We start from the raw sequence: 57,671 nt of genomic DNA, 5'->3' as shown, positions 1-57,671 counted from the left end.
GCGGTGGCTGCAAACCGGTGGTGGAGCAAATTTTACAATACGTATTGGGAGACAACTTCACTAGTGGTGCCAAACAGGGCATCTGTGGATGTACCTCGCTCAGCCGGGATGAAATTGTAGCTGAAATCAAGCAAAAAGGTTTGCAAACGACCAAGGAAGTGATGAATGTCCTGGGCTGGAGCCAGCCTGAAGGCTGTTCCAAATGCCGCCCGGCAATCAACTATTACCTGGGCATGATTGCGCCGGATACACATGAAGACGAGAAGGAATCCCGCTTCGTTAATGAACGTATGAACGCCAATATTCAGAAAGATGGCACGTATACGGTAGTACCGCGCATGTACGGCGGTGTAACCACTCCGGAAGAACTGAAACGCATTGCGGACATTTCGGTCAAATACGATGTAAAAGCAGTCAAGGTTACCGGGGGACAACGTCTCGATCTGATCGGGGTCAAAAAAGAGGATCTGCCGCAGGTATGGGCGGAGCTGGATATGCCTTCCGGTTATGCCTACGCCAAATCGCTGCGCACGGTCAAAACATGTGTCGGTTCCCAGTTCTGCCGCTTCGGTACTCAGGATTCCATGGCCATGGGTGCCCTGCTTGAACGCAAATTCGAACGTCTTGATCTGCCGGCCAAATTCAAAATGGCGGTCAACGGCTGCCCGCGGAACTGTGCTGAATCGTGTACCAAGGATATCGGTATCGTCGGTAATGATGGAGGCTGGGAATTGTTTATTGGCGGTAACGGCGGTATCAAAGCCAGACTGGCAGACTCCTTATGCAAAGTGAAAACAGATGCAGAACTCATCGAACTCTGCGGTGCAATTATTCAATACTACCGCGAAACTGGCAACTATCTGGAGCGTACCTCGGAATGGGTAGAACGTATAGGGCTTGAGCAGATTCGTTCGGTTGTGGTGGATAATCTGGAGGAACGCAAAGCACTGATGGAACGCATTGAATTCGCTCTGAGCCATGTGGAGGATCCATGGAAGAAAGCACTGCGTAACGAAGAAGGCCAGACGAAACTGTTCCAGGGAATTGAAGTGTCGGCTCGTCCTTAAGCTTTAAGCTTTAAAATTTCCGATACTGGATCAATATGATTAAATTTACAGATGAAACCTGAATAGAAAAGGAGCAGTCCATATGACAACCAAACAATCAGGCACCTATTTTCCGGCGGGAGAGATTGAAGAGTTCCTCCCCGGATCGGGAGAGTAGTAGAAATTGAAGGCCGACAACTGGCTGTCTTCCGCGCATCCGACGGTACCGTATTCGCTGCCGAAAACCATACCCCCCACCCCAAGGGTGGTCCACTCGCCGAAGGAATCGTATCCGGACATTATCTCTATGATCCGCTGTATGATTGGAAAATCGACTTAAGTACGGGTCAGGTGCAGGCACCGGATCAGGGACAGGTTCAGATGTTTCCGGTAAAACTCGAGAACGGTCAGGTCTGGATTGCTGTATAGCTAGCTCCATGAGCAGGAACGAGATAGATGCACAATAATGGAGGAGACCATGATGTTTACACCAAGTGTTGAAGGAATTATTGAAGCTGCCGTTAAGAAACGGGATCAGATGAATGCCAGTTTGCCGCGTTACATGGTGGCTGCCTTAATGGCAGGAGCTTACGTAGGGCTTGGAATTATTCTGATCTTTAGTATCGGTGCACCGCTGCTTGCAGCCAAGTCACCGCTGCAAATGATGCTGATGGGCATGTCCTTCGGGCTCGCCCTCACACTCGTCATTTTTGCAGGCTCGGAATTGTTCACAGGCAACAACATGTTTTTTACCATGAGCACGCTGGCGGGCCGGACCACGGTTCGAGATACTTTGAAAAACTGGGGACTCGTTTTCCTCGGCAACCTGATTGGCGCCATTCTGCTCAGTCTGCTTATTGTAGGCAGTGGCTTGTTTAAGACGGCTTCACCGGAGCACTTACTGTTTGCCGTATCGGCCAAAAAGATGGCTGCACCCGTTACCGAATTGTTTTTCCGCGGCATCCTCTGTAACTGGCTCGTCTGTCTGGCCATCTGGATGGCAGCCCGTTCCAAAGAGGATATTGCCAAACTCGTTCTGATCTGGTGGTGTCTGTACGCCTTTATCGCCAGCGGATATGAGCACAGTGTCGCCAATATGACGCTCTTATCACTATCCTGGCTGCTGCCCAACCACCCCGATACAATCACGCTGGCAGGTTGGCTGCACAATATGATTCCCGTCACACTGGGCAATATCATTGGTGGTGCGCTATTTGTCGGCATGGCGTATTGGTTTATTTCACCAGTTCGTAAGAAGGCCTGATTGTACATCGCCCAATTCCATTTATCGTGAACCATCAAAGATCTAAAAAGCCACCATGGATTATGCTGAATAAAAGTTCAGTAGATATGGTGGTTTTTTGGGTTGTTCTCTTTCAAAGTTTATTTTTACCTTTCTCGCATACATCGTTAATCCGTGGTTAACATAATTAAAGTATAGTCGGTTCATACTCAACCAACAAAGAATGATAGCTTAGATGGGAATTCATACGTACTTTAGGTCACTGAACGATCTTGAACGCATCATTCGGACGCCGGGCAAGTTCAAGTTCGAAGAACACTGTGTGTCCGCCCATTCCTGGAAAGTGGTCCAGTATGCCAAGACACTGGCAGATATTGAAGAACAGCACGGAGTAAGCATCGATTGGAAAAAGCTATACGAAATCACCAGCAGCCATGATTATGGCGAAATCTTCATCGGTGACATCAAGACACCCGTCAAACATTACTCATTGGAACTGCGTTCCATGCTGCTGCATGTGGAAGAAGCCATGGTAGAGCATTTTATCAACGAAAATATCCCTGAGGAATTCAAGGACATTTTCCGCAGGCAGCTGCGAGAAGGCAAAGACGATTCCGTAGAAGGACTGATTCTCGAGGTTGCGGATAAAATGGATCAGGTGTACGAAGCCTTTGCGGAACTGCAGCGTGGCAATACGGAGAAAGAGTTCATTGTCATGTACCGCTATGCACTGATTAAGATCAAAAATATCGACCTTCACTGTGTCCGTTATTTCCTGGGCAACATTCTGCCTGACATGATTGATGAAGGCATTCGCTCCCCATTTGATATCCGCAAAATAACCGAAGAAGCTCTGTCCCAATAATCAGCGCTGGCCATCTTGGTTCACCTGACCCAGGGACATGGCTTTTTTTCGTTGTTGTTGCTGTTACCGATAAATGTTGCACTTCGTTCTTCCCACAGAAAAAGCACATTATGCGGATAAGGCTCTCCTTGTTCATCTTTCAATTAATCGTGTGTCACCCCGCCAACTTCTGAGCGAGTTGCACTATCTGAACTTTCCTCAAGTGACTTAATCAGTTTTAAACGGGACGTAACAATGGCGAGCAGAATAACAAACAGGCCGGCGATGATGAACAGCAAGGCAATTCCTCTCCCCGGTCCAGTTCCAATAATTTGACCAACTGAAGATGCCAGTACTCCGCCTTCCATCATCACCGGATTAAACACGTGGTCAGCCAGAAATCCGGCCAAACTGTACGCGATGATAAACCCCAGTTGAGACAGGATACCAATGATCCCCCATACTCTGCCCTGCTTCTCGTTGGCAATGTTTTTACGAACAAGCACATCCGCGCTCATGTTGACAAACGGTAATGATGAAAGAAATAGAACGCCCGCGATGGTAATATAATATATGTTGGCCGATACCCCGAGAAGCGAGAAGGACAGTCCGCACATGATCAACCCCATGACCAGCACACTTGCATACTTCTTCGTCATCGTGAATACCCCGATGCACAAGCTGCTGATCAGCATGCCAGTGGCGCTAACGGACTGAAACGTCCCCAGTGTTTTCGCATCCGTGAAGGACAAGAGCATTGGGCCGATGAGTGTCTCCAGAAACCCTAGATAGAAGGTCACCAAAGAAATAATTACGACCAGAAGCAACACTCCCTTGTTGGTTACGACTTCCTCCCAGCCCTCCTTAATATCGGTCAGCCAGTTTGTTTCTTCTTTATCCTCCCACTCCACTTTCATGTTCTTCCGAATGACCAGTACGGCCAGAATGGCAATCAAAAAAGTACCGATATTAATAATCAAGATCACTTCGATGGTTGTGACGCTGAGCAGGATACCGGCGATAATTGGTGAAAACAAAAACTTCGAAGATTCCGCCAGCTGCACAAGCCCGCTTCCTTTGGAGAATTGTTCCTTATCGAGCAAATCCGTGGTAGAAGCCTTGTATGCCGGACTTTGCAGGGCCGAAAAAATGGAACTGAACGATACCCCCACGTAAATATGCCATAACTGAATATCAGCTGTGAGCATGATTGCCAGAATAAGAATCAAACCAACAGCTGCACCCAAATCACCGATAATCATCATCGTCTTTCTGTCGAATCGGTCAGCCAGTACACCCCCAATGGGCCTGAGTAGAATGTTAGGCAGAAATGTAAATAGAGTAATCAGGGTAACACTTGTTGCCGTATTGGTCCTCTCGAAGGCATACACACCCAGTGAGAAAGCCGTAAGACCAATCCCGATCATGGAGACAAGCTGACCGGCCCATACAACCAGAAACTTTCTGAATGATGTTTGAACCGTGTGTTCCATTGTTGCCACCCCTCTCTCCTCTTAGGCTTGATGCGGAAAATACAGACGGGTAATGTAGGCGAAGCTTCCTTCTTTCGCCCCCAGGACACGTTCCACGATCTGAGAGAATGCTTCAACTTTTTTTTGAAGCTCTTCTTTCTTCCATTGAAAAATGCCCTGATCCAGTAAAAACTGTGAGGATACCAGTAAAAACTCAATTGATTCCTTCGGGTTAGGTGTATGAAACACACCTTCCTGAATGCCTTGCTCCACCACTTCGGCCAAAATGGGACTTAACCGAATGACCGTCTCCACCAGACTCTTTTGGTGCATTTCCACATTTTGCACATGGTGCAATTGCTCAATCAGCCCCAGCTTTTTGTCATCAGGCTCATTCTGCGCCATAATAATGTGAAAAATCTTGTCATGGGCATCCAATTTTGGATCGGACACCACACGTCTCGCTGCTTCCTCCCCCTTCAGAATAAAACGCATGACGATGGCGTTCATTACCTCTTCCTTGGACTGGAAATAATAATAAAATGTACCCTTGGCAATGTTACATGCCTGGAGGATATCCATAACCGTTGCTTTGGTATAACCTTTTGTCATGAACAGAACCTCTGCCGCATCCAATATTTCATTTCGGCGTTCTTCCGGATTTTTGATTAATCTCATATGCTGTCCTCCGATACACTCGACCGACTGTCGGTCTATTCTAGTCGTGAAGTTTCAGAATTAGAACCCCATTTCAGTTAACCACTGTGAAAGATGGCTTTCGCGGTTCTTCAGATCCTGACGTTCTCTTGCATACTTGCCGATATTTTTATCGGCCACCAATTTACCATCCATCATAAACAACACCCGTTCCGATCTAACAGCGACTTTGACATCATGGGTTACGAGCAGGATGGTGGTACCTGTGGCATTAATATCCCCCAGAATATCCATAATCTCGTGTGTGGATTTGGAATTTAGCGCTCCTGTCGGCTCATCTCCGAACAGAATATCCGGATTATTGATTAACGCGCGGCAAATGGCGATCCGCTGCAGCTGTCCTCCCGAGGCTTGAGTGATATTATGCTGGGCCAGCCCGTCAATTCCCATCTTTTTCATGAGTGACATTGCTCGTGTATTAATCACATCTCTGCTGCTGTTCTTGGCGAGATACGCCGAAAGTACAATGTTGTCGAGCAGATTCAGATTCTTGAGCAGATGAATATTCTGAAAAATGAAGCCCATCTTGTTTAATCGAAGACTCGCCAGATCGCTTTCTTGAAATGCCGATATTTTTTTACCATTGAAGTAGACACTACCAGCACTGATCTGGTCCATGCCGCTAACGTTGTATAGCAACGTAGACTTGCCTGAGCCGGACGGTCCCATAATAGATACGAACTCTCCTTTTTTGAGTTGGAGATTGATATCTTTTAGAATGCTGTGTTCTTCATTCTCACCGATGGCTACAGATTTATTCACATCTTTAGCTTCAAGTATGGTTGTCATGGTTAATCCGCCCCTATTCTGCGATCATTTTGGATATGCTAGTTTCCTTGATTGACTGGATGCTGATCCATGCCGTCAGTACAATGGTTCCTGCAAGAAATAACGGACACAGAATATACGCCTGTACCGGGTTAATTACGAACAAAATATTTGAAGCGCCAAACGTTGACATAATGGCGCTAACGAGCAATGGTCCGAACGTATTGGACAGTATCGTTCCAGCAGCAACACCTACAATCAATATGACAAGTGACATTACGACATATTTCTGCTTGATCTTGGACAAAGCAAAACCGAGACTTCTCAAGACAGCGATATCGTTACTGTCTTTGGCTACAAGCATTTGAAGGAAAAGTGAGGTAATGAGTATCGAAATGAATACCCCGATGGCTAAAGCCAGCACTGTGACCAATTTTAATTGTTGAATGGTTCCTCCGAGCGTCTGATCCAGGTATCCCTGCAGATCTGTTACTTTGGCTGGAGAGTAAGATGTCTCATATTCAGCAATTTTGGCAGCCATCTGACTACGATCTTTCAAATCCAGGCTGACTACATACCACAGAACACTATCCTTGTTGTAAGGCAACAACGCTTTCGCCGTTTTTCCGCCATTTGTTACGTCCTGATAAATGCCACTGACCGTCATTACCTGATTCCTTCCATTCACCAGCAAAGTAAGCTGTTCTCCCGTCTTCAGCCCGAGCTCGCTGCTGTTCGCATCGGATAGTGCAATTTCATTGGTGGCTGCCGGGGCACTACCATTGATATAAGACAATGGAAAAATGCTGAAATCCCCAGTTTCCACGCTCAGATTGTCATAACTGCCTTCAGCATTTCGAACCTTGAACAGACTTGTTACCAGTGGAGAATATGTTTTAATGTCCTCATCTGTTTTGATCTGGTTTATCAAGTTGTTATAGCGCTGCTCTACATCATCCGTGTGCCTTAAATCAATTCGAATATCGCTTTGACCTACACCCATGTAGGAAATAAAACTCGGTGCCTTCAAGGTATTGAGGAAATTGATTGGCACAATCATAATGAACGAGCTGACAACAAAGACGAACAGTAACAAACGGAACATCCTGACGCGTTGAACTACATCCTTCAGTCCCAGAAAGACGGGTACAGAAGACCAACGATTACGGGACAGACTGAGACGATTGCGAATAATTTGAGTGTCTCCCAGGCTTCCCGTTCGGAGTGCCTCCACCGCAGAGATGGAACGAAACCGCCGCAGCACCGTCCGGCAGAACAGAACCACCATGGCAAAAATCAACCCGGTAGCGAGAAAAGGTACCGCAAACTGCAACAAAGTTGCAGGCGCCTTTCCCAAGTACAACAAGATATTAGACACAAAAAGTCTGTTCACACCCAGTGATGTAACATATCCAAGCAGGGAAGCTAACCCGGCCATAAACACATACTTCATGAGATACAGTTTCTTAATGTCCTTCTCCGCGATTCCAATGGCTTTCATGACACTTATCTCACGATAATCTTCTTCTATGGTAGCCAGCATTGTGAACCGGATACAGAGCATCGCAATCAGAATCAGCACTAGGCTGACCAGAATGATAACGGCGGCTATAACACCATCAGTCATGGCATTCAGTAACTGGAACAGGCCATACGTCACGACTGGACCAGCGTTAGGAAGTCCTGCATTCTGATAAGCTTGAGTGAATTCTCCTATCCGTCCGGGTTCCTTCAATCGAAACTCGATCAAATATTCCATCTCCCCAACACCCTGCTTCAATTCCTCTAGGGCTGCTGGACTCACAATAAAACGTTTAGAATGAATGACGGAGGGATTCATCTGGGCATCCCGGACAAAATCAACAATGGTATAGGAACGTTTGAATGAACCGTTATCAATTCGTACCTGTTCTCCTATCCTTAATTTGTTCTGCTGCATGTAATACACAGGAACAGCAATCTCGCCATCGTTTACCTGTATCATTTCACTATTCAGATTAAGTAAATAATCAAAATCCTGATTCTGAGTAACAAAATCAATGTCCATTACGCTATTTTTCTCAGATTCTGCTCCAAGAAACAGATTCGCACCGTCAATATTAACCATCTCTACAATCTGATGCTGCTCGACATTAGGATCAGCCTCGGCCCAAGAGATCACTTTGGCTTGATCCAATTCTCCAGCATGCATCTGTACAAAGTGAGGAGTCTTGGATTCGGAGAACAAATATTGAATGGAACTTGTTAATTCCATAATCATCCTGGCCCCCGATGACACCAGTAAGGCAGCTAGCAGTACAAAAATAAACAATGAAGCCGTGATCCCTTTCTTTCTCTTGATATCATTTCTCAACATTCGTAACAGCATGACTAACGTGGCTCCTCTCATTCACGATTCATTTCTATTGATCTAGAGTCAGATGCTGGAAGTATTGAAACTGATCTAAAAACATTGAATTTAAGATGTTAGACGAAATGGATGTCATCCACTTGGAATTAACATATGTATTTCAATCTGAAGTACAGCATATCCACCTCCCTTCTAAAGGTTATCCCAAACAATGCACTGCTGTTTACAACGATTGATCTAGCCAGATTATACATTCCTATTCTTATTTGTCAATTAAAACATATTTTTCTATTTCACATTTGTCGTAATCATTGAAGAGCCTATGTAAACAATATTTATAACCTTCTGTATTTTATTTTTGAAAAGGAATAAAAATAGAATTGACAACCTCACAATTTGTAACTATTATAGTTACAGCGGTGGTGATCATCCATGAAACAAATCAGCAGCCGCTTTTCCATTGCGGTTCACACCCTGTCCTTAATCGCTGTTGCACCCCATGAGTGCACTGGGGATTTTATTGCTTCCAGCGTAAATACAAATCCCGTGATTATCCGGCGGATCATGTCCAAGTTGAAACAGGCTCGTTTGATCGAGGTCAGACCTGGTGTCGGCGGTGCTTCCTTATTAAAGGACCCGGCAGACATCATCCTTCTGGATGTATACCGGGCACTCGAAGTGGTCCAGGATGGGGAGCTATTCAACTTTCATAAACATCCGAATCCGGATTGTCCGGTGGGCAGCATGATCGAACGTACCTTGCGTGCCGAACTCATTGAGGCTCAGACAGCGATGGAACAGCGCTTGAACCGCGTAACCATACAGCAGATGATGGATCAGGTTCATGTGTCTGAATAAAAGAAGCTCATAACGAGCTTTTTTTTTCCCTTCGGTTGTAATCACATCTGTTATAACGGACTTTTTTTCAAAATACTTATACCATTGGAGGAATATCTCATGAAAATTTTGGTTACTGGCGCAACAGGTCATTTGGGTTCATTGGTCGTAGAAGCTTTGTTAAAAACGGTATCCGCTGGGGATTTGGCTGTAAGTGTACGCAACCCGGAGAAGGCGGAAGCACTGCGCGCTCAAGGCGTCGACGTTCGTCATGGTGATTTCGATCAACCGGGTTCACTTGCCAAGGCTTTCGCTGGTGTAGATCGTCTGCTGCTCATCTCCACAGATGGCGACAATGAGACACGTATCCGCCAACATCAAGCTGCCGTTAATGCTGCCAAGAGTGCAGGTGTTGGATTTATCGCGTATACCAGCGTGGTAAATGCCGAGAATAACACCCTTTCCCTGGCTGAAGTGCACCGTGCCACAGAACAGGCGATCCGCGAATCCGGCATTCCTTACTCCTTCCTGCGTAACAACTGGTATCTGGAAAATGAAGCAGGCAGCGTACAAGCTGCTGCCCAAGGTGCCCCATGGGTTCATGCAACCAACGACAGTCAAGTAGGTTGGGCTACGCGCAGCGATTATGCTCATGCAGCGGCAGCAGTACTTACAGGTGAGGGACATGAGAATTCGGTATACGAGTTGTCTGGTAAACTCCGCACTCAAGCTGAACTTGCAGCGATCGTCGGCGAAGTGCTCGGACAGGACATGAACGTGCAAAACGTGGACGATGCGGCTTACGCTGATATCATGAAAGGTGCAGGTCTGCCTGACTTTGTGGTCTCCATGCTGGTTGATATGCAGAGTGCCATCCGCGAAGGCGCACTAGCTGTAGAGAGCGACACATTGGAGAAACTGCTTGGCCGTCCAGCTCAACCACTGAGCGAAGGCGTTAAAGCGATTTTGGGCAAGTAAAACGTCCAAATGCATAACCGCTAGTCAAACGAAACATATTTAGCTGAATATCTAGAAGGGACACACCAACAAATGTTGGACGTGTCCCTTTTTTTCTGTAACATACGTTCAGCCTGGAGTGGGCAATTCATTAATATTTCAATACTCCTTGACATGTGAATCAATTATCGGTATGGTGTGAATGTATTCACACTTCACATTAAGGAGTAACCTATGCCAAAAAGTACTTTCTTTCGTTTAGATGAAGCAAGGCGCGAGGAAATATCTAATAGCGCTATGCAGCTTTTTGTTGATCATCTATACGAGGATATAACTATGAAGATGGTTTTGGATCGTTTGTCCATGCACCCCGGAACATTTTATCGGTATTTTGAAGACAAAGATGACCTTTATTGTCTCTTAATAAGTAATGTGACCCAGAAAAGAGCTGCGTATTTTAATAACAGTAATGAAGATTCCCTTCTCCGGTTTTTCCTTACTGGCTTATTCGGTAACGTTGATGGCATTGTGACCGAGCCTCTGAATGAGTTGGAAATCAAACTCACTAAAACATTTTTACACATTCCTGAGAACATTTTGCTTAAAGTATATCTGAATGTGCTAAAGGGCGAGTCATTCCCCTTGATCAAGGACATTTTACGCCGAATGCGGGTTGATGGGTATCTCCGACCTGATATTGACGACGACCTGATTTCGTTTATGTTTGAGTCAATGCAGTTTAATTTAGTCATGTTTTTTAGGGAATTCGATATTAAGGACTCTAAGCTGCAACATAAAATTAGCAAGTACTTTGCTGATTTTATGAGTCATGGGCTGCTTGAAGATCATAAATATTCTGAAATGGTTAGCGATATCAAGAAAGCCAAGGAGTAGATATGATTCACTGAAGATAGGATGTAATCGTTTCACAGTATTGAAAAGCGCTCATAGCGCAATATATGTATTTCACATTGGCCACTTATATTAATTAAGGGGGAACAAGAAAATGAAAACGTATGACGCATTTCCAGAACCCATTGGCGGCTATACTGTTGGTCGAACCCAGATGGATTTTGAGTACACGGCATCAGATCACTCAAAAAGAGAACTGACGGCGTTTGTGTACTATCCGTCTGACAGCAGCGAAGGTAAGAGTACATCAACGTACATGTTTCCTGAAGTCTACGAATTGTTAAAAGAGCAGCCACTTATCACTGCGTATCTTAAAGGGAAGGATGTTTTCTCTATAGATATCAAGACCCAGTGTTACGATGACCTTGCTCTTTCCGGGAAGGAAAAGCGCTATCCGGTGTTATTCTATGTTTGCGGCGGGGGCGGTTCTCCAGAATGGGGTACAGTGATCTGTACAGACTTGGCAAGCATGGGATATGTTGTGGTAAGCATCGGCCATCAGAATAGCACGATGTATAAGCGTAAAGATGGGCGCCTGTTTAATGTATCAAAGGATTTTTCGGATGTCATTATGGCGTTTTCTGAAGATCCGGAGATGCTGGCGTTGGCTGGTAAGATGGAGATGCGGCCTGACGATGAGACTGCCATTGAGATGTGCCATAACGTGCTTACACTGCCGATACTTGCCAAGTTAACAGAGTATAGTGAATTACAGGCAGAAGATGTAAGGTATGTAGCCGATTATCTTTACAAGCTGGACTCCGGAGAGATGAATTCCATCTTTAAGGGCAGATTGCTCTTTGACATCGGCATGGGCATAGTCGGACATTCTTATGGAGGGCCTACGACGGCGATGGTTTGCCGGGACGACGACCGGTTCGCCTGCGGGATTGGCTTGGATAGCGGTGCGTTCGGCCTTCTCGGCAGCGACCTTAAGAAACCCTTCTTGCTACTGTTTTGTGAACCAAACTATAACATGAATGCGATAATTGGCGCTAACAATAGCATGGGAACCTATTATTTCTCTGTTGATCGTGTTGCGCATTTAGATTACTGCGACATCGTATTTACCAGTGTTAATGAGGAACTCAGAGGCGAACGGGATGCTATTGAGATGCGAAATCTTGTTACAGACTATACGAGGAACTTTTTTGATCATTACTTACTGCAGAAGGCTGCAAGTGTGGAAAGTCTGGCATACGATGGCGTGGACTTGATCAAGAAGACCAGCAACAAGTGACATAACCGAGAGGTTGCTGATAAACGCATATCATTAGAGCTAGCCGTACAGACACCAAGCCGATAACCCTATTACGCGGTTATCGGCTCACTCACATTTCAGGCATTGTTTTCTATTTGAAGTATCTATTTCTGTCTTAGCTTGAGATCATCTCCCAAATCTAGTAACTCTCTTCTATCTCTCCGGTTGTACCGCAGCCAAAATCTCCTGAATATTGTGCGCCAGTCCTTCATCGTCCTCCTGGTTAAATTGACGGTGCCCATCGATCCCACGATGAATTATCGTATTCATTACTGGATGAGCTTCCCGGTCTGAGGCCACCCGAATCAGATCGTCGGCAAAGTCCACTGCTTGCTGCTCACTGTAGTTAAATGGCTTGATTAACATACGAATACTCAGTGCATGAGCCTGGGGCTCTGCTAATTGATCCCGATGAGTAATGCCGTACACTGCCCCAAAACCGAATGCAGCAATAACCTGCCGCTCCAGCTCTGTTGTCTGCTCCAAAGGCGTGCCGATCAATTCACAAATCCGGTCCACCATCTGCTCAAGCTCCGAGGCAGCCGCTGCCAGAATTACATCATTAATATCTTCTGCGTTAATAAAATCAGTCATATTGTAGTTCTCCATTTCTCAGCCGGATTTTTGAGCCATTCTCTCAGACTCTCTGACCACATTGTATCGGAGATACAGTGCTCGTTTCAAATGAACTATATTCCCTCGCTTCTCGCATTCATATATTACCCTTATATCAGCGAAGTCGTCTGTGATTCAAAACGATTTTGTGCAAGAAGAAGCGCCTTATCCTTATCACCATAATTCATATAGTATTGAAACAATATTTCTTCATAACGTTCGGCGAGATACTGGGAACCAAGCTCACGATAATAAGGGAGAATTCTCTCTTCGATCATCTCGGTTTGTTTGTTTTCGGATCCGGTTCGGATGATTTTAGGCGGTACATCCCTGTGACTCATTGGCCACTTACGTCCTTGGACCGCCGAAAAGTGAGTCTGAGTGAACTGTTTGATCGAATGGACAGTGGAGTGAAAGTTCCAGAATCAGGGCGAATCTGGCTAGAGGCTGGGAAGAAGGAAACGTTATTGGTACGTCATGACACGAACTGCACGGTTGTCCGCGGCAGAACACCAGTAAAGCGCAAGCACACGGAAGCGTTAGAGTACAATGAGAAGTTGTATATTACGTTTGAAGGCGGGGTTACGGAGATTGAAATTCGCTACAAAGCCATTAAACCGAGTACGAATATGTATGTTGGACAACGAAGAGATCCACCATAGCCACAGGCTAGTCGTTGAAACAGAAGTATTACTGCTACATTTGATGGTCAAAAGTTTAAAAAGCCAGACCTCCCTTACTCGGGAAGCCTGGCTTATTTTCGTTCATGCGTTTTAGCTCCAGCAATCAGAACCTGGATGCAGCACACAACGTGTAATCACGCCGTCTCATGCTTTTTGCCTGTTTCCAGATCATAGACCTGGGTATGTTCTTCCTCTGTCAGCGTCCATTCCAACGTGCCAGGTTTGCGTAATTTCCACATCAAGGCCTGAATCCGCAAAGATCTTCTGACCCAGGCGAGCGAGGCACAACGTTTCTCGGACCGAACCGTCAGGCCCCAGTGAATGACACGCGCAAGCCAAGGATTCACATAGGTGTTGTGGCTGCGAACGGATGGTAATTCATCCTGAAATAACCGCTTTTTCACGTCCATTGGAGGCTGTCCGCATGTCCAATAATGCAGCAGAGCTGACAGGCTATAGATGTCTGACATCGGCCCCTGACTGGATTTCTCGGAATAAAATTCAAGCGGTGAATATCCCGAAGATGTGAAAATGGCCTGTTTATCTCCAGATTGCGTGGGCCAGCGAGCAGCCGAACCGAAATCCAGCAGCATAGGCGTTCCGTCCTCCATAATCATAATGTTGGAAGGCTTCACATCCCGGTGAAGAATCCCCTGCTTATGAATGTAATCCAGCGTATCGACCAGAGGAAGCAGGGTCCCCTGAATAAATGCAGGGTCCAGTGCATGATCGTTTTCGTGCAAATACTCGTTCAACGTTATCCCGCTGCAGTATTCCGTAATCAGATACCCTGTATCATTTTCTTCAAAATGATCGATGTATGTAATGATATGAGGATGACTCAGGCTGGACAACAATTCTCCTTCTACCAGGAAAGAAGCAAGCAATTCCTGATATTGTCCGCCGAAACCGCGCGAAGAACAGTACACTCCTCGCTTATCTGATTGACGCGAAGCCAGCCTTTGCGGGAAAAATTCCTTAATCGCTATCTTCGCCCCTGTATTTTTGTCTCTTCCAGCATATACAATAGCCAGCTCGCTGCAGGCGAGTACCTGTCTTACCTGATATGTATCGTTTAGAATGACATTGCGCTGCAGTGCCATTTTGTAATTGTCTTTTCTCATAACAGACCCTCTTTTCAACCTTGTCGATCGGAAGACTTGCCGCAAGTTGCATCATTTCGTTCCAACCAGCAGGCGTTTCATCGCCAACCATATATTTAAACCAAATGATACCATTTGAAACATGGTCAATGCGAGAGATATTCATTTATTCGAAACTAAACCAAAAATGAATGGTAGTCTACTGCTAATAGATTTACACAATCTTAGATAAAACTCCACAAATGCGCCTGCTATTGTTTATCGACAGATCGGGCGGATTATTTTAATAGACTGGAAAATACCTCAATCCGCCCGTACCTGCGCTATATTAATAGTTTTTCTGTAAAAACTGGCGAATCTCCTCATTCATCTGAATGAGCACATCCTGTGAAGGAAAATGACCTGTGTCGTACTTGACAGCTTGTACATTCGGAATAATTTTCTGAGCACGTTCAATGACCTTATCCCCTGGGAAAAAGACATCCTTCTCTCCGACCAGCAGCAGCGTTGGCGATGTATAGTTCACCAGCTCTTCACGCTCCGTAAGCTTAGGATTATCCTGCTCCATGCTGACGTATTTGAAGATTTTGCCCATGATGTTTTTATCCATTTCCTTCATGCAGTTGCATGACATGGTGCCTGTAATTTTTTGCAAAGAAGATGGCGAAGAAGTCATCCGGTATTTCACGAGTGGAAGAACAATATCCTGGGCCGTTTTAAATTTCGAACCAACAGCCAGTCCAGCAGGCGATACCAATACGGAACAAGCAATACGCTCCGGGATGTACGTCGCCAGTCTAAGGATAATTCCACCGCCAAAAGAAGGCCCGATAAACGCACTCTTTTCAATCTTATAGTGGTCCAACAGGTCGGAAATCCACAAAGCCAAACTATCAAACCTTGCCGAGATTCGTGTCTCTTCACTGTAACCAGGGTGACCGATCGTATCGGGAGCAATAATTCGGTAATCGTTGAATAAGGAAGAAAACCAGGACAACGTCATCGGATTCACACAGTTTCCGCCTTGGAGAATGAACAGCGGTTTCCCGTCCTCCGGACCCGTCAGCAATACATGCGTTTGTCCAAAACGGGTCTCCACATACTCCCGCTCAACGCCCTCACCCAGATTCTCCAGATAGGCTTCATAATCCTCAAGAATACTGCTCTTGCCTTCTTCACTTCTATAAATGGAACTCATGTCTGCCTCCTGCAATGTGTACTCTACCCCATAACTTGACGAAAAAGGGATGGACCAAAAAGATAAAGAGGGCCTGCAGATGACAGGCTCCTCCATATGTGTAACTTATCATATTCAGATGATTATAGAATGGAAACTGGAAATTGTAAATATCGTTTCTAATAGACTACATATAATGGAACAAACGTACAGGATTTTTGCTTATTTGCGCCCGTAATCCGCCTTGATTTCGCCCCACTGTTTCGTCTGCCATTTTAACACTTTATTACTGTACGTATTTGTACGCAGCCATTGCTCCGCACGGTCAATCATGAGCCAGATCTCTTCCGTCGAGTTATCCCGGGCTAACGTGGTGGATACCTTCTTTTGCTTTAGCCATTTCATGGCATTCACCGAGTCGGTATACACGGTCTTGTTACTTCCTTCTTTTTTGAGATATGCCAAGGCATGTACAATGGCCAAAAATTCACCCAGGTTGTTCGTGCCTTTGGAAATAGGTCCAACCGAGAAAATAATCTCTCCGGTGCGAGTATCCACACCTTTATATTCTACGGGTCCCGGATTTCCGCGCGTTCCCACGTCAACCGAAATGCTGTCGTAGTCCACTTCATCGGATGTCTCCATCCCCGCGCTTCTTCCCCTGCTGACCGATTTGCTCTTGGAAGAACTGCTTGCACCACTTGAGCCAGTACCCCAGTTCCCCTTCCATCCCGCACGATATGCCTCTTCGGCTGCTGATTTGGATTCGTATGATTTATATTTTGCTCCGGTAAAATGATCCGTCTGCGCTTTGCATTCCGCCCACGTACTGTACACGCCTGGCTGCTTGCCCTCCCAGACGACATAGTATTTCTGTTTCGCCATCGTTACCCGCTCCTTCGTTAGCTGCAATCAATACCCTATTGTAAACGAAAGGATGGGGTGAATGAAAGCATTGGATAGGCAATAGTTTAGTTCACGGATCGCCCTTACCTCCAACTCTGCACCATGTCCAAGGCTACGACCAGAAGCTTTCTTTCATTATGTTTGATTTGATGTTCAATCACTTGCTCACATGTAAGTATTTGCTCATCGGATAGCCTGTCTTTCAATCGCTCCAACAGCATGAATGACTGTGCACACACTTCCAGACTGGTATCTCCAATAAACGGAATGATGTGCTCTATATGTAATATGTAATCCAGGTTTTCAAGTGCGATTAAGAATGTTCCCCTGCTTCCCGATGTTCCGGGGTCCATTATGGCTTGAATCAAAGGCTCGACGGCTCGATCATCTCCAAGCTCAGATAACGCGATGGCCGCTTGGTTCCGCAATTCATGGTCATCTGTAGTTTCCAGAAGTTTGATCAGTAAATGGTTTTGAGATGTATCTTTGTTTTTAGCAATACTTGTTATTCGTTGTATGGCCTCTTCGGAATCTTCTTGGGAGAGAAGTTCCTGTTTTATATTCGTATGCATCGTAAGTTGTATCACTCCTCGTTTGTTAGCAGAAAGGGACCTCCTTAATAACATCGGTTATTTTCCTCATTTGGAACGTAGTATAATGGTCCTTTTGTTTTTGGGACTATTTTCCTCACCATCAGTACTTCACCAAATAACTGTATAATCCCTCCATATCTCGAACAGGCTAAGCAAAGCAGATACACGACTTGGTACAGAAGGGAATGTAACCATGGACTGGATATGGAAATCGATCTTACTTGTGCTGGCTGGCATGGTTTTACTGCGAATTGCAGGACGCAAATCGATCTCGCAAATGAGTGTGGCCACAACGGTCATCATGATTTCAATCGGGACAACGATTGTACAGCCTATTGCAAATCACGAACTTGGTAAAGCCATTGGATCAGCTGCAATTTTTATTGCGACCTTGCTTGTGGTAGAGCTCCTTCAAATGAAATTCAATGTGTTTGAACGGATTATGAGCGGGAGTTCCAAAATCATTATAGAAAATGGACAAGTCATAGTCCCCAACCTGAAACGCATGCGTTACACCCTGGATCAGCTGGAGATGCATCTCAGACAAAATGGAATTACGAGCATCAATGATCTGGAGACAGCAACAGTTGAGCCAAATGGTCAACTCGGCTATGTGTTGAAACGACATGCCCGTCCCGTAACCATCGGAGATTTGGAAGAACTGCTGAACGGTATAGGATTAGCCGGTGCTCAGCTGATCGGAAACAATCAATCCGGCATACCAAAGACCTCTGCAAGCGACCAACAGCAAAACACAAATGGCCCTTCGTCCCTAGGCGACAACTCCACTGATATATTCGAGGAAGTCAGCAAGGGCACTCACTCCAAACCGATCGACCCCAAATTACAATAACTTTGTTCTCTCAGCTCCACAAAAAAGACCGTTCCTGCCAGCACTACAACATTGCTCGTGCAAGATACGGTCTATCTTTTCTCCACTCCCTGTGGATCTACTCTTGTTTTACCTTTTACTGTGGAACTGTTTAAAGATGCGTCGCTCTGTAATGGTCTGTGCCATCGGCTGCATTTCTGTTAAATTCATCAGATCACTTGTGATACCCAATCCATGTCCAGCCTGGCTTACCGTGTGCTCAGATAGGCTATGCCCAATCCGCCCGTGACCGGATTTTCGTAGATTTCGCAATCCACTTCAAATACTTCCCCAATCATCTCACGTGTCAAAATATCGGCAGGCTTACCATGAACCACGATCTGCCCACGCTTCACCACATACAGGTAATCACAATATTCGGCTGCCAGTTCGAGATCATGGAGTGCTGCCAGTATGCCAATGTCCAATCTACGGACAATATTGAGAATTTGGAGCTGGTATTTGATGTCCAGATGATTGGTCGGCTCGTCCAATATGAGAAACTCCGGCTGCTGTGCCAGTACACGGGCCAGGATGACACGCTGCTTCTCTCCACCGGACAGGGACACGTAATTGCGGTCCGCATGTCCGGACAGATGTACCTTTTCAAGCGCCTGCTCCACGATCGCAACATCCTGTTGGTTATCGGTTTCCAGCAGCTTTTTGTGCGGTGTCCGGCCCATCATGACCATTTCACGCACCGTAAAATCAAAGCTCAGCTCATTGAACTGCCCTACAACGCCCATATGCCGGGATACGATCTTCGGACTGGATTTCAGAATGTCCTTATCTCCGAGTAATACGCTTCCCTGCTGTGGTTTAATCACTTTATAGATGCTCTTGAGCAGCGTTGACTTGCCGCAACCGTTCGGCCCGATTATGCCAACAAATTGCTTGTCGTTCACCTGTAACGAAATATTCCGGATAATGTCCGTATTCAGCACCGATATGGATACATTTTCTACGTTCAGTTTCATGGTTATTTTCCTCCAAAACCGTAGCCTTTTTTGACCAGCATATACATAAACATCGGCGCACCAATCATGGCGGTAATGATTCCGATCGGCAGTTCAACGCTGGATATCAGAGATCTTGCGATAACATCCGTCCAAATGAGGAAAATAGCCCCGAACAATACCGAAACGGGCATGACTTTGCGATGGTCTGAACCAACCATACCTCTTACGATATGCGGAATAATGAGTCCCACAAAACCGATCATCCCGCAGCTCGATACCATAACACCCGTGACCAGTGCTGTTAACAGCATGTACAGTCTGCGATATACACTAAGATTAATGCCCAGCGTCACAGCCGCTTCATCTCCGAGCAGCATTGTATTCAGCACCCGGGATTGCAGGAGGAAGAACAGAATGGCTACCAGAACGACAATACTGATTAGCGGGAGTTTGTTCCAGCCGGAAGCCGCCAGGCTGCCCATCGTCCAGAATGTGACGGTTCTGATGCCTTCCGCATTGTTTGCAAAGTAAATGATAAAATTCGAAAACGCACTGCATAGTGCGTTAATGACCATCCCGGCAAGTACCAGCTTGACCGATGTCATTTTGCCCCGGATACCTGCAAGCGTAAGTACTAGCAAAGATGCCCCCATGGCACCGGCAAAAGCCCAAAAGGCCACACCCGTTTGACCTAACCAGCTAATGGAACCGAATCCGATCAAAATTGCAAACGTAGCTCCAAGTGAAGCTCCTGAGGATATACCTAGTATGTAAGGATCAGCGAGTGGATTCTGCACAGCAGCCTGCATGACTGCACCACAGAGCGCCAGGCCTGCCCCGATAAACATGGCCATTAATACGCGCGGAAAACGAATCTGCCAGATGATATCGGTATAGGAACCCGAATCAATTGGCGCAGCTCCAAGCTGAAAGCCTGTTATTTTGTAAAGCAGAATACGATAGGACTCGGCCAGCGGAATATGCACCTGACCAATGGAAACTGCAATCCCCACCGACACCAGCATGAATACCACCAGTGCGGCAAGGAGTAATGCGAAACCGGATTTGCTGTGAATCAAAGACTTGGGTTTGCCCACGTGCTGCGTCTGCATCTGAACTGTTTGTGCCATTTCTTCCCCCATCACTTCCACGATAATGTAAGATCAAATAAATATAGCTATTTACAACGCTTTTGATCGGATTATAATTGAGAATGATTATCTTTGTCAATTTTAAAACATGACTACACTCTTGACAATGGTTTGATATAAAACTATATTAGGTGTATGAAAACAAGAGACGCCATATCACTCATATCCAAAATTAAAGAGAGTTCCAATCGTTTTATCGTATCCGAGATGACTAAGCACGGGGTGCAGGATATTGCCACTTCGCATGGCGATATTATCTATGCTCTGTATCACCGACCTCAAATGACCATGGCGGAGATCGCCAAAAAAATTGGCAAGGACAAATCTACCGTCACAGCACTTGTCGACAAGCTGGTACGAATGGGATACGTCATCAAGGAGAGAAGTGACGAAGATACGCGCGTTGTTCATGTAGTTCTGACATCCAAAGGCGAGGAGCTCAAGCCCGTCTTTGAAGAGATCTCCCAGAACCTGCTGAATGTTTTTTACGCGGATATCACGGAGACAGAAAAAGAGGAACTGCTGCGAATTTTGATGAAAATTCACAGCAACTTCTAAATTTTTTTGGATAAATAGTTTGATATAAAACTAAATTGAAGGAGGAATTATTACATGAAGGACTACACCAAGTCCCTGCCTGACCATACCGCACAATACATTGGGGAACAGGATTTATATCTGGAGGTATTTGAGGGCGATGAAATTCAAGGGAGAAGTGATCACAGACCCCCTCTCCTATTCGTTCACGGTGCCTATACAGGCAGCTGGATGTGGAGCAAATACATCCCTCATTTCGTTCAACAGGGCTGGACTTGTTATGCCATGAATCTGAGAAGTCACTACAAGAGCAGGGTGCAGGACATGACCCGGGTGACCTTCGAAGATTACCTGGAGGATATTCAGGAGATCATCACTGCTTGCGGGGAGCCGCCTATTCTTATCGGATTCAGCATGGGTGGCATTCTTAGTCAAAAGATTGCTGAACACTCTCCACTTCGTGGATTAATCGTGATTGATTCCAGTCTAAGCCAGGAAGTTCTTCGCTCCGTGCCCTATGCTGACGTGGTTCGAATAACGCCTGGTCTCGTCGTTCCTGCACCCGTTCACGATGAGCTGACCAGCATAGATGAATCGGCAGAGGACATTGCTTTTCAACGCAAGTATTTGGCCATGGAATCATCGCAGGCCTTCAGCACATTCTCCGCGTTCTTTGGCGGTGAGGACGTGGTATCCATTAACGGTGAGTCCATTACATGTCCTAGTCTCGTAATCAAAGCCGTGTCCAGTGAGGAAGAGGAGCAGCGAGGCAGACTAACTGCAGAGCAGCTTCACGCAGAATATGCCGCACTATGGCATACGACTCATACTGGTTTGCTCGTCGGTCAGCGATATATGGAAGCTGTTAAGATTATTCTGGAGTGGTTAGACCGGAGAAAGAGCTAGTTCTCCAGTCAACATTAGCGAAATATCGTTTGCCGCATTAGTGATTATGTATACGTTTTGGATAATAAAAACAAAAGTTTCTCTTTTACATCTGCCCATTCATTGTCTATGATGCTGTAAAAAATATTGTCATGAATCGAACCGTCCGCCTTTATTCTGTGCTTACGGAATATGCCTTCTTTCTTGGCTCCGATTCGTTCAATGGCTCGTTGCGATCGGACATTTTGTCCGCTTACGGAGAACTGCACCCGCATTAAATTCAGTTCTTCAAAGCAATATTGCAGCAAAAGGTATTTGCACTCTGTATTTACTCCCGTCCGCCAGTAGTCAGGTGCAAGCCAGGTCCATCCAATCTCAGCATTTCGGTTCCCCATGTCAAGATCGCCTATTCGGGTAGTTCCGATGATGTCTCCTGTCGCTTGATCCACAATAGTGAAGGGAAGCTGTGATCCCTTCTCTTTATTGTCCAGTGCAAGCGTCAGTACTTGATCGAGTTCTTCACGTGTATGGATCGTTCGCCAGGTGAATTCCCACACTTCTGGAGAGAATAAGATACTGATTAATTCCGCCTTGTGGCTGTTATCCATAGGTACAAGTGTTACCCTTTTCCCTTTCAGAACAACATCTTTTTCTTGCATGATCACTGTCCACCTCCATCTGGTTAATATAAAACATATTACAGATTAATGAACTATCGGTACAGACTCCTTTTGGTCCAAAACGTAATCATTTTTACCGGGCAGCCGGATGCGCTTCTGCATCCGTTTCAATTGCAAAATATGGCTACTAACTTCATTCAGATGAGAAATGGTCACTTTAAATACATAAAAAAACCGCCCATCAAGGATGGACGGTTTTCTTTTTTTGCTTCTTTCGGAGTACAAGGTATCTCATCCGCATGGAAACCATTAGTGCTTTAACCTTGCGTTGGGGTTGCCCTTCTTTTTTGGAAGAGATAGATCCCTGCCATGAGGATAAACCACACCGGAGTAACAAACAGCGCCACCCGTGTATCCTCTGCCAAGGCCAGAACAACCAGCACAAACGCGAGAAAAGCCAAAATCAAGTAGTTGGAAAATGGATAAAACGGCAGCCTGAAGTGACTCCGACTAGCAAGCTCCGGCTGGGTACGGCGGTATTTCAGGTGACAGATCACCATAATGCCCCAGACAAAGATAAAGCAAACGGTCGATACACTTGTGATCAGTGTGAACACGCCCTCTGGCATGACATAATTCAGAATAATGGCAACCAGAATGACCAGCGTGGAGAAAAAGAGTGCATTGGAAGGCACCTTTCGGCTATTCAGGCGTGCAAGGGACTCCGGCGCATTCCGATCCTTGGCCATGGAGAAGACCATACGACTTGTACTAAAAATAGCACTGTTGCATGCCGAAGCTGCGGATGTCAGCACCACGAAATTCACGATCCCGGCGGCTGTCGCAATACCTACGGCTGCAAACACCTGTACAAAAGGACTTTCACTCGGCACGATCGCTTTCCACGGATAGATGCTCATAATAATCAGCAGTGCACCCACATAGAAGAGCAGCACACGGATGGGGATCTGGTTAATGGCTTTCGGAATAACCTTCTCCGGATTCTCCGTTTCCCCTGCGGTCAGTCCGACTAGCTCCATGCCGACAAAGGCGAACACCACCATCTGGAATGAAATGATGAAGCCATGCATGCCATTTGGGAACCATCCCCCATGACTCCACAGATTGGTGAAGCTTGCCGTCCCCTGATCTGTGGTGAAACCTTTAAATATCATATATAGACCAACAACAATAAGGGCCAGAATGGCAATCACTTTGATTAAAGCAAACCAAAATTCCATCTCGCCGAACAGCTTCACTGTTGCCAGATTCATGATTAACAAAATGACTAATGCAATTAAACCAGGCATCCATTGCGGTACATTCGGAAACCAGAACTGCGTATACATGCCGACAGCCGTAATGTCCGCCATAGCAATGGAAATCCAGCAGAACCAGTAGGTCCAGCCTGTAATAAACGCCGCCATATTTCCCAGGTAATCACGCACGAAATCCACAAAGGAGTGATACTGCAGGTTGCTTAACAACAGTTCCCCCAATGCACGCATGATCAAAAACAAAACCGCACCTGTGATGATATACGCCAACAGGATCGACGGTCCTGTCAGTTGAATCGTCTTGCCCGCTCCCAGAAAGAGGCCTGTCCCAATCGCCCCTCCGATCGCCATAAGCTGGACATGCCTGTTCTTTAATCCCCGTGTTAATGTTTCTTGCTGCATGGTAAACCACCACTCTCTTTCTGCACATGCTCTCTAGGTTGCTGAAACTTGTATACAACACATCATATAATAATCTGACCAGAATACCTATCCTTCATTTATGATTTTTTTCACGCCAAAGAGGACACCTCTTCTAACAAGGCGCCCTCTACTTTGGGTCATTGTTATTTTTGCTTATAGAACTCATGATACAGCTTCATTAACGCCCGTTTCTCGATCCGTGAAACATAGGAACGGGAGATGCCCAGTTCCTTGGCAATTTCGCGCTGGGTCCGTTCTTCCCCGCCTGCCTCCAGGCCGAATCGGCCAATGACGACTTCCTTCTCCCGATCATCGAGAATGTCGAGATTACGGTAGATTTTGCTTTTCTCAATCTTAAGCTGCACCTTGTCGACGACATCATCCGCTTCGGTTCCAAGGATATCGATTAACGTAATTTCATTGCCCTCTTTGTCCGTTCCGATGGGATCATGAAGGGAGACGTCTTTACGTGTTTTCTTCAGGGAACGAAGGTGCATCAGAATTTCATTCTCTATACAGCGGGCCGCAAATGTGGCGAGTTTGGTTCCTTTGCCTTGCTGAAAACTTTCGATGGCCTTGATCAAGCCGATGGTTCCGATCGAGATCAGATCTTCCAGATCTTCACCCGTATTGTCGAACTTCTTGACGATATGCGCAACAAGGCGCAGATTGTGTTCAATGAGCAAGTTGCGGGAGTGGGCGTTGCCTTCAGCCATGAGGCGCAGGTGTTTGGCTTCTTCGTCCTCAGCCAGCGGCTGGGGAAACGCATTATTTTTGACATACGAGACGAGCAGCGTTAACTCCTTGATGAACAGGGCAATTGCGGTAAACAATCCGGGCACAGATGACACCTCCTGCAGTTTTACAACGATCTGGCCTGAGCACGTGAAGGAACAGGGTCGATCTATTGTATGTAGGCGGGGGCCCAGAAGTGCACGTACACTTGAAAAAGGGAACGTTCCCTCGATGATTTAATGGAGCTTTATGACGGAGAACGCTGCTGCTATATGCTTGCCTGTGTCAGTCTATCCTTCGGCATGAGTATTACGTACTCACTTCAACAATGGAGCCAACCTTCTGAAGAAGCACGAATTCTTTCTGGACACTCTCGATAAAATACTTCTTCTCTCCCAATATAATGACATCACTCTCGGCTAATGGAACATCGCTTTTGAAATAGATAAAATTATCTGCGCCTCTGAATGCGCCTTTATAGTAGTACACGTTGTCACCTTCTCTTTGGAAAAAATGATATTAAAGTTTATGCGTTTTTAAAATCGTTTTCACTTGATCTAACCCGTAAGACATTTTTTGATTCAGTACAAATAGTAATACATCAACGTCTATACGAACCCTGCGTTCTTCTCTATTTAGGGCAAACATCTCTGTCGTTTCATTCAAAATAAGAACTTCTACATCATTCTCTCGAATGATAAAATGATCCGTTAACTCTATTTCTTCTCCTATATTAGAGCAATTCAGAAAAATTATAATGTCACTAATCATAGGCTCTTTGGCCTCGACGTCTAAGAAGGATAGAAGCATGCCTTTTGAGCACTTATGGTTTTTTTCAGTGAATGCTTTAAGACTGTATGCCACCATCTATTCACCTCTCACTTGCTGTTCAACCTCCGCTTGGTTTGCTGCCTCATCCAATTATATTTTCTCGGTCTTTATATGAGAGATGAAAGACTCGATACAGGCATTGTCCAAGCAATTCCCACGCCTGGAGTGACTTCCTAGCATGTTTCAGTTTATGGTTGAATGGCTTAGAGGTGTATTGAAATCCTTGATTCGAGTTTAGGATTACGACACTTAGATCCGTGTGCTGACAGAGTCTATCCAGCGTTTCATGAATCAAAGCGAGGTCATTTCGTTCGGAAAGATGCCAAGCTACAATCTCGTTATTACACAATTCCTGAATGACAGAAAGGTACACAAAATGTTCTCCAGCACGAATATAGGTAATGTCTTTAACAAGTTTAGTTCATGGTTTATCTGCCTGAAACTGGCGTTCGAGCCGATTCGGATTCACCACAGAAGCTTGTTTCCCAAAGAAACGACGCTTCTTTCAAATGACAGAACCGATCCCTAATTGTTTCATTAAACGATACACCTTTTTGTGGTTAACCCTAAGGAATTCTCTCCGTAAAGCCAACGTCATTCGAAGATAACCAGAGTAGGGATGAACGCGATGGATGGCAAGCAGATGCGATTCTAATTCATGTTGCTTTTGTCTACGCTCATTTGTCATCTGTATGCTTTTTCTCCATTTGTAATAGCCCGAGCGGGAAACGTCAACTAGCTTCAAGAGCCAAACCAGACGATGGCGTACTCCCAAATCCTCTATGATTTGAAATCTGGTAGCTTTACTCGTCACTCCTTGTGTAGATTTGATTTGGTACTGCTTTTTTAAATATTCAATCTCCGCTCACAAGTAAGCAACCTCTTCTTTCTTACTGAAAAACTTCGTTTTAGGGCGTCCTCGTTTAGATGTGCCAGGTTCTAAGCTCATTCCGTGTTTCGTTTTCGCAGCCCATACTTGTACCTGAGATTTATTTTGAATATCCAAACGTTTCGCGACTTCACGTATGCTCATATGTTCTACGTTGACCCGCCGGACCGCCTCCAATTTTAATTCCAAGGAGTACCGCCGGAAAGTTTGTCTTTTTTTAGCCATGAAAAAAACCCTCCATTAGGCAAGATTAAGTCCATCTTAACAGATGTCTTTTTTCTCTTGTCTACTAAAGGGGATAATACCAATTGTAGCGACTTTTTTTGGGGATTGGCCCTTAACTTTTTATAAATTCAGTAGTTTATTTCAGATACGACTGACTTACTCACTCTTTAAAAAAATCCAGTCTTACTGGGTTTGATCGCGGAAGATTTGATTGATTTTGTTCCGATCAAAATCTAATATCCAATCATTAAACTTTTCGTAAACCGGACGTAATGTATCTGTATCTGTTGCAACAACATCCATGCCTCTGCTGTCATAAATATGAAATATGCATTTTATTGTTTCGTTAATTAGAAAAATATCACCAACAATTCGGGATTCAGGAGCAATTTCTCGATATGCAATGGCGCTAAATAAATCTTTCACTTTTAAATTTTCAAGCTCTGTTTTAGTACAATATTGCACTGTAATGGTTTCTTCGTCGTCTTCATCCGGATCTTTATAACGGTACTCTAGTTCTCGCTTTTCAATGTCTTTCATTTTGACTCCTGAATAATAGAGAAAATTGTCATAAACATCATTCTCAAATGCCGAAACAGGATGCTCACTCCAGCTATCTACAAAAACGGTTAAATAAACTATATCGGTGGATTCACCGATTTCATTAAATATGGAAAATGCTCTATGCGTTACTCTATCTATCCTACTTTGCTTGGTTAGATCTCCCCCCAATTCATATCTAATTGCAATTTTAAAGTTATAAAAAAGAGGCTTTTTTAATTTCAAATTTTGGAAACTTTCGATTAATAACTTATCTAATTGTTGATTAAAGTCCAATGAACTGACCTCCAATGCGATACAGTAAGGAAAATAGTTATATCCTTACTGTATCGACAAACTATTTCAATTTTATTACCGTACCTGTTTGGCTCTTATGTTTATCTTTAATCCAATTACCGTACTTATCTGCGTCAGCTACCCAATGAAGTTCTTTCCCTGACTTCTTAAACACTTTGAATGCAGAATCAGCGTGACCGGTAGTATCCTTTGCCCACCAATAGCCATGACTATCCTGATATGCTTTTACTTTATCTCCGTGAAAGTTATAAGTTAATGTAGCTTTAGCATTCGTCTTTATATCCCACAATGTTGTGGTATTTTTGGTGGATTTTTTGGATCCGCTAACTTTACCACCAGCAAAACCTAGCGCAAGCGCTGCAACATATTCTGCCTCTTTTCCTTTAATCAACGCACTTACTAACTGTTCAGTCGCCCAACTAATATTACCTGCAGACTTAGTATAAGGACTTTTACCCAATGCCATATCATACAAGTAATTAAACCGATTCTTATCTAGAAAAGAGTTAAAGCTGTAACGATCTCGAATTGTATTTTTATACAAATTATAATTTGAAGTATTTATTTTATAACCTTTCGCTTTAGCATCCTTCAACATATGTCTGAGTTCTTGAGCATAGTAAGGCTCTGCCATATGGCCGCTTGGATCCACATACTTTAACGGGTTATTGCTCACGTACGAATACAAATTCAAACTCAGTGGATCACTCAATTCACCTTCGTACGTATCCTCGCCAATAAACCTTGCCATGCTTGGATCATACCAACGAGCTCTCAAATACTGCAGTCCTACCACTTCATCCCAGTATTCACCGGCATAACGAAGCACATTCGGCACTGTTTCCTCCGCCGTAAGCGGTCCACCCCAGATGTCATACGTATACTCGTTCAATACTTGGCCAGCATCATCCACAAGTCCGACTACATCGCCATGACCATTGAATTGGTAGTATTCCAATTTTCCAGTTTTCTTGTCCTGACGTGCCCACAGTTTCCCATACAGGTCATAGATATAGACATAGGTCAGTTCAGCTTTACCGGACATCACTTGGGCTTCAGCCATCAGTTTAGCTTCTTCATCGTAGTAATAACGAGTCGTTTGGTCACCTTCGGTGCGCTCATACAGCAAACCATCCCCGTTGTAGCTATAGGTTACTGTTTTGCCTTCCCCGGTCGCTTTAACCAAGCGATTCTGGCTGTCATACGTATATTCTGCATCTTTCAGTCCGTATATCTTACCACTCCCGGTACTGTACCGGTTGCCATTCGAATCATACGTATATGTTTCCTGTTGCGAACCCGATTCCGTTTGGATGCGATTAAGTTCATCATACGTAAACTGATCACTTGTCCCATTTTGAGTACGGGACGTGATGTTTTTATCTCCATCATATTCATAGTCGAACTGATGAATGGCGCTCGTTCCTTGGGAAACGGTGACTCCTAATAGATCATAACCATCGAACTGATAGCTTGTGCTCAGGCCATTCCCAAACGATACGTTTTCCAGCAAACTGTTCGACGCATAACTAAAGGTCATTCGATCCACAGGCGTCTGGGCCGATGCTGCGAGTGCTGAAGCGCCCCCTGTTCCGGAGGTGATATCCATGGAAGTGACCCGGTTCATCGTGTCCAGCTCACCGTGTACCCGCAAGGATTGCCCTTTGGCATCTGACAAGGTATATCCCAACCGCTGCTGGGTATTGTTTTCATATTCCAGCTGGGTTCCATCCGGGAAGGCCAGCCCACTGAGCATACCATCCGTTTCACGGTATGAATAGGTCGTTTTGCCGTGATCATCCGTCATCGACGTTCTACGACCCATCTCGTCGTACGTATACGATACGGAGGTATCCGGTCCTTTGAACCCTGTAAGCATGTTGTCGCTGTTATACGTATACTCGGTGATCTTTCCGAGCCGATCCTGCTTTTTGATCAAATTACTCTTTTTATCATAGTAGAAGGTAGTCGCAGAACCATCCAGCTTCGGTGGGGTCTGCTTGATGATCCGACCCAATTCATCATATTGTTTGGTCACCGTTTGGCCGTTGGCAGAAACAACTTGGGTCACCTGGCCCTGGTAGCTGTAAAAATATCGGCTGGTTTCTTGCTTGGGCGTGGTTGCTGTTGCAATTTGTCCGAGCGCATCGTACGTATATGTCGTCCGCTCCCCATTACCATCAATGGATGCAGTCACGTTGCCACTCAAGTCATATTCTCTTTGTTGCAACGGAGCAAATGTACCGTCCCGATATTCTTCTACTGCTGTCGTGCGTCCCAGTAAATCCATTTTCTCACGAGTCTGGTATCCGGAAGCATCCTGAACCGTTACGGTTTGTCCAACAGGATCAATTGTTGTTGTGTTTCTGGTTCCATCCGGATATTGGGTCTCTGTCATTTGCCCAAATGCATCGACCACATACCTCGTCACGTTTCCCTCAGCATCTTCCAAAGCTGTCACGTTTCCTTCGCTATCATAGGCATATTTATATGTTGCGTCCGCCGTTTGCTCTTCCACGAGCAAACCTAATGGATTGTAACGCTCGGAAGTCACCATGCCGTCTGGCGAAGTGCTTGTCATGATGTTATTGGTGTCATCATATGCAATCGTCGATTGTGTACCATCGGCATACGTTATTCGAACCAGACGCCCTGACTTGTCGTATTGATTCGTTTCCTGTTCTCCGGCAGCATTCGTCGTTGTCTCCAGTTCACTGGCAGACGTGTAGCTGTACGTCTCCACAAGAGATTCTGCCTTGCCAGCAGCATCATGCACGGTCATCGAAGTCGATTCCAACAGATACCCTGCATTCGGTTGGTAGCTGAATGTCGCTGTACGGTCTTTGGCCAATGTACCTTTGTCAGTTGTACCAATGACTCGACCTTTTTCATCCAGCTTCACTTCTGAATCAGAGAGCAATTGTCCACCATATCCGTTTTTGGTGGTGGTCCGTAACATGTCCCCTTGATTGTTATATGATAGTTCCGTGTACTGCTCCAAAGTGCTATTCACCTTAGTGGTGATCCGCACCGGTTTGATCCAATTGTAAGGCGCTTTGCCCACTTCGTAAGAATAAGTTGATTCTTGTCCGGTGCTTTGTTTCTCGGACGTCACCATGCCGTTTGTATCGTATGCGATAGTCGTAGTCAACTTTTCACTAGTTCGACCACCCTCACTTACCCATTCTGTCGTTTGGGTCGGGAGATTCCGTTTGGTTTGGCTATCGTACTGAAGCTCCGTAGAATAGGTTACATCATCTCCAGTTAGTGTATGCTGGTCTGCATAAACTAGATCAGGTTCGGTGGCGGCGCTAAATGTTTTGGAGAACGTCCACGTATCCACGGTATGTGCAGCCTTAATTTTCGTTGTCCATGTGGCTGGTTGGCCATAAGAGTCCAGATCTTCTCCAGAATACTCAAAGTTGATTTTGTCCAACGTACCTTCGCCATCGGTCGTACTGAAATGGCTCTTGCGCTCTCTCACTTTAAAGACGAAATAGGAAGAAGCATCACCCATTTGCTTGATCGCCGGAATGTATGCGTAATCCGTAATGGCAGAAGATGGACTCGTAATACGCGACAATAAAGCAGTATGCATTATACCATGCGCATTCTGATTGCTTTGCAGCTCAGGCAGGAAATTGAATTTGGATTCCGGATAGTAATACGTATACGTCGTTGTCCGATCCAGTGCATCGGTAAACTCTCGCAAAATGCGAATACCTTCATCTTCACGCTGGGTATACGTTACTTTCCGGTCCGTTCCGGCAAGCTGTACGGTAACCTTCAGGTTGTCATAAGCAAAAGTCAGTGCCTGACCTTCGCTATTTTGAATCCGGGAGATGACTTGGTTTCCATCCAATGTTGTATAGTGAAAATCCACCGTATTCCGGTAACCATCTGTAATTTGCAGTAACTCTCCAGTTCCGTTAAACAAATAATCGTAGCCATTCCGGATCGACAAACGATAACTGCTGGACTGACCATCCACGGTCACAGTCGTATCTTGCTTCACGTTTAAATCGTTCCATACGTAACCTTCCAGTTCAAGATTAGCGTTTAGGCGATAATAACCTGGAATAAGGATAAACCGTTCATCCCCGCGAGTTTCCATGTAGGGTATATCCCAGCGCCACCCTTGTCCCAATCCCGTATGGAGTTCTTCCTTACGTGGCGTGACTACATTGTAATAGGTTTGTGTCGTTTCGTCGTATTGAACGCCGAGCTGTCCACTTGGTCTAGCACTGTCATAGACACGTGTCAGATCAAACGGAATCAGGCCTGGTAGAGAGAGGTCTGTGCTACTAACCATCATCTCCCCTGTAGCAGTGGAAATCGATTCCGCTCCATAAGACGTCATGTACAGTGATGCATCGTCCCGGATATCGATATGGTTTAGCCCCGTTTCCTCCACGGTCGTTCCGGTACCTGGAATATCCTCTTCAATGGCGTTAATTGAAAATGTGTTTTCTTGCAATGCTTCGGAAGGGCTTAGCCCCTCCATTGCATCGATATTGAGTATTGGTGGAGGAGGAATTTTTGCATATTTAATAATGCTATTGATGCTCTCAGGAGACGGAGGTTTCCTAATCTTTGATGTTCCTCCAGCAAGTCAGACCCTTGTGTATCTTTCATTAACACTGCTACCGTTTGTTGTAGCGGTATACATTCTTCACAAGAGGAAGCAACGTGTACTAATAGGGACAATTATCGTATCTTTTATAGCCTCTATTATAATTCCTAACCAAAGCGCAATTCTCGACTTTTTTAAAACGCCTTCGAAACATGTTCAATCGGAGATTCGAAGTCAAGTCCAACGCATTATTGATCAACAACATCTTTCTTATGTCATAGATCAGAAAGAAAGTAAAAGTTGGACCAATGATGAAGTAATACGAACAGTTGTTTATCTGAGAAAAATAAAAGAAGGAGATATAGAAAAAAAAGAGGTAAAGCCATTTGTCAATACAACATTTGAGATGGATGTTAAACTAGTGTTTAACGACCAATTTATGGTCAATTATGTCACCGTTGTCATTGATAAGGGCAAAGAAGTGGATTGTACAAATGAGTCCTATTGTAAATAAGTTGAGTATAGAAAGAGAGTGAGTTTGTCTCGTGAGAGATGTATTTAATAGAAAGTTAACAATGGTATTTATTCTTGGAATTATATTTTATTTTGGAGTATTTAATTTTTTTGGGATTACCAATGAGGCTTACGCAGTTACAAATGTATGGCCTGAAAAAAGTAAGGTCGAGTTTGGTGAAAGTATAAAGATTCACTATAATTTCGATGACAGAGAGCATTGCGTATCTATGCAGGAGCTCCTGAAGACGAATTGGTTTTTTTCAATATGTGTTAATGTACGAGTAAGATAATTATTTGGGGAAGGTGACTGATTGAGACGTATTATCATTATCCTGTTTGGAATTTTTGTCATCAGCTTTGCTTTAATATTAGGTATTAATTTTATTGGCTCCCCTGTACCTATAATTACGGAGAAATCAATTATCCCCATAGAGACAGAATTAAAATTTCATGAGGAAGGTGGCGAACCGCAAACCCAATTATTCTGGTGGAGAGAATAGCTGTTTAAGATAAGGGAGAGTGATACATAAAAAGATTATCTATTTGTTCATTAAATTAACGGGAAATGATAAACTCCATCTATTTAAAGGAGGCTGCGATACTAGTGGATATATTTTCCAATAGAAATGCGCCATTTTAGATAGTAGCGAAAATGTTTATTTTACAACTATTTCTAATAATTCAACATATTTACACGATGTTAAATCTAATGGAGAGAAGCTCTGGGATTTCAAAATTGAGGGCGTGAGTTTGGATCCCAAGCCAGCTTTCCGAAGCTGGCTTTTAATGTTGTGTCCAATAGTCGATATTCTTGATCGGCTCGATGGGAGCAGCTTTGGATTCAACGTTTTCCCAGCCTTGTAGTATTTTAATAGACTCGACTTGTCTTTTGTCGTCCCAAGGAATAAAGAGCTGATCCTCCAGACGGATTAGACACTTCTGGATCTCGCCCTTAGACTAGCCTGTTTTAACTGTCAATTCGTGCATCGATGGCATTCTTCTTCGGGCGTGAGAGTAGTTGTACAATATTCGATGGATCTTGCGCTCAAGATCTGAAAGCATCGTAGCACCTCCGAAGCTATTTGATTACTCTATCATAAGAGAACACATGTTCCATATCAACATTTGTGATGATCTGCAAGGTAATAGTACATATGATACAATGAGGGAAAAAATGGGAGAGGGAGTAGGATGAATAAATCTAAAAATATGGGGATGGTACGCAAGTTAGATGCGCTTGGCCGTATTGTACTGCCTATTGAATTGCGGCGTACCCTGGGAATCGAGCTTGGCGATCCGGTTGAATATTAGCTGAATGTATGTTTTGTTCCTCTACGGAGGGACTTGCCTACTTTAAAGAATATTTCATTTGCAGTTCTTGTATAAATGGGGTCCCAGAGAGGAAAAGTGCGGAAAAGGAACGGGGATCCAAAAAGGGAGTTGTTCCTTCCGTCGAAGCAGCCACAACAGAGACTATTGTTGAAAAGAAGGAGACCCGCGGTAAGGATACAGCGTTGAGGCTTGTTCAGATCATGGGAGAGTGCCCCGCTGCTTCACAAAAGAAATGGGCCGAGCTGCTTGGTGTATCCCAGGGTCGAGTGAGTCAGTTAATTCAAAAAATAAATGAGTCAGTTCCAAAGTCTTCCGTTGATGCTAGCGGCTCTAAGGCGGCAAGAGCGGCCACCTAAGAGCCGCAACGCACCGCTTCAGGGTTACTCAGGCCGATAACGTGAGTGCCTAAAAACATACTTACAGTAGTGCAAAGAGGCATTTTAGATGCTGATTCTTCCAATTGGAAGAATAGTGATGGAGATATATCACTTGTCTAAACATTCTCCACGTCGTTCGATGAGATAGTTACACCAAAAATGTTTTCAATTTTATTTTGTTAAGCAATCTCTATCTGTTCATCGATCAATATGCATAGCAGAAACAGTTTATTGTGTTTCTATAACACGTTGTTGAACAATAAAGTCAATGTTGAAAGAAGACGTTTATTGATTCAATAAGCTACTATTCTCCGTTTGTTAAAACACATCTATCCCTTAAGTCGTTTAAACTTGAAGAGATTAAGTAGTGCATAGAAGAAACGAAGTGTATCTTCCTGAGAGGAAATTAGATCTTCATGTTCGTCATATAATGCATTCGCTAGAGCATGATTTTTATTTAGATTTCCACCATAAAATCCATACACCGCTCGTGAAATTGTCCAAGCAAAGGAAGAACAATCAAGACGTCTCTTTTGTGAGGTTTTACCCGCTGTTGTTTTCCATGCCCATACTTCAGCTAACGCATTTAATGCCATTTCTGGCTTTCCTGCATCAAATTCTGTATTAAAACCTTCCTCGTGTCCGATACGTTTTACTTCGTCTAGACCAATCGGCTTTCCTACGATTAAACTTAGGTCCTTACGCATTAAGTCGCGAATCGAGGGAAAGTGTATTGTTGAGGAGTGTAATAAATCCTCTTTCCAAAACCATGAATCATCGGGGTCTTTCACTCCAGTGAAATCAATTTCATTTATTTCGTTCCATTGAGGTGTTGTTAAATCTGGAAGTCTATGTTTATCATTTTTTATTGATGTGATAGGAGAGGACTCTATGTAGTAGCAAGCACCTTTCTTACATCCATATTCTATCGTACTTCCTGTGTCTCCATAGACTAATTTTTCATCGAAGTCAGCAGGTACCACTTCTGTTACATGTTTAACGAAGAATTGCACTGCCTGAAGAACAGAATCGTCATCCTCTTTGCCTTCTATGCCAAGCCCACTGGGCCCCTGATAAATCGAAAACACACAAGAATTACCGATTTTATCTATGGCTGATATGGAATACTGAAATGCATTCTCTGCGTCAGATGTTTTATAATTGGGTTCTCCAAACAGTGCCAACAGAGATCCTCTAAATCGAGCGATGGCCTCCCCATTTTCAATCTCTAGAGATAGGATATTCGAGCCATCATCAATACTAGTATTTTTTTTATTTACGATAAAGTTATACATAATACTTCAAACCCTTCTTCAAAGAAATTTCATTTCAACAACATGGAGGGATGAATTGAATACAACAATTCAGTTTTAATTATCTACTGTAGATAATACAGCGGGGGTTTGCTTGTAGACATTTTTTCTAAGAAAACCTTTGAGGCGATTCTTGTCTGACCAATAGTACAAATTAAATTGGGAAATCTTGAGGGGGATGCTCTAATGATAACTTGTTTCGATTGAGAAAGTAAATAATTTCACCAACTAGGAATGAAATAACGGCCGGGTTTTCAATAATATATATGGATGAAGGCAATTCTGTGATCTCTTCGATTTCACGCATGTTTAGCATCCTTGGAGACGTCCCCTTTATTAAACGAGGCACAAAAACATGTGAAATTGAGCTAAGATCGTCAACAAGTATAACTACACTCCTATATACCTGGCGTTCAAATAAATATCCTTTTACCATCCGCTTCTTATAATTACCATCTAGCTTTTGAGCGTGGCTTTTTATATGACGGATTGTAATATGAAGTGCGACACCTACTGGAAATAAATAAAAAAGGGCCCATGGCCGGATTCGTGTAGAATGAAAGTTCTCACACAACCATTCACACAAGGAGAATCCACCATGAGCTACACACATCTTAGCATAATCGAACGCAGCAAGCTAGAAATCCTCCATCAGCAGGGAAAAACTTCACAAGACGTGGTCTCCAGAGCAAATCATGGCACGTTTTCGTAGGGACGGCTTGCCTGTTGTTTCCTTTAAAACCATCTATCGCTGGATCTACAACGGCCGGCTGATGCGTGGTTTGCTTCAAGTACTCCGTCACAAAGGAAAGCGTCAGAAACCAGCTGAAACGCGCGGTAGATTCAGGATTGGAAAGCCCATTGCTCAGCGTCCCAAAGAGGTTCGCTCTCGTGAAACATTTGGACACTGGGAGCTAGACACGATGGTTTCGAGTCGTGGAAAAAGCAAAGGATGCATCGCCACGTTCATTGAACGCAAGACACGTCTGTATACCGCCGTTCTCATGCCGGATCGGACAGCCTTGTCCATGGAAATCGCCCTCGGTGTAGCTATCTCACAGTACCCGAAGGGGACCTTTCTTACCGCCACGGCCGACCGTGGAAAGGAGTTTGCTTGCTATGCGAATGTAGAAGCAACCCATGACCTGGACGTTTATTTTGCTGATCCATATTCATCCTGGCAACGTGGTTCCAATGAGAATGCGAACGGACTACTTCGAGAGTTTTTCCCGAAAGGCACGGATCTTGCTGGGGTGGAGAACTGCTCATGAATCCTTTTCAGAGGAACTGTCGCACTTGACTTGACAATCCGTCATAATAAAAAACAGGTCAATTACGGTGGTATCTGACCATAATCAACCTGTTTGATGTATAGAAGTAGCGTTATTTAGAATATAAAATTAAAGCAATTGATGTGCGTACAACCCAAATGGACAATTTTTTTAAACGGGCGGTTTGTTTGTGTTTGCGTTTTGTTGAATTAATATTACCATTAAACTTCTTGCGAATGAACATTGTGGTTATATTATAATTGATCTACTACAAACTTAATATCATTATAATACCTTTGTAGAGTCAAGTTGTTTTGACCCAATACAGCTCCCACCAAATTATGTGGACTTTTATTGAAATTTGGAAGACCTCCGATATTTTTGATCATTGGGCCTTGTTCTTTATCAAATTCCCAAACTGCTCCAAAATGTTTAACAATCATCTCTCCAAAACAAAAGCCCGCCAAATAAATCTCATTTGGATTCAACCCCTGTGCAATTAGTTCATCCAGTTTAAGCAGTGCACTAGAACTTTCTAATTCGAGTTGATTTGTCTGAATGAAATTATCAATAGATTGTAACCAGTCATTTTCCAGGTAATTAGGTATTGTAAAAGGTTGGTTGGCTACATTTTTTGCAAACCATTCTAACCCAAACTTCTCCGTAATTTCTCCGAATAGTTTGAGAATAGAAAATAATTCTTCTTCGTTTTTATAAACATACCATTCATGAACTGTACCTTCAGCAAGTTGAGTACTACTGATTGACTTGAGGTCAGTTTGAAAGGTACAACGAATAGCGTAAGATTGATAGTCACTCAAATCAATTTCAATAATCTCTTTTGAAAAACCATCTCTTGATCTAACGAAAATCCAGGGGTTTATTGATGAATTTTGATATTCAAATGATAGTTTATGAAGTCTCTCAGCTAATTCTTTTTTAATTATGTTGGTGATATCCAATGGAATCGTCCCTTCTATATTACTGGTATTATTATCGGAATTCCCCAAGGAGCAGGTAAGCCTCCAAAGTTATTTTTTTTCTTAATAGTCCCATCTGGATTTAAAGAACCATTTGGAGAAAATTCCGCAGAAAATACTCTATTGAGAATTTCAATTAAGTCAAATTCATTCGGGACAGGTATGTTTTCAATTAGAAGTTTATTAGGATTAACTTTATTCTTATCCCTCTCCCCATAATATATCATACCTGGATGAATCGCATAGTATGTGTAATAGACGATTTCTTTCTTTGAATTATATGGGCTTGGAATAGAAATATTATCAGGATTCCATGATGTCCCAGCAACTGCTGTTGCTAAGGTATCTCCCCTGAATCCATTTACAATTATCCCAGTGATATAAGATTTTAATTGGTCCCTACCTGTAGCAGTTAATTTTGCATTATTAGCCCAAGTTATCGGTTTGAGTTCATAAATTTCATATTGATGTTCACTTACTTGTAAAGCTAGATCTACTCTTCCTCTTTTACCATTAGTTAGAGTAACACCTTTTTCAGTAAATGCAATAGGTGTTTTAGTGAATAAATTTATTAGTTTAAATATATTCTGTAAAGCTGTATGAGCATAATTGCCGTAAGTTGTTGTTCCAAACTTGTTATGCCCACTTGGATCTACATACTTCAATGGATTATTGCTTACATATGAATACAAGTTTAAACTTGACGGGTCTTCCAGTTCACCTTCATACGTATCTTCCCCAATAAATCGAGCCATGCCTGGATCGTACCAACGGGCTCGTAAATACTGTAGCCCTACTGCTTCATCCCAATACTCGCCCGAATAACGGAGTACATTTGAGACCGTTTCTTCTGTTGTGAGTGGTCCTCCCCAGATGTCATACGTATACTCATTCAACACTTGACCAGTATCGTCCACAAGTCCGACTACATCACCATGACCATTAAATTGGTAATATTCCAATTTTCCAGTTTGCTTGTCCTGGCGCGCCCATAGTTTTCCATACAGATCATAGATATATGCGTAGGTCAGTTCAGCCTTCCCGGACGCCACTTGGGCTTCCGCCATCAGTTTAGCTTCTTCATCGTAGTAATAACGGTTAGTTTGGTCGCCTTCGGTGCGCTCATACAGTAAACCGTCCCCGTTGTAGCTATACGTTATTGTCTTTCCTTCACCAGTCGCATTGACCAACCGATTCTGACTGTCATACGTGTACTCTGCATTTTTCAGACCGTATACCTTACCGCTGCCTGTAGTATACCTGTTGCCATTCGCATCGTACGTATACGTCTCCTGCACGGTACCAGATTCTGTTTGAATTCGACTAAGCTCGTCATACGTGAACTGGTCGGTTGTACCATTTTGAGTTCTAGAGGTGGTGTTTTTATTTCCATCGTATTGATAGTCGAATTGGTGCATTGAAGTCGTTCCTTGGGAAACGGTGACTCCTGACAGATCATATCCGTCGTACTGATAGCTTGTGCTAAGGCCTTTCCCAAACGATACGTTTTCCAGCAAACTGTTCGACGCATAACTAAAGGTCATTCGATCCACAGGCGTCTGGGCCGATGCTTCGAGCGCTGAAGCGCCCCCTGTTCCTGAGGTGATATCCATGGAAGTGACCCGGTTCATCATGTCCAATTCACCGTGTACCCGCAAGGATTGTCCGTTTGCATCAGTAAGGGTATATCCTAACCGCTGCTGGGTATTGTTTTCATATTTCAGCTCGGTTCCATCCGGGAAGGCGAGCCCACTGAGCATACCATCCGTATCACGGTATGAATAGGTCGTTTTGCCGTGATCATCCGTCATCGACGTTCTACGGCCCATCTCGTCGTAAGTATACGATACAGACGTATCCGGACCTTTGAACCCTGTAAGCATGTTGTCGCTATTATACGTATACTCGGTGATCTTCCCGAGCCGATCCTGCTTTTTGATCAAATTGCTCTTTTTATCATAATAGAAGGTAGTCGCAGAACCATCCAGCTTCGGTGGGGTCTGCTTGATGATCCGGCCCAATTCATCATACTGTTTGGTCACCGTTTGTCCGTTAGCAGAAACAACTTGGGTCACTTGCCCCAGATAGTTGTAAAAATAACGACTGGTTTCTTGTTTTGGCGTGGTTGCCGTAGCGATTTGGCCAAGCGCATCATACGTATATGTTGTCCGCTCCCCATTACCATCAATGGACACAGTCACGTTTCCGCTTAGGTCATACTCACTTTGTTGTAACGGAGTAAATTTGCCGTCTCGATACTCCTCTAATGCTGTCGTACGTCCCAGCATATCCAATATCTCGCGTGTTTGATACCCTGAAGCGTCCTGGTACGTAACGGTTTGTCCAACAGGATCGATGGTTGTTTTTTCCGTGGTTCCATCTGGATATTGAGTCTCCGTTTTTTGTCCAAACGCGTTGACCACATACCTCGTCACATTACCCTCGGCATCTTCCGAAGCTATCACATTGCCTTCACCATCATAGGCATATTTATAAGTTGCACCCGCAGTTTCTTCTTCCACAAGTAGACCAAGCGGATTAAACCGCTGTGAAGTGACTAAGCCGTCGGCTGACATAGTTGTAATGATGTTATTTGTATCATCATATGAGTTCGTTGATTGCGTACCATCGGCATGTTGAATCTGAAGAAGACGCCCAATTTGATCATATTTTTTCGTTTCTTGTTCACCGGCAGCGTTCGTCGTTGTCTCCAGTTGACCGGCAGACGTATAGCTATACGACTCCACTAGAGATTCTGCTTTGCCAGCGGCATCATGCACGTTCAGCGAAGTCGATTCCAACAGATGCCCTGCACTCAGTTGATAAATGAGTGTCACAGTACGATCTTTGGCCAGCGTACCACCTTTGTTGGTTTTGCTGATGACGCGGCCTTTATCATCCAGCTTCACTTCTGAATCGGAGAGTACTTGTCCGCCATATCCGTTTTTGATAGTGCTACGTAACATGGAACCTTGATTATTGTATGTTGTTTCACTATACTGCTCCAACGTACTGTTCACTTTTGTAGTATTTCGAACAGGTTTAACCCAATGGTAGGGGGATTTTCCCGTTTCATAAGCAAAGGTGGATTCCTGTCCTGTGCTTTGCTTCGCTGACGTTAACATACCGTTAGTATCGTATGTCATAGTCATAGTCAGCTTCTCGCCAGAAAGACCACTTACACTGACCCACTCTGTCATTAGGGTCGGGAGATTCCGTTTCGTTTGGCTGTCGTATTGAAATGTCGTGGTATAGGTTGCGTCATCACCAGTTAATGTATGCTGATCTGCAAAAATCAGTTCAGGCTCAGTGGCAGCGCCATACGTTTTGGAGAACGTCCACGTATCCACGGTATGTGCAGCCTTAATTTTCGTTGTCCATGTGGCTGGTTGGCCATAAGAGTCCAGATCTTCTCCAGAATACTCAAAGTTGATTTTGTCCAACGTACCTTCGCCATCGGTCGTACTGAAATGGCTCTTGCGCTCTCTCACTTTAAAGACGAAATAGGAAGAAGCATCACCCATTTGCTTGATCGCCGGAATGTATGCGTAATCCGTAATGGCAGAAGATGGACTCGTAATACGCGACAATAAAGCAGTATGCATTATACCATGCGCATTCTGATTGCTTTGCAGCTCAGGCAGGAAATTGAATTTGGATTCCGGATAGTAATACGTATACGTCGTTGTCCGATCCAGTGCATCGGTAAACTCTCGCAAAATGCGAATACCTTCATCTTCCCGCTGTGTATACGTTACTTTCCGGTCCGTTCCGGCAAGCTGTACGGTAACCTTCAGGTTGTCATAAGCAAAAGTCAGTGCCTGACCTTCACTATTTTGAATCCGGGAGATGACTTGGTTTCCATCCAATGTTGTATATTGAAAATCCACCGTATTCCGGTAACCATCTGTAATTTGCAGTAACTCTCCGGTTCCGTTAAACAAATAATCGTAGCCATTCCGGATCGACAAACGGTAACTGCTGGACTGACCATCCACAGTCACAGTCGTATCTTGCTTCACGGTTAAATCATTCCATACGTAACCTTCAAGCTCAAGATTAGCGTTTAGGCGATAATAACCTACGCCTGGAATAAGGATAAACCGTTCATCCCCGCGAGTTTCCATGTAGGGTATATCCCAGCGCCACCCTTGTCCCAATCCCGTATTGAGTTCTTCCTTACGTGGCGTGACTACATTGGAATAGGTTTGTGTCGTTTCGTCGTATTGAACGCCGAGCTGTCCACTTGCTCTAGCACTGTCATAGATACGTGTCAGATCAAACGGAATCAGGCCTGGTAGAGAGAGGTCTGTGCTACTAACCATCATCTCCCCTGTAGCAGTGGAAATCGATTCCGCTCCATAAGACGTCATGTACAGTGATGCATCGTCCCGGATATCGACATGGTTTAGCCCCGTTTCATCCACGGTCGTTCCGGTACCTGGAGCATCTTCTACAATGGCGTTAATTGAAAATGTGTTTTCTTGTGGCGATCCGGAAGGGCTTAGCCCCTCCATTTGAATCGGTTTACTAGTCTCTTGCGTTTCTAGCCATTTCTCTGCTGCCTCGCCGCCTGTGCGGTCTGTTTGTAAAGCCTTGTACAGTTGATACAATGAGTACCCTTGATCTAGTTTCTGTACAATCCAATCTTCTCCAATACCAAATTGCTCTTTTAAACTATGGATTGTAATGTAGGTTGCAGAAGGAATAGAATCCTTCCCTTCTGCCGCAGCTGCTTGTCCCCCATATCCAAAAGAACCGAGTCCACTAAGTACCAAAATGGCGCAAAGCCAAATGATCGTTATTTTCTTAAACACTCCATCACCTCAACCTAGATTTAGACAATTATTAATTAAAGGGGTAAATCTTTTTCGTACGTTTCGTCAGGTTTCCATTGCGATCATACTCAAATACAATCTGATCTCCCGTAAATAACACAACTTTAAGCAATTGATTGCCATAGCCATATTCATAAGAGCTATCATTACGAATGTACATTTGAGCAGCCTTAATGACCCCTTGAACTGATTTTCCATCCTTTTCACTCAGCTTCAGATAATAGGTCTGTCCACCCTGAAGCTCCCACTCCAGCACGGTATACTGTTCACCATACACCTGCTCCTGTTCCACTGAAGCTGCTATTGCATTGCTCAGTTCCTTATCTGTATATAACTCAAGCCTAGGTTCGATCGAAAAGTCTCCTGACTCTTTAATTGCGATCCGATACTTACCAGTACCGTATGGGGAAAAACGATAATACACATTGCCTTGCTGAACAGTAGGCAACGCCGTCTCTACACTCTCATACAAGGTCAGAAACTCCACATTCACTTCCTTGACCACAAATTGGCGATAAGCACCTACAAGATGCAGCGTTTGAGTTGATACGTTCTGCACCTGGATGTCAGAATGCCCAGGCACAAATTGTGCTCCTGTCGCGTTCTTTCCTTCTCTAACAATGACTTGGTTCTGGTCTCGAATAACGTAATCATAGCCTCCTCCTTCTATAGGAGGTCCCGCAAGCATTGCTTCATAGGATGATGTATTCGAGAACAACACCGTGTTGTTTGGCGCCAAATCCCGTTTGATGAGTGCAGGTTCCTGACTCGAACTGACTGTCACAGGAGAGGCATATTGGATCGTTACCGGCTCCGAAGATACTACGGTGACGACAAGCGTTGCACCCGCTGGAATCTCCAATGTTGCATGACTTCTACCTTCCACAAAGTACAATGCTTTATCCGTTTTATCGTAGACCACATAATCCACAACGGAAGTTTCTCCTGCGATCCGTTGAAGTTCAGCAGGTTCCGAACCCGGATTCGTAAACACTGCGCTCTGCCCTTGGTTGATGGTGATTTCCAATTCAGGTGAAGGCACTTCATCGTCTTGTCCGCGGAAGACGCGGTAAATTCCTCCAAACGTTATAGGTTGACCAGAGACATTCGTAACGACAACTTTCTTGCCACCCAAAATTGTCGGTTCAATCGCAGTTGCTGTTCTGCTACTGGACTCGGTTCCATCTACGTTGTAAATCGTGTAATCATACACTCGTCCAGCGCTGCTGGAAGCATCGTTTCGGAGTCTTTCCGAATCTGAACTCGTATTGTTGAAGGCGTAACTCTCCCCTTGATTCAAAGTCACACGCAGATAAGCCGGTTCCTGGCTATCCACTACAGAGAAATCATCCGTGTATTCGAATAATACGGGTGTACTTCCCACTACGGTAACGATGGCTTCACCACCGGATGGAATTGTAGCGAGACTACCATTGTTATTGAATTTGTCACTGTGTGCTCTACCATCCGCTTTATACACCGCGACATCATATAGAGAACCTACCGACTTGGCATTACTCCGGATCGGGTTGCTAAGTGAACCGCCATTATGGAATTTTACAGATTGGCCTGGAGACACGGTAATCTTGCTTAGCGCTTCATTCGGTCGACCCTCTACATCAAAAATCGTGTAAATCGCACCTATGGTTACCGGTTGAGCGGATACATTCGTAACTACAGCTTTGTTCCCATAAAATACAACAGGTTCAACTGCCGTTGCTTTTTTTGTACTCCGTTCTGTGCCATCAGGGTAATATGTCACGTAGTCGAATATGCGCCCTTGGCTGGTAGACGCATCACTGTCGAGATATTCCCGGTCGGTACTGTTATTCCAGAATGTCACGCTTTCTCCCTGGTTCAGTGTTACCCGATGGTACGCAGGTTCCATGCTGTCTTCGACCGAGAAATCATCCGTGTAGCTAAACTCAATGGGGACCTGTCCGACAACGGTCACAACTGCATAACCCTGAGAACGAATGATCGGATTTGTATTTTTGTTGAAGCCATCTGAATGAACGACGTCTTCTGCTGTGTACAGAACATAATCAAAAAGGGCTCCGTTTGAGCTGCTCGCATTGTTTTTAATCGGATTGGCTAAGGAACCATTATTTCGAAAAATCACGGATTCTCCGGGATATACGTTAACTCGAGTAATGGCATCGCCACCAGCCTTTTGAACATCAAATGTCCGATACGGTACACCATACGTTACGGGTGTTGCTGTTACCAAGGTCACTACAGCGGTTCTCCCCGCAGCTACCGTGGGCTTAGTCGATGTATTCGTCCCGGTGGAACTTTCCGTCCCGTCCGGAAGATAAACGACATAATCATGTTTGTCTTTGGTGGACCCATCACTTTGGAGCGCATCAGATTTAGCGCTGATATTGGTAAATTGGTAGCTTTCGCCTTGACCCAGCGTCACTCGGGTATACGCAGGTTCATCGCTCCACTCGCCACTGTAGACTTCGTAAGGGAGTCCGACGGTAACCGGTTGTGATCCGGCACCTGTAATGATGAGCTCGTATCCTGCCCCTATGTAAGGTTTACCGGTTGATTCAAAATTTGAACTACCCAGACTTCCATCTTCATGATAAATGGCATAGTCATATCTTCGGTCTTGAGCAGTAGACGTGTCCGCGCTTATGGCTCTCGACTGTGTACCTTCATTAACGAACCGATAGCTCTCGCCTTTAGACAAAGTTACTTTGTTTAAAGCAGGATTGGCGGATATATTATAGGTGAAATCAGCCGGTATAGCTGCTGTAAAAGCATTGCTCCCACTTGAAGTCACAACAGCGGTATACCCTGCTCCTACGGATAAGCTGCTCGTTGAATTCAAGTTATCTGTTGAAATACTTCCATCTGCTCTATATACGACATAGTCATAAGAACTGCTTCTCGATGTGGCAGCATCTGTGCTCAAGGACCGAGTGCGAGTTCCAGTATTCGTGAAACTATAAGAATCACCAGGATACATTACAATAACTTGCTCTTCAGCTAATGCCATGGCTTGAGTCGTAAAGAAACCCTCACCATACGTATCTTCAGTTACCGTTGGTGTATCTTCTAGATCTTCGATATCTTCATCCACACCCTCTGGTTCTTCGTGAATGTCCGGATCAAAAACATCCAGATTTTCAGCGTCTGGTAAAGCTAAATCCTCCATAGATACATCAACATTCTCCGCGCTGCTTTCGGTCATTATTATGGCATCTGCTTGATCCGAAAGCGCATATCCGCTTGTCGGAAGAATAGTCCCCATCACGAACAAAACGACCAGAAAAACGATAAAACTTTTTCTCAAACTCATGAAAGTTGCCTTCCTCCTTTAAGTCTTTTATCCATTTGATACCTTAAGAGTGATATAAATGGAGTCTAATAAATGATTATCGGCATTTTCCTAATTTTAGGATATAGTAGGATAGTCCTTACTTTCAGGGACTATTTTCCTTTTAAAATTCGGATAACAAGTATTTAATGATCCCATTTGTCAACACTGGACAATTCAGACAAATTAACGCAAGGAGAGTATCCTATTAATTCCCTTAACAAAAAAAGCCGCCATATTGGCGACTTCTACGAACTATATTGCTCTGCACTCAAATTCATCTTTCTACGACAGAGTGACGCTACACGAAGAATCCTTTCTTAAATATTCCCCGGCATACGAATGCCTTGCCATCCACTTACATCACATTGTCCATATGTATTATCTCCGACAGCAACCAACGTACCGTCTGATTTAAGTCCTACAGTATGGGCACAACCTGCCGCTACGGCAACAATATCGTGCCAGTCACTTACATTACACTGGCCATACGTATTCCAGCCTGCAGCGGAAACCGTACCGTCTGCTTTCAGGCCAATGGTATGATTACTCCCCACCGCAATCGCCTCGACACCGTGCCAGCTGCCTACATCGCATTGACCATGTTTATTACTACCCACAGCGAGCACCGTACCGTCTGATTGTAGACCAGCGGAATGGAGATAACCCGCAGCGACCATTACCACATTACGCCAGCCACTGACTTCACATTGGCGATATCGGTTATTCCCTACAGCCAGCACGGTTCCGTCTGCCTTCAGGCCGAGGGTATGCCAGTCTCCTGCAGTTACTGCCACCATATCATTCCAACTACTTATCTGGCATTGACCTTCTTGATGCCGACCCACAGCGACCACCTTACCATCCGACTGCAGACCGATGGTGTGACGCCAACCCGCCGCAATGGCTACAATATCGTGCCAGTCGGTTACCTCGCACTGGCCATCCTTGTTCCATCCCACAGCCTCCACGGTGCGATCCAATTTCAGTGCGATGGTGTGGACATTGCCTGTATTTGTCGCCATATGTACATTACCTGCTGCGACCGCAATGATATCCCGCCAGCCGCTGACTTCACATTGACCCATTTTATTATCACCAACAGCCATCACCAGACCGTCAGATGTAAGCCCAACGGTATGACGGCGTCCCGCCGCGATCGGATCTTTGGGCCACTTTTTTATCTTTAACATCGCTTGATTCAGTGAACCATGTTCCATGCTGAAGTACCTCCCTTGAAGCAAGTTTCTTGCGATAGCCATTTCTCAACTTAACTTCCCTGAACTACTCCTCTTTTCGCCTGAAGCACATCTTGCCCAGAAGAAGTCCTGTGCCCGAGGAACAAATCAGATATCCAAAGAATAAAAAAACCAAGAAAACAGCATGAAGATCTTCAGGAATCTGAAGCACACCTTCAAACCAAGCCAAACGAAAAGGATACAGTAGCGCTACCCAGATGATCAGCAAAACTAGAATAAAATTAATGATTTTCCTCACTGTAATGATCCTTTCAGGGCCTGTATGGTGTCCGTTATGTTATACCAATAATACTTCAATCAGGATGGTTTGTCTTTTTCTAGTTAAAACTGCAAAGAAGCCTCCACTCCACATTACTGCGGAGCAGAGGCTGCATCCTTCCATCTACTTCCCCTAAACTCAGCTGAGCGGCGCAGGCTCCACAACGTCCGGGATTTCGGGTAAACGCTGTTTGCGTTCCATCCCCAGACTGATCACAAGCCCAAGCAAACCCAGAGCCGCGATGACTGATGCGTACAATGGTACGGAAATAAGTCCCGTATGCGTAATCGCGAACCCGCCAATATAGGCTCCACCTGCATTCCCCAGGTTAAACGCGGAGTGGCTTGATGTGGTCGCAAGCAGCGGTGCTTCGCGAGTCATATTCATGATTCGAATCTGCAGACCCGGCATAATCCCGAACGCCGCAACACCCCAGCAGAAGATTGTAATGACCGCCAGATATGGATTCTCCAGCGTCAAAGTGAGTGCAGCCAAAAGTACAGCCAGCACGCCGAAGTTGACCATCAGGGACGGCATCAGTTTCCAGTCGGCCAGCCGGCCACCCAACATGTTCCCGAGCGTCACACCAACGCCGAACAGTACCAGTATCCATGTTACACTTTGCTCCGCAAATCCGCTGATATCCACTAACATGGGTGTAATATACGTAAATACCGCGAAGAGGCTTCCACAACCCATGGCACCAATGAGCAATATTAATAACACCTGAGGACGAACAAGATTACGGAACTGCTGTCCGAGGTTCGCAGGCTCCCCTTGCGAAATAACCGGAATGAATCGAATGATGCCGATCAATGAGACAATACCCAGGATCGTAATGGCCCCGAATGATGATCTCCATCCGAGCTGTTGGCCGATAAATGTACCGAAGGGTACCCCAATAATGTTTGCAATCGTAAGTCCTGCAAGCACAACGGACACCGCGCCCGCCCTTCTCTCAGGCGCAACCAGACGAGTGGCCATGAGCGACCCTACGCCGAGAAATGTACCATGTGCAAATGCAGTCAAAATGCGTGCCGAAATCAGCAAGCCATACGTTGGTGCAATGACGGATAGTGCGTTACCGATGATAAAAATGCACATCAGCAGCACCAGCAGTTTTTTCTGCGGTATCTTATGGGTAAACACGGTCAGAATCGGCGCGCCAACGGCGACTCCCAGTGCATAGCCCGTAATCAGTTGGCCTGCCTGCGGAATACTCACATGCAGATCGGCAGCCACATTCGGCAGCAATCCCATAATGATAAATTCGGTCATTCCAATAGCGAATGCTCCTACCGTCAGGCATAGAAGGGATAACGGAAATGCCCCTCCTTTTCCCGATTTCGAAGCACGTCGTTCTGTCTTGTTCATATGATGTTCTCTTCTCCTGTCTCCATCTTCTGTCTCTGTTGTAATTCCTATTTCTTAATTATTCTTGGAAGACATTCCTTCCGCCTTCACCCACATCGCCTCGTTTAACGACTCAAACGTTTCCAGCATCGCAAGCTTGTTCTGCCAGTGTGCGGGGATGCCGCTCCGTCCGTAATAGGCACCCGCAATCTGTCCGTACACGGCACCGGTTGTATCTGCATCATCACCGAGATTAACGGCCAACAGTGCACCTTCTTCAAACGTGGAAGACTTATGAAAAGCCCACAATGCCGCTTCCAACGAACGGACGACATAGCCGCTCCCCTGAATTTCAGGAGGTTCCTTATCGCGGTAGGATCCACGCACAACCTCTTCAATCGCTGGGGTAAAAGAAGCCTCACTTCTCCACTGATGGCATGTCTCCGACAGCAGCATGGTATGCTTGTCCGCTCCACGCAGTCCTGCAACCAGTATAGCTGCCAGCACCTCGCAAGCTTCCACGCTTTCCGTGGCTGCATGGGTAGTGCGTGAGCTCAGCTTCCCATAATGCACAGCATCCTGCGGATGGTTGGCATATGCCATAGCAATAGGCGCGAGCCGCATAATTGATCCGTTACCGGCCGTCATCGGATCCGTAGATCCGCTATAAGGCTCTTCGGTCACCCTGAATCGCTCCAGCGCATTTCGCGTGGCCCCACCAATATCAAAGCATGTTCCGGTACTGCTCATGTAGCCGACTTCATACCAATTCGTGTATCTGCGCATCTGATCCGCCGGATCAAAATGTTCTTTTCTCACCAGACTTTCGGCCAGACATAGCGCCATTGACGTGTCATCCGTCCACTGTCCGGGAGCCAAGCCAAACACACCGCCCCCCACAATATCGGTTACAGGCTCAAATGTGCCTGGGCTGCTAAACTCCACTGTCGTTCCCAGTGCATCCCCTGCCGCTAGTCCAAGTAAACATCCGTTAAATCGATCCTTATCCAGCATCGCCGGTCCCTCCTCTGCGTCCTAACTTTCAACATATCTCTTCCATTCTCCCACAAGGGCTGTTCTGCCGTAAAGAATTTTAAAAAGATGCAGCCTGGCTTCTTTAAATCGTACAAATTCTCAAGGGCTCTCTTCTATTATAAATGTGTCGAAAAAGGTGGAACGCTTGTTATCTCTCCATATCGCAAAAAAAGTTTATTTTTTTTCAACGGAGAAAACCGTTTTTTCAGTACACCGCTTACATGCATAGGTCATAACGGTTTGCCACCTTCGCCACTTTCTGAAAACACGTCATTTATGTGCAAATTTTCAATGTGAACAATCATGACGCGCTTGACCCCTAAGTTTGTCCCATGTTACGGTTTTATTAGCTTCAACGCTTAAATTTTTCCACATTTATAATTCTCAACAAGCATTCGCGTCAACTAATCTGCCGCAACGCAAAAGTAACAAAGGGGAAATTTGCAATTTTTTCTTTTGTTTTATCCCAAAACAAATTCTGAAACAGGAGGAACAAATTTATGATTAAGGCACTGGTTTTTGATTTCGATGGAACGATTATTGATACGGAGACAGCATGGTATATCGCTTTTCGTGATGCCTACAAGGAACACGGCGTGAACTTGACCCTGGAGATATATTCGCAATGCATTGGTACCAGTCTGAAAACATTCAATCCCTATGAGTACCTCATCACAGATTTGAATCTTCCGATCGATCGGGAAGCGTTCAGGGAAGCGGTTCAGCTGCAGCATGCAGCACTGATGAACAAGGAGCAGGTAAGACCAGGCATCCAGAATTACCTCGAAGCGGCACGCGAGGCCGGATTAAAACTGGCCGTTGCCTCAAGCTCCAAACGGGAGTGGGTCGAACAGCATCTGGAACAACTGAAACTGAAGGATTACTTCGAAGTGATTCGAACAGCTGACGATGTGGCCCATGTGAAGCCTGACCCGGAATTATACGCTCAAGCACTGGAAGCGCTTGGAGTAACTGCAGACGAAGCCGTAGCGATTGAGGATTCACCTAACGGCGCACGTGCAGCTGCTGCAGCTGGTATTCACTGTGTCGTAATCTCCAATACCATAACAGGAACGCTGGATTTCGATATGCCTCACCAACGGCTGTCATGCCTGACCGACCTCGAATTAAACGATTTGATCTCGAAACCCCTCGTCACCACCGTCTAGGTCTGCACGAATTTCGCATTTCAAATTTTAAAGGGGGAGTTCACACATGAAAGCTGTACATTTTGGAGCGGGCAATATAGGCCGCGGTTTTATCGGTCATATGTTGTCCGCTTCCGATTATGAAGTCTGCTTTGTCGCACGTAACCCGAAGAAGATCTCCATGCTGCAAAAAAGGAAAGAGTATCCCATTACCCTCGCTAATGCAGATCAGGACACAACCATGGTCAGCAACGTCACGGCCATTCATGTGGGCGAACAAGATCGCGTGGCTGAGCAGATTGCATCAGCTGATCTCATTACGACAGCGGTCGGTGTATCCGCACTTGAGGATATTGCCGAACCCATTGCCAAAGGCATATATCTCCGCATGAAAAACAACAATCAGGCACCCCTCCATATCATCGCTTGCGAGAATGCCATCGGAGGCAGCACTCGCCTAAAGAAACGGGTATATCCGTTTCTGGACGAACAGACTCGTACCAAAGCCGACCGCTATATCTCGTTCCCCAATGCAGCCGTCGACCGGATTGTCCCGGCGCAAAACCATAAGGATCCGCTGCAGGTCACCGTTGAACCTTTTTATGAATGGGTCGTTCACCGTCCGGCGCTGCTGGATGGATTCAAGGAGATTGAAGGCGTACACTACGTCGACTCCCTTGAGCCTTATATTGAGCGCAAGATGTTTACCGTGAATACAGGTCACTGTGTGGCTGCATACTTCGGATATCTCGAAGAATTCAAGACGATCAGGCAAGTCATGAGTAACGCCACACTGCGTGCCAAGGTTAAACAGGTCATGGAGGAAACGGGAGCCATGCTTGTGAGAAAACACGGGTTTCATCCTCAAAAACACAGCCAATATATCCATACCATTCTCGAACGCTTTGCCAACCCCAACCTGACAGATCAGGTTACCCGGGTCGGACGTTCACCCCTTCGCAAGCTATCGCCTTATGACCGGCTTGTTCGCCCAGCGATGCAGGCCAGCGAATTCGGAATAGAAATTCCCCATCTTACTTCCGCTATGGCTGCCGCAATGCTCTTCGATCACGAGCAGGACGAGGAAGCCATGAAGCTCCAACACATGATTCGTGAAGATGGCGTCTCCGCCTTCATTCGTGAACGCATGGGCATTCCCGACGAACACCTGGTTCATCAGCATGTTGTCGCCCGATACGAGGAACTCAAAGGGCGCAAGGAATCGGCCATTTTAACCTGACGCGCCTCAGGTAAACGGTAGATGATGTATAAACTGAATAGAACAAGGCAAAAAAAGCCGGGAGGAACCTATGCCCAAGCATTGTTCCTTCCGGCTCTTTCATGTTATTTGGTGGTGTTCTCTTCATTCATGATGGAATTCAGGGATACATACGCCAGCGGCAGGAATCCCTCAGATGGTTCACCTACAGGTGCATCAATGTGGAAAATGAAACCATTGCCATCCAATTCTTTTACAATGAAATACTCCGTCTTTTTATCGTTTTGAGACATCATATATAGTCTTGCATCCTTCATCGGGCCATTGCTGAGCTCTTCCTTGCTCAGTTCCTTGACCTCTCCCGTTTCGCTCAGCTCTTCCTTGGCATCCATCTTCAGCGCATCCAGATTGAAGTCTGAAGGAAGCTTTTCGATCTCCACTTTGTAGTCAGGATCAATCTTCATTGTCAATTCGTCGTCATCTGCATCAAAGGCCATGGGTTCGAACACATACAGCGAGTACCCCTCACCTTGAGCAAGTTCAGCTAGACGCTTCTCCGTCATGCCTTCCACTGTTACTTCGAGTTCTGTTGTTTTGGGACGATCTGATGTCACGTTATCGCCTGCATTGGAACCGTTCGGTTCATCCGCTTCAATCTTCGTAATTTCCGTAAGCACCAGCTGCTTGGTTGTACTGTCGCCGCTCTCAATCGTTCTCTCTACATATTTGAATTGTACTGAATCTTCATCATCAATGTCATCAAAGGATTTCTGCACATTCTCTTCAACCTGGAAAGCCATCGGAACCTCCTTGACACGGATCTCTACCGTGTGAGGATCTGCCCAGCCCGTCAAAATGCCTTCTGCTTCGATCACCACACTGTCATTTTGCTGCTGCTCCGGTGCAGGCGTCTGTTCCCCTGTATTTTTGGTTGGTGGCTGCGCTGCAGGACTGCTGTTACCACAGGCCACAAGTGAGAATCCCATGAGTAAAACGAGTAATGATGCACTAATATTCATTGTATTTCGCATATGAACACCTCCGTTAGCTTATACGCAATGATGCTTGTCCATGTTGCTTCATTCTGCATACTAGTACTTACACGGCTGGTCGCTAGCTCAATCAGATAGATAAATAGACACCCCGAAATCAAACGCATCTTTAACTGGCTTGTTCCATTTGAACAAGCTTCGCATTGGCCCCGTTGAACGCTTTCGTCTGCTTGTTGAATTGCTTCCTTAACTCGGCAAGATGCGCATATTGGCTATTGCGTTCCCGGATAGCGCGTTTGATTTTGACCAGATTCGGTTCTGCGCTGCCTCTCATTAATGAATACAGCAATTCATCGGCATCCAAACTTTGCTCATAAAAAGCTGCAAAATCCTCAAATGCCTGTGCTCTTGCCTCGTATTGGTCCAGAACGGTTTGTGCCTGAACGAGCGTTTCTTCTTTTTCAAAAGATAATCGTCCCAGGGAATCCCGTACAGCGGGTGTCCGTTCCCGTGTCTGCTTCATCAAGGTTTCCGCCTGCTCCAGCAGTTTTCTCCGCTCGGCGATATGATCTTCCGCCTCATCCAGCAGTGACTCCAGGTCACTGTTTTTGTTTTTCCCCTTATTTAAAATCGATGTGTACAATTCCATTTCCTCCCGTTCATGACGGGCAAGTCCCTTCAGATTCTGAGCCATTTCCTGATCATTCAGGATCAGTTGGTTTACCTGATTCGCAGCCGGCTCCTGCGGCTGTCCACACGCACTGGTGATCACCGTCAACGCCAGACCGACGGCAGCCAGTGCTGATTTTTTCCACGTACGCACTCGGTCGTCTCCTCTCTTGCATTTGTATTATCGTCCCTGATTACAAGCGGGTATCTCCGCTAAAATTGGCAGTCCAATGTGCATTCGGATCGTAGACCTCGAACTCATAACCCCGATCTTCAAGCAATTTCAGAATACGCGGCAACGCCTGCACCGTCTGCTCCCTTTCATGCATCAGGATCACTTCCTTGTCCCGGTGCACACTTTTGCTGACACGCGCCACGATCTTGTCCGGCTGACCCGGAAGATTCCAATCCAGAGAGTCTGTCGTCCAATCCCACATTTTGAAACCCGCTGCGGCAATGTCGCCCCTGAAGGATTCATCGATCTGCGGACTGCTGCCGTAAGGAGCGCGAATCAGATGCGGCGTGAAGCCAATCAGATCCTGCACCATCTTCTGCTCCTTCTTGAATTCTTTCACGAAGTTCGCGGAGCTTCCGCTTTTGTACAGGGTGTTATAGTTATGTGTCATACTGTGAAGCCCCGGGTAGCTGCCCTCTTGGACCAATCGCTCTACCGCAGACTTATGTTGATTCAACTGACGTCCAATCATGAAAAAGGTTGCCTTGGCCTCATGCTCTTTCAAAATATCCAGCAGTTGTTCCGTATATTCACTTGGTCCATCATCAAACGTTATGTATGCCAGCTTGCGAACCTGTCCCTGAAATCGTGCAGGCTCTTCCTTCACATCCGGAGTCATTTCAATCATGCCCAGCTTGGTTGGCTGTTCAATGACAGCTATAGGGGGCGGTGCGACATAGCCCTTAATCCAGTGGGTCATTCCAATGAATGCATATGTTAAACCGGTAATGATCAGTGCAAGCAGTATCAGGGCTGCACTCAATCTTCCGTACCGGATTCGTCTTCGTTTATGTGTCTTTGCTCGGCTGCTTCTGCTCGCAATGCCGCCATTTTCGCCTGCTGTCTGTTGTTGAACTCTCACTTTCAGTGCCACTTCCTTAATTTCCCGATTATTGGTATATTATATCGTTTCATGTCTCTATATAGAAGATTAATAGAAAAGCGGCCTTGGTGAATGACAGAATAGTTACAAGCCCGGTTACAATCTGCTTATCTATTTTCCTTTCATCGCTTTTCGAACGGCTGCGTTCTCCTGTATAATGAATTGATTTACGCCATTTGACTTCAAGAAGGAGCTACATCCATGACAAGCTTGTTTCGTGCCGGCAGATCCATTGAACTTCTGTTCGTTGTCGGCATTATTGCCATCTCGTTTTCTTCCATTTTCGTGCGCTGGTCCAGTGCAGATGTGGCTGTCATCGCCATGTACCGGCTGTTTCTAACCAACCTGCTGATGCTTCCGTTTGTCTGGAAATACCGGCATGAGATGATGCGCCTTAATTTCAGGCAGTGGGGGCTGCTGCTCGCATCCGGTGTGATGCTGGCACTTCATTTCCTGCTGTGGATGGGATCGCTCAGACTTACGAGTGTGGCCAGCTCCACGGTCATTCTTGCCCTTGAACCCATATTGATTTTGGCAGGTTCCGTGTGGCTGTTCAAAGCCAAAATTAACCGCATGATGATTATCGGCATGGGCATCGCCCTGCTTGGCTCCATCGCCATCGGAGCTGGAGATTTTCAGCTGGCCGGTACGGCACTGCAAGGCGATCTCCTATCTCTGCTGGGAACGATTGCGGTAGCCATCCATATGCTGCTTGGACAATTCCTGCGTTCCGGACTAAGTGCCTTCTCTTATAATTTCTGGGTATTTTTCGTCGCTGCCTGCACGCTGGCGGTATATAATTTGGCCATGGGGCATCCGTTCGGGGGTTATGCCGCTTCAGAGTGGGGGATTTTCCTGCTGCTAGCCATCGTGCCGACGATCTTCGGACACTATCTCTTTAACTGGCTGCTTCAGTATATGAATGCCACAACGGTATCCATGGGCGTGCTCGGTGAGCCCGTGTTCTCCTCCCTGCTGGCCTGGATGCTGCTTGGTGAATCCCTTAGTGCCATGCAGATGATTGCCGGCGTCATCATTATCTTTGGGGTATGGATTTTCATTCGGTATGGCAAAACCAAACCGGCGCCCATTACCGCTGACGCTCCTGTAGGCGGAAAAGGGCCTGTCGAACCTACGGCGGTGTAACTTTATCAGCAACATATGGCATGGCAAAAAGAACGATTGGAGTCTGATACAACAGACTTCAATTGGAATCCAATACTCTTCATAAGGCGGTGTATTTTCATGAAAAACATTGTATCCATGCGCTGGCTGCTCGCCAGAATGTACGAACCGGATGTGGTCATTGCCGACTGCAGATTCCTGCTCGGTCAACCGGATGCAGGAAGACCAGCTTACGAAGCCGGACATATTCCAGGTGCCGTTTATCTCGATCTGGAACAGGATCTGTCCTCTCCCGTGTCTGCTCATGGCGGACGCCACCCGCTCCCTGACCCAACAGAACTGGCTAAGCGTCTCTCGAAGGCGGGAATCGGTTCAAATGCTCGTATTGTTGCCTACGATGATCAGGGTGGTATGAACGCCTCGCGTCTATGGTGGCTGCTTCGTTATCTGGGCCATGAACAGGTGTACGTGATGGACGAGGGCTTCTCTGCTTGGCAGAACGCCAAGTTCCCAGTCACTGCGGATGTGCCCGTACGGATCCCGTCCACATTCGAAGCGAACGTGCAGCCGCACATGCTCGCCAGCGTGCAGGATGCTCAGCACGCTTCGGCGAATAGCTCAGCGGTGCTGATTGATTCACGCGATGCCCGCCGCTATGCGGGGCTGGAGGAACCAATTGACGCCAAGGCCGGACATATTCCGGGTGCGCAGAATTATTTTTGGAAGGATGTACTGAATGCAGAAGGTCGGTGGTCTGACGTAAGTACATTGGAAGAACGCTTTGGAAAGCTGGCGAAGGACGAGCCCATCATCGTATACTGCGGCTCCGGCGTCTCGGCCTGCCCGAACGTGATTGCGCTCGAGGAAGCCGGATATACCAATGTGAAGCTGTATGCCGGAAGCTGGAGCGACTGGATTAGTTATGAGGAGAATGCAGTGGAAACTGCGGAAGAGTAGGTACGGAGCACGGGTCTACAGTATCTCAAAAACGAATACACCGCCATGCAGCCCGGGAGGCTATGGCGGCTTGTTTTGTATGCCCGAAGTCAACAGCGAGTCAACAACACCTATTGACACCTAAATTTTGTAATTAATTACATATAATAACAATCATTATACTGTTAATATTCGAGTATATAGATAAAGAGCCGGGAAACCTCACCACAGCAAAGTAAAGCTTCCCATCCCATACATACTTACTTCTAAAAGCAACTCTTACAA

Annotated in this window: 50 protein-coding genes and 2 pseudogenes (1 of these 52 running past the window's edge); 20 read left to right on the top strand and 32 right to left on the bottom strand. The window is 45.3% G+C overall.

Annotated features, from left to right (window positions below):
• The 4 genes and pseudogenes from nirB to ABGV42_RS23690 all read left to right on the top strand — a co-directional run.
• Nucleotides 1-1,067, top strand: the end of a protein-coding gene (nirB, locus tag ABGV42_RS23705) for a nitrite reductase large subunit NirB (protein WP_347383968.1). The gene continues 1,363 nt to the left of window position 1, outside the view; the window shows 1,067 of its 2,430 coding nt (coding positions 1,364-2,430); its start codon lies off the left edge, out of view; its stop codon occupies nucleotides 1,065-1,067.
• Between the two features lie 82 nt (nucleotides 1,068-1,149).
• Nucleotides 1,150-1,475 (top strand): annotated as a pseudogene (nirD, locus tag ABGV42_RS23700) (nitrite reductase small subunit NirD).
• A gap of 52 nt (nucleotides 1,476-1,527) precedes the next feature.
• Nucleotides 1,528-2,310, top strand: a complete 783-nt coding sequence (locus ABGV42_RS23695) for a formate/nitrite transporter family protein (RefSeq protein WP_347384478.1) — start codon at nucleotides 1,528-1,530, stop codon at nucleotides 2,308-2,310.
• 214 nt (nucleotides 2,311-2,524) lie between these two features.
• Nucleotides 2,525-3,154 (top strand): YfbR-like 5'-deoxynucleotidase, encoded by a 630-nt coding sequence (locus ABGV42_RS23690; protein WP_347383967.1) that lies wholly within the window; start codon nucleotides 2,525-2,527, stop codon nucleotides 3,152-3,154.
• Nucleotides 3,155-3,297: 143 nt separating this feature from the next.
• Here ABGV42_RS23690 and ABGV42_RS23685 read toward each other — a convergent pair whose 3' ends face one another.
• From ABGV42_RS23685 to ABGV42_RS23670, 4 genes are read right to left on the bottom strand one after another with little or no spacing between them, the layout of a single operon-like run.
• Nucleotides 3,298-4,626, bottom strand: coding sequence for an MFS transporter (locus ABGV42_RS23685; RefSeq protein WP_347384477.1), 1,329 nt, complete (start codon nucleotides 4,624-4,626; stop codon nucleotides 3,298-3,300).
• Between the two features lie 21 nt (nucleotides 4,627-4,647).
• The gene (locus ABGV42_RS23680) at nucleotides 4,648-5,283 is read right to left on the bottom strand and encodes a TetR/AcrR family transcriptional regulator (protein WP_347383966.1); all 636 of its coding nucleotides are present in this window, start codon (nucleotides 5,281-5,283) and stop codon (nucleotides 4,648-4,650) included.
• Nucleotides 5,284-5,343: 60 nt separating this feature from the next.
• The gene (locus ABGV42_RS23675) at nucleotides 5,344-6,111 is read right to left on the bottom strand and encodes an ABC transporter ATP-binding protein (RefSeq protein ID WP_347383965.1); all 768 of its coding nucleotides are present in this window, start codon (nucleotides 6,109-6,111) and stop codon (nucleotides 5,344-5,346) included.
• A 13-nt stretch (nucleotides 6,112-6,124) separates the two neighbouring features.
• Nucleotides 6,125-8,458: an ABC transporter permease gene (locus tag ABGV42_RS23670; RefSeq protein ID WP_347383964.1), complete on the bottom strand. Its 2,334-nt coding sequence runs from the start codon at nucleotides 8,456-8,458 to the stop codon at nucleotides 6,125-6,127.
• A gap of 414 nt (nucleotides 8,459-8,872) precedes the next feature.
• Between ABGV42_RS23670 and ABGV42_RS23665 the strand changes: the two genes are divergently transcribed.
• The 4 genes from ABGV42_RS23665 (at nucleotide 8,873) to ABGV42_RS23650 (ending at nucleotide 12,386) form a co-directional block, all read left to right on the top strand.
• Entirely contained in the window at nucleotides 8,873-9,298 is a 426-nt protein-coding gene (locus ABGV42_RS23665; RefSeq protein WP_347383963.1) for an Rrf2 family transcriptional regulator, read from the top strand.
• A 99-nt stretch (nucleotides 9,299-9,397) separates the two neighbouring features.
• Nucleotides 9,398-10,255 (top strand): SDR family oxidoreductase, encoded by an 858-nt coding sequence (locus tag ABGV42_RS23660; protein WP_347383962.1) that lies wholly within the window; start codon nucleotides 9,398-9,400, stop codon nucleotides 10,253-10,255.
• A gap of 213 nt (nucleotides 10,256-10,468) precedes the next feature.
• Nucleotides 10,469-11,128, top strand: a complete 660-nt coding sequence (locus ABGV42_RS23655; RefSeq protein WP_347383961.1) for a TetR/AcrR family transcriptional regulator — start codon at nucleotides 10,469-10,471, stop codon at nucleotides 11,126-11,128.
• A 112-nt stretch (nucleotides 11,129-11,240) separates the two neighbouring features.
• A complete protein-coding gene (locus tag ABGV42_RS23650; RefSeq protein ID WP_347383960.1) occupies nucleotides 11,241-12,386 on the top strand; it encodes a choline esterase in 1,146 nt (381 codons plus the stop codon).
• 174 nt (nucleotides 12,387-12,560) lie between these two features.
• Here the strand turns inward: ABGV42_RS23650 and imm48 are convergent, their stop codons facing one another.
• Both imm48 and ABGV42_RS23640 read right to left on the bottom strand, forming a co-directional pair.
• Complete coding sequence (imm48, locus tag ABGV42_RS23645) at nucleotides 12,561-13,001, bottom strand: Imm48 family immunity protein (RefSeq protein WP_347383959.1); 441 nt, start codon at nucleotides 12,999-13,001, stop codon at nucleotides 12,561-12,563.
• 131 nt (nucleotides 13,002-13,132) lie between these two features.
• Entirely contained in the window at nucleotides 13,133-13,363 is a 231-nt protein-coding gene (locus ABGV42_RS23640; protein ID WP_347383958.1) for a hypothetical protein, read from the bottom strand.
• Between ABGV42_RS23640 and ABGV42_RS23635 the strand changes: the two genes are divergently transcribed.
• Nucleotides 13,355-13,684, top strand: coding sequence for a hypothetical protein (locus ABGV42_RS23635; RefSeq protein ID WP_347383957.1), 330 nt, complete (start codon nucleotides 13,355-13,357; stop codon nucleotides 13,682-13,684). The genes ABGV42_RS23640 and ABGV42_RS23635 overlap by 9 nt on opposite strands.
• A 155-nt stretch (nucleotides 13,685-13,839) precedes the next feature.
• On the opposite strand, the gene ABGV42_RS23630 is transcribed toward ABGV42_RS23635, so the two are convergent.
• From ABGV42_RS23630 to ABGV42_RS23615, 4 genes are all read right to left on the bottom strand, one after another.
• On the bottom strand, nucleotides 13,840-14,829 hold the full coding sequence (locus tag ABGV42_RS23630; RefSeq protein WP_347383956.1) for a serine/threonine protein kinase: 990 nt from the start codon (nucleotides 14,827-14,829) through the stop codon (nucleotides 13,840-13,842).
• Between the two features lie 307 nt (nucleotides 14,830-15,136).
• Nucleotides 15,137-16,006, bottom strand: a complete 870-nt coding sequence (locus ABGV42_RS23625) for an alpha/beta fold hydrolase (RefSeq protein WP_347383955.1) — start codon at nucleotides 16,004-16,006, stop codon at nucleotides 15,137-15,139.
• A 201-nt stretch (nucleotides 16,007-16,207) separates the two neighbouring features.
• Entirely contained in the window at nucleotides 16,208-16,870 is a 663-nt protein-coding gene (rnhA, locus tag ABGV42_RS23620; protein WP_347383954.1) for a ribonuclease H, read from the bottom strand.
• A gap of 104 nt (nucleotides 16,871-16,974) precedes the next feature.
• Nucleotides 16,975-17,463 (bottom strand): HEAT repeat domain-containing protein, encoded by a 489-nt coding sequence (locus ABGV42_RS23615; protein ID WP_347383953.1) that lies wholly within the window; start codon nucleotides 17,461-17,463, stop codon nucleotides 16,975-16,977.
• A 214-nt stretch (nucleotides 17,464-17,677) separates the two neighbouring features.
• Here ABGV42_RS23615 and ABGV42_RS23610 point away from each other — a divergent pair, with 214 nt between their 5' ends.
• Nucleotides 17,678-18,337 carry a DUF421 domain-containing protein gene (locus ABGV42_RS23610; RefSeq protein WP_347383952.1) on the top strand — a complete coding sequence of 220 codons (660 nt, stop codon included), beginning with the start codon at nucleotides 17,678-17,680 and terminating at the stop codon, nucleotides 18,335-18,337.
• Nucleotides 18,338-18,564: 227 nt separating this feature from the next.
• Here ABGV42_RS23610 and ABGV42_RS23605 read toward each other — a convergent pair whose 3' ends face one another.
• Together ABGV42_RS23605 and ABGV42_RS23600 are read right to left on the bottom strand one after the other, a co-directional pair.
• Nucleotides 18,565-19,332, bottom strand: coding sequence for an ABC transporter ATP-binding protein (locus ABGV42_RS23605; protein ID WP_347383951.1), 768 nt, complete (start codon nucleotides 19,330-19,332; stop codon nucleotides 18,565-18,567).
• A 2-nt stretch (nucleotides 19,333-19,334) separates the two neighbouring features.
• On the bottom strand, nucleotides 19,335-20,444 hold the full coding sequence (locus ABGV42_RS23600; protein WP_347383950.1) for a FecCD family ABC transporter permease: 1,110 nt from the start codon (nucleotides 20,442-20,444) through the stop codon (nucleotides 19,335-19,337).
• Between the two features lie 156 nt (nucleotides 20,445-20,600).
• Here ABGV42_RS23600 and ABGV42_RS23595 point away from each other — a divergent pair, with 156 nt between their 5' ends.
• Nucleotides 20,601-21,023 carry a MarR family winged helix-turn-helix transcriptional regulator gene (locus ABGV42_RS23595; RefSeq protein WP_347383949.1) on the top strand — a complete coding sequence of 141 codons (423 nt, stop codon included), beginning with the start codon at nucleotides 20,601-20,603 and terminating at the stop codon, nucleotides 21,021-21,023.
• A gap of 54 nt (nucleotides 21,024-21,077) precedes the next feature.
• Entirely contained in the window at nucleotides 21,078-21,908 is an 831-nt protein-coding gene (locus ABGV42_RS23590; protein ID WP_347383948.1) for an alpha/beta hydrolase, read from the top strand.
• Nucleotides 21,909-21,952: 44 nt separating this feature from the next.
• On the opposite strand, the gene ABGV42_RS23585 is transcribed toward ABGV42_RS23590, so the two are convergent.
• From ABGV42_RS23585 to ABGV42_RS23550, 10 genes are all read right to left on the bottom strand, one after another.
• On the bottom strand, nucleotides 21,953-22,546 hold the full coding sequence (locus tag ABGV42_RS23585) for a GNAT family N-acetyltransferase (protein WP_347383947.1): 594 nt from the start codon (nucleotides 22,544-22,546) through the stop codon (nucleotides 21,953-21,955).
• Nucleotides 22,547-22,824: 278 nt separating this feature from the next.
• Nucleotides 22,825-24,186 carry an amino acid permease gene (locus ABGV42_RS23580; RefSeq protein WP_347383946.1) on the bottom strand — a complete coding sequence of 454 codons (1,362 nt, stop codon included), beginning with the start codon at nucleotides 24,184-24,186 and terminating at the stop codon, nucleotides 22,825-22,827.
• 164 nt (nucleotides 24,187-24,350) lie between these two features.
• Nucleotides 24,351-25,049: an RNA polymerase sporulation sigma factor SigK gene (gene sigK / locus ABGV42_RS23575; protein WP_095289757.1), complete on the bottom strand. Its 699-nt coding sequence runs from the start codon at nucleotides 25,047-25,049 to the stop codon at nucleotides 24,351-24,353.
• Between the two features lie 202 nt (nucleotides 25,050-25,251).
• Nucleotides 25,252-25,431 carry a hypothetical protein gene (locus ABGV42_RS23570; protein WP_347383945.1) on the bottom strand — a complete coding sequence of 60 codons (180 nt, stop codon included), beginning with the start codon at nucleotides 25,429-25,431 and terminating at the stop codon, nucleotides 25,252-25,254.
• Between the two features lie 30 nt (nucleotides 25,432-25,461).
• The gene (locus ABGV42_RS23565; protein WP_347383944.1) at nucleotides 25,462-25,809 is read right to left on the bottom strand and encodes a hypothetical protein; all 348 of its coding nucleotides are present in this window, start codon (nucleotides 25,807-25,809) and stop codon (nucleotides 25,462-25,464) included.
• Between the two features lie 46 nt (nucleotides 25,810-25,855).
• Nucleotides 25,856-26,176: a DDE-type integrase/transposase/recombinase gene (locus tag ABGV42_RS31915; protein ID WP_431523688.1), complete on the bottom strand. Its 321-nt coding sequence runs from the start codon at nucleotides 26,174-26,176 to the stop codon at nucleotides 25,856-25,858.
• A gap of 102 nt (nucleotides 26,177-26,278) precedes the next feature.
• Nucleotides 26,279-26,461 carry an IS3 family transposase gene (locus tag ABGV42_RS31910; protein WP_431523673.1) on the bottom strand — a complete coding sequence of 61 codons (183 nt, stop codon included), beginning with the start codon at nucleotides 26,459-26,461 and terminating at the stop codon, nucleotides 26,279-26,281.
• Between the two features lie 177 nt (nucleotides 26,462-26,638).
• The gene (locus tag ABGV42_RS31905) at nucleotides 26,639-26,887 is read right to left on the bottom strand and encodes a transposase (protein WP_431523672.1); all 249 of its coding nucleotides are present in this window, start codon (nucleotides 26,885-26,887) and stop codon (nucleotides 26,639-26,641) included.
• A gap of 183 nt (nucleotides 26,888-27,070) precedes the next feature.
• Complete coding sequence (locus ABGV42_RS23555; RefSeq protein ID WP_347383943.1) at nucleotides 27,071-27,724, bottom strand: DUF3885 domain-containing protein; 654 nt, start codon at nucleotides 27,722-27,724, stop codon at nucleotides 27,071-27,073.
• 61 nt (nucleotides 27,725-27,785) lie between these two features.
• Entirely contained in the window at nucleotides 27,786-32,222 is a 4,437-nt protein-coding gene (locus ABGV42_RS23550; protein WP_347383942.1) for an RHS repeat-associated core domain-containing protein, read from the bottom strand.
• Between ABGV42_RS23550 and ABGV42_RS23545 the strand changes: the two genes are divergently transcribed.
• From ABGV42_RS23545 to ABGV42_RS23535, 3 genes are all read left to right on the top strand, one after another.
• A complete protein-coding gene (locus tag ABGV42_RS23545; RefSeq protein ID WP_347383941.1) occupies nucleotides 32,191-32,832 on the top strand; it encodes a hypothetical protein in 642 nt (213 codons plus the stop codon). The genes ABGV42_RS23550 and ABGV42_RS23545 overlap by 32 nt on opposite strands.
• 313 nt (nucleotides 32,833-33,145) lie before the next feature.
• On the top strand, nucleotides 33,146-33,334 hold the full coding sequence (locus ABGV42_RS23540; protein ID WP_347383940.1) for a hypothetical protein: 189 nt from the start codon (nucleotides 33,146-33,148) through the stop codon (nucleotides 33,332-33,334).
• Between the two features lie 691 nt (nucleotides 33,335-34,025).
• Entirely contained in the window at nucleotides 34,026-34,145 is a 120-nt protein-coding gene (locus ABGV42_RS23535) for an AbrB/MazE/SpoVT family DNA-binding domain-containing protein (RefSeq protein WP_347383939.1), read from the top strand.
• Nucleotides 34,146-34,872: 727 nt separating this feature from the next.
• Here the strand turns inward: ABGV42_RS23535 and ABGV42_RS23530 are convergent.
• Complete coding sequence (locus tag ABGV42_RS23530; protein ID WP_347383938.1) at nucleotides 34,873-35,838, bottom strand: hypothetical protein; 966 nt, start codon at nucleotides 35,836-35,838, stop codon at nucleotides 34,873-34,875.
• Between the two features lie 695 nt (nucleotides 35,839-36,533).
• On the opposite strand from ABGV42_RS23530, the pseudogene ABGV42_RS23525 reads away from it, so the two are divergent.
• Nucleotides 36,534-37,112: pseudogene (locus tag ABGV42_RS23525) on the top strand (IS30 family transposase); the annotation flags it as partial.
• A gap of 269 nt (nucleotides 37,113-37,381) precedes the next feature.
• On the opposite strand, the gene ABGV42_RS23520 reads toward ABGV42_RS23525, so the two are convergent.
• From ABGV42_RS23520 to ABGV42_RS23495, 6 genes are all read right to left on the bottom strand, one after another.
• Nucleotides 37,382-38,137 (bottom strand): hypothetical protein, encoded by a 756-nt coding sequence (locus ABGV42_RS23520; protein WP_110757854.1) that lies wholly within the window; start codon nucleotides 38,135-38,137, stop codon nucleotides 37,382-37,384.
• The gene (locus ABGV42_RS23515) at nucleotides 38,104-42,924 is read right to left on the bottom strand and encodes an RHS repeat-associated core domain-containing protein (protein WP_347383937.1); all 4,821 of its coding nucleotides are present in this window, start codon (nucleotides 42,922-42,924) and stop codon (nucleotides 38,104-38,106) included. Before ABGV42_RS23515 ends, ABGV42_RS23520 begins: the two co-directional genes overlap by 34 nt.
• A 31-nt stretch (nucleotides 42,925-42,955) precedes the next feature.
• Nucleotides 42,956-46,255, bottom strand: a complete 3,300-nt coding sequence (locus ABGV42_RS23510; protein ID WP_347383936.1) for a hypothetical protein — start codon at nucleotides 46,253-46,255, stop codon at nucleotides 42,956-42,958.
• 338 nt (nucleotides 46,256-46,593) lie between these two features.
• The gene (locus ABGV42_RS23505; RefSeq protein WP_347383935.1) at nucleotides 46,594-47,493 is read right to left on the bottom strand and encodes an RCC1 domain-containing protein; all 900 of its coding nucleotides are present in this window, start codon (nucleotides 47,491-47,493) and stop codon (nucleotides 46,594-46,596) included.
• Nucleotides 47,494-47,929: 436 nt separating this feature from the next.
• Entirely contained in the window at nucleotides 47,930-49,165 is a 1,236-nt protein-coding gene (locus tag ABGV42_RS23500) for an MFS transporter (protein WP_347383934.1), read from the bottom strand.
• A 54-nt stretch (nucleotides 49,166-49,219) separates the two neighbouring features.
• A complete protein-coding gene (locus ABGV42_RS23495; protein ID WP_347383933.1) occupies nucleotides 49,220-50,158 on the bottom strand; it encodes an ADP-ribosylglycohydrolase family protein in 939 nt (312 codons plus the stop codon).
• A gap of 521 nt (nucleotides 50,159-50,679) precedes the next feature.
• Here ABGV42_RS23495 and ABGV42_RS23490 point away from each other — a divergent pair.
• Nucleotides 50,680-51,348 carry an HAD family hydrolase gene (locus tag ABGV42_RS23490; RefSeq protein WP_347383932.1) on the top strand — a complete coding sequence of 223 codons (669 nt, stop codon included), beginning with the start codon at nucleotides 50,680-50,682 and terminating at the stop codon, nucleotides 51,346-51,348.
• 46 nt (nucleotides 51,349-51,394) lie between these two features.
• Nucleotides 51,395-52,567, top strand: a complete 1,173-nt coding sequence (locus ABGV42_RS23485; RefSeq protein WP_347383931.1) for a mannitol-1-phosphate 5-dehydrogenase — start codon at nucleotides 51,395-51,397, stop codon at nucleotides 52,565-52,567.
• Nucleotides 52,568-52,671: 104 nt separating this feature from the next.
• Here the strand turns inward: ABGV42_RS23485 and ABGV42_RS23480 are convergent, their stop codons facing one another.
• From ABGV42_RS23480 to ABGV42_RS23470, 3 genes are all read right to left on the bottom strand, one after another.
• Nucleotides 52,672-53,577, bottom strand: a complete 906-nt coding sequence (locus tag ABGV42_RS23480) for a hypothetical protein (RefSeq protein ID WP_347383930.1) — start codon at nucleotides 53,575-53,577, stop codon at nucleotides 52,672-52,674.
• A gap of 130 nt (nucleotides 53,578-53,707) precedes the next feature.
• Nucleotides 53,708-54,361, bottom strand: a complete 654-nt coding sequence (locus ABGV42_RS23475; RefSeq protein WP_347383929.1) for a YkyA family protein — start codon at nucleotides 54,359-54,361, stop codon at nucleotides 53,708-53,710.
• A gap of 40 nt (nucleotides 54,362-54,401) precedes the next feature.
• Nucleotides 54,402-55,304, bottom strand: coding sequence for a polysaccharide deacetylase family protein (locus ABGV42_RS23470; RefSeq protein WP_347383928.1), 903 nt, complete (start codon nucleotides 55,302-55,304; stop codon nucleotides 54,402-54,404).
• 222 nt (nucleotides 55,305-55,526) lie between these two features.
• Between ABGV42_RS23470 and ABGV42_RS23465 the strand changes: the two genes are divergently transcribed.
• Nucleotides 55,527-56,471 (top strand): DMT family transporter, encoded by a 945-nt coding sequence (locus tag ABGV42_RS23465; protein WP_347383927.1) that lies wholly within the window; start codon nucleotides 55,527-55,529, stop codon nucleotides 56,469-56,471.
• A gap of 99 nt (nucleotides 56,472-56,570) precedes the next feature.
• Entirely contained in the window at nucleotides 56,571-57,407 is an 837-nt protein-coding gene (locus ABGV42_RS23460; protein WP_347383926.1) for a sulfurtransferase, read from the top strand.
• Nucleotides 57,408-57,671 lie beyond the last annotated feature (264 nt).

The organism is Paenibacillus pabuli (assembly GCF_039831995.1).
GTDB classification, from domain to species: Bacteria; Bacillota; Bacilli; order Paenibacillales; family Paenibacillaceae; genus Paenibacillus; species Paenibacillus pabuli_C.
Note: the sequence above shows the minus strand (reverse complement) of the source record. Positions and strands in the feature narration are given on the sequence as shown.

Coding starts and splice junctions, on each gene's coding strand:
- ABGV42_RS23695 (WP_347384478.1), top strand. CDS start 1,528: ATGTTTACACCAAGTGTTGAAGGAATTATTGAAGCTGCCGTTAAGAAA.
- ABGV42_RS23690 (WP_347383967.1), top strand. CDS start 2,525: ATGGGAATTCATACGTACTTTAGGTCACTGAACGATCTTGAACGCATC.
- ABGV42_RS23685 (WP_347384477.1), bottom strand. CDS start 4,626: ATGGAACACACGGTTCAAACATCATTCAGAAAGTTTCTGGTTGTATGG.
- ABGV42_RS23680 (WP_347383966.1), bottom strand. CDS start 5,283: ATGAGATTAATCAAAAATCCGGAAGAACGCCGAAATGAAATATTGGAT.
- ABGV42_RS23675 (WP_347383965.1), bottom strand. CDS start 6,111: ATGACAACCATACTTGAAGCTAAAGATGTGAATAAATCTGTAGCCATC.
- ABGV42_RS23670 (WP_347383964.1), bottom strand. CDS start 8,458: ATGCTGTTACGAATGTTGAGAAATGATATCAAGAGAAAGAAAGGGATC.
- ABGV42_RS23665 (WP_347383963.1), top strand. CDS start 8,873: ATGAAACAAATCAGCAGCCGCTTTTCCATTGCGGTTCACACCCTGTCC.
- ABGV42_RS23660 (WP_347383962.1), top strand. CDS start 9,398: ATGAAAATTTTGGTTACTGGCGCAACAGGTCATTTGGGTTCATTGGTC.
- ABGV42_RS23655 (WP_347383961.1), top strand. CDS start 10,469: ATGCCAAAAAGTACTTTCTTTCGTTTAGATGAAGCAAGGCGCGAGGAA.
- ABGV42_RS23650 (WP_347383960.1), top strand. CDS start 11,241: ATGAAAACGTATGACGCATTTCCAGAACCCATTGGCGGCTATACTGTT.
- imm48 (WP_347383959.1), bottom strand. CDS start 13,001: ATGACTGATTTTATTAACGCAGAAGATATTAATGATGTAATTCTGGCA.
- ABGV42_RS23640 (WP_347383958.1), bottom strand. CDS start 13,363: ATGAGTCACAGGGATGTACCGCCTAAAATCATCCGAACCGGATCCGAA.
- ABGV42_RS23630 (WP_347383956.1), bottom strand. CDS start 14,829: ATGAGAAAAGACAATTACAAAATGGCACTGCAGCGCAATGTCATTCTA.
- ABGV42_RS23625 (WP_347383955.1), bottom strand. CDS start 16,006: ATGAGTTCCATTTATAGAAGTGAAGAAGGCAAGAGCAGTATTCTTGAG.
- rnhA (WP_347383954.1), bottom strand. CDS start 16,870: ATGGCGAAACAGAAATACTATGTCGTCTGGGAGGGCAAGCAGCCAGGC.
- ABGV42_RS23615 (WP_347383953.1), bottom strand. CDS start 17,463: ATGCATACGAATATAAAACAGGAACTTCTCTCCCAAGAAGATTCCGAA.
- ABGV42_RS23610 (WP_347383952.1), top strand. CDS start 17,678: ATGGACTGGATATGGAAATCGATCTTACTTGTGCTGGCTGGCATGGTT.
- ABGV42_RS23605 (WP_347383951.1), bottom strand. CDS start 19,332: ATGAAACTGAACGTAGAAAATGTATCCATATCGGTGCTGAATACGGAC.
- ABGV42_RS23600 (WP_347383950.1), bottom strand. CDS start 20,444: ATGGCACAAACAGTTCAGATGCAGACGCAGCACGTGGGCAAACCCAAG.
- ABGV42_RS23595 (WP_347383949.1), top strand. CDS start 20,601: ATGAAAACAAGAGACGCCATATCACTCATATCCAAAATTAAAGAGAGT.
- ABGV42_RS23590 (WP_347383948.1), top strand. CDS start 21,078: ATGAAGGACTACACCAAGTCCCTGCCTGACCATACCGCACAATACATT.
- ABGV42_RS23585 (WP_347383947.1), bottom strand. CDS start 22,546: ATGCAAGAAAAAGATGTTGTTCTGAAAGGGAAAAGGGTAACACTTGTA.
- ABGV42_RS23580 (WP_347383946.1), bottom strand. CDS start 24,186: ATGCAGCAAGAAACATTAACACGGGGATTAAAGAACAGGCATGTCCAG.
- ABGV42_RS23565 (WP_347383944.1), bottom strand. CDS start 25,809: ATGGTGGCATACAGTCTTAAAGCATTCACTGAAAAAAACCATAAGTGC.
- ABGV42_RS31910 (WP_431523673.1), bottom strand. CDS start 26,461: ATGACAAATGAGCGTAGACAAAAGCAACATGAATTAGAATCGCATCTG.
- ABGV42_RS31905 (WP_431523672.1), bottom strand. CDS start 26,887: ATGGCTAAAAAAAGACAAACTTTCCGGCGGTACTCCTTGGAATTAAAA.
- ABGV42_RS23545 (WP_347383941.1), top strand. CDS start 32,191: ATGGCGTTAATTGAAAATGTGTTTTCTTGCAATGCTTCGGAAGGGCTT.
- ABGV42_RS23535 (WP_347383939.1), top strand. CDS start 34,026: ATGAATAAATCTAAAAATATGGGGATGGTACGCAAGTTAGATGCGCTT.
- ABGV42_RS23530 (WP_347383938.1), bottom strand. CDS start 35,838: ATGTATAACTTTATCGTAAATAAAAAAAATACTAGTATTGATGATGGC.
- ABGV42_RS23510 (WP_347383936.1), bottom strand. CDS start 46,255: ATGAGTTTGAGAAAAAGTTTTATCGTTTTTCTGGTCGTTTTGTTCGTG.
- ABGV42_RS23505 (WP_347383935.1), bottom strand. CDS start 47,493: ATGGAACATGGTTCACTGAATCAAGCGATGTTAAAGATAAAAAAGTGG.
- ABGV42_RS23500 (WP_347383934.1), bottom strand. CDS start 49,165: ATGAACAAGACAGAACGACGTGCTTCGAAATCGGGAAAAGGAGGGGCA.
- ABGV42_RS23495 (WP_347383933.1), bottom strand. CDS start 50,158: ATGCTGGATAAGGATCGATTTAACGGATGTTTACTTGGACTAGCGGCA.
- ABGV42_RS23490 (WP_347383932.1), top strand. CDS start 50,680: ATGATTAAGGCACTGGTTTTTGATTTCGATGGAACGATTATTGATACG.
- ABGV42_RS23485 (WP_347383931.1), top strand. CDS start 51,395: ATGAAAGCTGTACATTTTGGAGCGGGCAATATAGGCCGCGGTTTTATC.
- ABGV42_RS23480 (WP_347383930.1), bottom strand. CDS start 53,577: ATGCGAAATACAATGAATATTAGTGCATCATTACTCGTTTTACTCATG.
- ABGV42_RS23465 (WP_347383927.1), top strand. CDS start 55,527: ATGACAAGCTTGTTTCGTGCCGGCAGATCCATTGAACTTCTGTTCGTT.
- ABGV42_RS23460 (WP_347383926.1), top strand. CDS start 56,571: ATGAAAAACATTGTATCCATGCGCTGGCTGCTCGCCAGAATGTACGAA.